Here is a 50,360-nt window from a genome sequence, read left to right as displayed (position 1 = left end):
CGATCCCCGCTCCGAAAAGCGAATCGACCGCAATCCGATAAAACGAGCACGCCGAATAAGCCCCCACCGTCACGCAGGAATGCGAAAACGATCGGCACGAACCGGAAGTGGTGTTTCAGGGATTGGCCGCCCCGGGACCGTCCACACGTAAGCGTGTCCGGTGCTCCCTGCCGAGCGACTAGGAAACACTACCCCTGTCCGGCGCCGGAGGCAACCCGGTCCCGGGGACGGTCCGGGTGCAGAGTGCCCTGCCCGGCTTCACGTACTCGGCGTTCGGGTGGTCGTTGCCGGTGACCCAGTGGCGGGCGGTGGCCTCGTCGCGGCCACCGTCGCGGTGGCGGCCCAGCAGGCGTTCCTCCCGGACGGCGTCGTCGGTGTGGACGTACCAGAGTTCGCGCAGCAGGCGGCGGGCGTCCGGCCAGGGGGTGTCGGCGGAGGCGAGGTAGTTGCCCTCGGTGATGACGAGGCGGGTGTGCGGGCGGACCACGTGGCGGGCGGCGACCGGCTCGTCCAGGGTGCGGTCGAAGTCCGGGACGTAGATGTCCTGGAAGCGGTCGGCGGCGATGCGGCGCAGCAGGGCGACGTAGCCGTGGGCGTCGAAGGTGGCCGGGGCGCCCTTGCGGTGGGTCAGGTCGAGGCGGTGGAGCTGGGCGCCGGAGAGGTGGAAGCCGTCGAGCGGGACGTAGGCGGCGGTGCCGGCCCCTTCGGCGCGTTCGACCTCGGTGACCAGGTGGCGGGCCAGGGTGGACTTGCCGGCGCCGGGCGGGCCGGCAAGTCCGAGGATCGTACGGGCGTTGCTGCCCGGGCCGCGGAGGAATCCGAGGGCGAGGGCGGTCAGGCGGTCCTCGTTCATGGCCGCACCTTACTCAGCGCGGATCCGTCGCGGGCCGGTCGAGTACGGGCGGGTCCGGTACCGGCCGGTCGGGAACGGGCCGGTCGAGTGCGGGCAGGTCGAGTGCGGGCAGGTCCAGGGTGAGCGTGCCCGCGTCGGCGTCGAGGAGAGCGGGGATCCCGAGCGGGACGGTGAGGGTGGACGGGCAGTGCCCGAAGCCCAGTTCCCAGAGCACCGGTATGCCGAGCCCGCCGAGCCGGTCGAGCATCACCTCGCGGACCCGCTCGGGCCGCCCGCAGCCCTCCCAGGAGCCGAGGGCGATGCCGGCCACGCCGTCCAGGGCGCCGGACCGCAGGAACTGGGTGAGCAGGCGGTCGAGTTGGTACGGGTGCTCGTTCACGTCTTCGAGCACCAGGATGCTGCCCTCGTACGAGGGCCGGGCCGCGGGTGTGCCGCGTTCGGCGGCGAGGACGTGGACGCAGCCTCCGGCGGTGATGCCGCGGGCCCGGCCGGGGACGAGCGGGGCGGCGGTGGGCGAGGTGAGGACCGTGGTGGCGGCGGGGTCGAAGAGGGTGCGGCGGAGGTGTTCGGCGGTGGGGCCGTCGGAGATGAAGGAGGCTCCGGCGGCCAGCGGCCCGTACAGGGTGGCGAGGCCGAGGTGCCGGGCGAACGCCTCGTGCAGGGAGCTGACATCGCTGAAGCCGATGAAGGGCTTGGGCGCGGCGGCGCGCATCGCCGTCCAGTCGAGGAGGTCGACGATGCGGTGCACGCCGTAGCCGCCCCGGGCGCAGATGACGGCGTCGACGGTGGGGTCGAGCCAGGCGTTCCGGAGGTCGGCGGCGCGGTCGGCGTCGGTGCCGGCGAGGTAGCCGAGGGCGGGGTGGGTGTCGAGGACGTGCGGGGCGACGGTGACGCGCAGCCCCCAGGAGCGGAGGATCGCGCAGCCTGCGGTGAGGCGCTCGGGTTCGATCGGGCCGCTGGGGGCGACGACGGCGATGTGGTCGCCGGGGCGCAGGTGCGGCGGTCGGGTCAGCCCCTGGCCGGGCGTGGTCGGGTGCTGGTCCATGGGCCGGGGCCGCCTTTCAAACACGGGAGCGGGACGCGGGCGGGCGCGCTGTGGTCGCGACCGCCCGGTCACGGTATGCCCCCTCGTCATCCGGCCGATGTCTGCGGGGCCCGGCCGGCCTCGCCGGGGCGGGGGCCCTTCAGATCGACCCCATCACCTCCCGGACCTCGGCGAGGGTGGCCTCGGCGACGGCGCCGGCGCGTTCGGCGCCGTCCCGCAGGACCCGGCGCAGGTGGCCCCGGTCGGCGGCGAGTGCGGCTCGGCGGGCGCGCAGCGGGCGGAAGTACTCGTTGACGGACTCGGTGACGGTGCGCTTGAGCACGGCGGCTCCGCCGTCGCCGATCTCCTCGGCGACGGCCTCGGGGGCGCGGTCCTGGCAGAGCGCGGCGAGCTGGAGGAGGCCGGCGACCTCGGGCCGGTTGACCGGGTCGTAGCCGATGCGGCGGTCGGCGTCGGTCCTGGCGCCGCGGATGGTGCGGGCGGTCTCGTCCTCGGAGGCCCCGAGGGCGATGGCGTTGCCGCGGCTCTTGCTCATCTTTCCGCCGTCGGTGCCGAGCAGCATCGGGGCGTCGGAGAGCAGCGCCTGCGGGAGGGGGAAGACGGCGCTGCCGTCGGCGTGCGGGTAGCGGTCGTTGAAACGGCGGGCGACGGTGCGGGCGACTTCGAGGTGGGGCAGCTGGTCCTGGCCGACCGGGACGAGGTCGGCCTTGCAGAACAGGATGTCGGCGGCCTGGTGGACGGGGTAGGTGAACATCAGCCCGCTGACGGCGGACTGGCGGGAGTGCGCGATCTCGTCCTTGACGGTGGGGTTGCGGTTCAGTTCGGCGACGCTGACCAGGCTGAGGAAGGGCAGCAGCAGCTGGTTGAGGGCGGGGACGGCGCTGTGCGCGAAGATCGTGGCCCGCTCGGGGTCGAGTCCGGCCGCGAGGTAGTCGAGCACCAGGTTCTCGGTGTGCTCGGCGAGCCGGTCGGCGAGGTCGCGGTCGGTGATCACCTGGTAGTCGGCGACCACGACGAACATCTCGACGCCCTGGTCGTGCAGGCGGACGCGGTTGTGCAGGGTGCCGAAGTAGTGGCCGAGGTGGAGCGGGCCGGTGGGGCGGTCCCCGGTGAGGACGCGGTGGGAGGCGGGGTCGTCGACGAGGGCGGTGGCAGCGGCCTCGGGAGCGGGAACAGAGGCAGCGGCAGGGGCAGGGGCAGAAACGGTGGCAGCAGCGGCGGCGGCGGTGGGAGCAGCGGCGGCGACGGTCTCGGGGGTCAAGGTCTCTCCTCGGTACGGCGGCGGTGGCGGCCGTCCGGGGCGAGGGGCCCCTCCCGCGGGGAGCGGGAAACGCAACAGGGCCGTCCATCCCGGACGGCCCTGGTCGCGTGGGTGCGGTGGCCGTCCTAGGACGGCCGCCAGTTCAGGCCCACGAAGCGCTTCATGGGCCCAAGGGTAGCGTCAGTCCTCCACCACCAGCGCGGGAGTTTCCTTGCGCAGCGTCTCGCCGCGGAAGAACTCCGGCCGCAGCAGGCCGTAGCAGGTCATCAGCACGGCGCCGAGCAGCAGGATGCCGACGCCGATGACGAACACCGAGCCGATGCCGAGGACGGCGCCGCTGCCGTAGTCGGGGCTCCAGGCGTCGGTGAGGGTCTGGAGGAAGACCCCGCTCAGCAGGACGCCGCCGAGGAGCGGGGCGATGCCCCGGAGCAGCAGGTGGCGCGGGCCGGAGCGCAGCGAGCGGCGGAAGTACCAGACGCAGGCGAAGGCGGTCAGCGCGTAGTAGAAGCAGATCATCAGACCGAGCGCCAGGATGGTGTCCTGGACGACGTTCTCGCTGATCAGGCTCATGCCGACGTAGAACACGGCGGTGGCGATGCCGGCCGCGACGGTCGCGTAACCGGGGGTGCGGAAGCGCGGGTGGACGGCGCCGAAGCGCGGCGGCACGGCGCGATAGGCGCTCATCGCGAGCAGGGTCCGGGCCACCGGGATGAAGGTGGTCTGCAGGCTGGCGGCGGCGCTGGCGACGACGGCCAGGAAGAGCAGGATGCTCCACGGCGAGCCGAGCACCGGGCGGGCGAGCGCGGCGAAGACGTTGTCGGCGGTCTCCGGGTTGCCGAGGCCCGTGCCGGTGGTGCCGACCCCGGCGAACATCTGGGCGGAGATCGCGACCAGCAGGTACGAGCCGACCAGGGTGACCATGGAGATCATCGCGGCGCGGCCGGGGGTCTTGGCGCTGCCGAGGGTCTCCTCGTTCATGGTCAGGCAGGTGTCCCAGCCCCAGTACATGAAGATCGACAGCGACAGCCCGGCGGTGAACGCGCTGAACGAGCTCACCTGGAGCGGGTTGAGCCAGGAGAAGGAGAAGCCGATCGAGTCGGGCAGGTCGCCGGCCGCGGCCTTGCCTATGGCGATCGCCGAGAAGAGCAGCAGCACGGCCAGCTGGAGGCCGACCAGGCTGTACTGGAACCACTTGGTGGCGGTCATCCCCCGGTAGCTCATCGCGGTGGCGGCGGCGATCAGCAGGACCACGGTGAGCAGGTGGACGGCCTTGTTGTCGTCGAGTCCGGTGACCCAGGCGCTGCCGGTCATCTCGCCGAGCATCCGGTAGAGGAAGTCGGTCGCCACCCCGGCCAGGTTGGACAGCACGATGATGGTCGCGACGGTCAGCCCCCAGCCGGCCATCCAGCCGACCCGGGGGCCGAAGGCCTTGACCGTCCAGGTGAAGGACGTGCCGCAGTCCGGGAAGTCCTTGTTGAGCTCCTTGTACGCGAACGCGACGAGCAGCATGGGCAGGAAGCCCGCAAGGAACACCGCGGGCATCTGGACGCCGACCGCGGTGACGGTCGGGCCGAGCGTCGCGGTCAGGCAGTAGACCGGGGCGACCGTCGAGACGCCCAGGACCACACTGCTCAGCAATCCGACGGAGCCGCCCCGTAGCCCCTTGTCCCCCGCTCCCCCAGCCGTCCCCTGGTCGGGGACTCCACCACTGGTGCCACTGACCGGGGCACCCTGCGGAGCGCCGGGCGCCATTGCCCGGCCGCTGCTTGTGTGCTCTGAGAGCTGCTGATCAAACACCAGCGCACTCTAAGTGCGGACACGGAATGTTGAATAGACCAACTCTTGGTGATTTTATGCACTTACGATGACTTTTGACTGCCCCTGGGCTCCCCCGGTGGGGGCGTCCGGTCGGCATCGGGATAGGTTTGCCTCACCTAAGTTCGATCTGCCCCGACCCGACCCACGAAGGAGCGTCGCGTGGCCCCCACCCCCGACGGCCTGGCCCTCGCCACCCGCACCCCGAGCCGCCGCCGGTTCCTCACCGCCGGAATCGCCGGCGGAGCGGTGCTCGGCCTCGGCGGGCTGCTCACCGCCTGCGGAAGCTCCGGCGGATCCGGCGGCGGCGGATCGACCCCCGGCGGCGGCGGCTCCACGCCCGACCAGAAGTCGGTCAAGCAGGGCGGCGACGACTACGCCGGCGTGATCGAGAAGATGAAGACGTTCGGCACCGACGCCGCCCCCGGCGTCTACCCGCGCACCGTCCGGCACGCGATGGGCGAGACCGTCCTCCCGGCCCGACCCACCCGGGTCGTGGTGCTGGACACCGGCGAGCTCGACAACGTCGTCTCGCTCGGCATCCAGCCGGTCGGCGTCGTCCACACCGACGGCTCCAAGACCATGCCGTCCTACCTCAAGGACAAGGCCGGCAGCCCGGCCGCCGTCGGCACCATCAACAGCCTCAACCTGGAGGCCATCGCCGCGCTCAAGCCGGACCTGATCCTCGGCAGCCAGTTGCGCGCCCAGGACCAGTACGCGCAGCTGTCCAAGATCGCGCCGACCGTCTTCTCGATGCGGCCCGGCTACCCCTGGAAGCAGAACTTCCTGCTCAACGCCTGCACGTTCGGCCTGGAGGCCGAGGCCAAGGCGCAGCTCGACGCCTACCAGGCGGCGGCCGCCGCGATCGGCGCCAAGCTCGGCGACAAGCGGCCCACCATCACGCCGCTGCGCTTCATGCCCGGCCGCACCCGGCTCTACGCCGAGCTCTCCTTCATCGGCACCATCCTCACCGACGTGCCGCTGCCGCAGCCCGCGATCGAGCAGGTCAAGGAACTGGCGGTGGAGGTCAGTCCGGAGCAGATCGACAAGGCCGACGCCGACTGGATCTTCTACGGCGTGTACGGCAGCCCCAGCTCGACCAACCAGGACACGGTGCTGGGCGGCGCGCTCTGGAAGACGCTCGGCGCGGTCAAGTCCGGTCAGGCCCGGCCGGTTTCGGACGAGACCTGGTTCCTCGGGCTCGGCGTCATGGCGGCGAACGCGGTGCTCGCCGACCTCAAGGGGTTCGTGGCGCCCGGGAGTTGATCCGGCGCCCCGGGCGGGGTGTCGGGCGGCGGAGTTCGAGGGGCGGGCTTCGAGGGGCGGGCTTCGAGAGGCTTCGAGAGGCATTCGAGGGGCTTCGAAGGGCGGACCGCCGACAGCGGTACGGCGAGCACCGAGACCGTGCGGCGAGTACCGAGAGCGGTGCGGCGAAGCCCTCTTGGTGCTTTCGTGGGGCGTTCCCGGGACACCCTTGGTGATCCCGTGTGATCTCACGATCATCTCGCGGTGGCCCTCACCACACTCCTCGCGACGGACTCCCGGTGGTCTCGCGCACACCATCGGGTCCGACGCTTGGAGCTGGTCGCGCGGTACGGGAGGATCATCGGGACCATCCCCCGAAGGGCCCCGCCGATGACCTCGCTCCACCCCGCTCCGACCGAACCGCCCCTGCCCGGCCCGCCCCGGGACGGTGCCGGATCCTCCCCTCCGCCCGGCACACCCGGGCAACCCGCCACGACCGTCCCGGCCGTCCCGATCTGCTCGATCGCGACCGCCACCGAGACGGGCACCGCCACGCCCGGCTCCTCCGACGGAGCGGGCCACCGGAACTGCGCGACCCGCCACGACTCGGTGCCGCGGCCGCGCGGCCGGAACGACGCGGACGCGCCCGTCCTTCCCGCCGCGGCCCCCGTGGCGTCCACCCCGACGGTGCCTTCCGCGAGCACCGCCGACCACGGTGATCCGACCGCCGACCGCCTGCGGGCCGCTTTCGCCGAGCGGCTGCGCGCCGCCCGTGCCCGGGGCCGCACGGTCGCCGAGCTGGCGGAGGCGTGCCGCCGGCCGGTCGCCGAGGTCCGGGCGCTGCTCGGCGAACCCGCCGGTGACGAACCCACCGGTGACGAACCCACCGGGGACGAGGCGGCTGCGGCGGCTGCGGCTGCTGCAGAGCCGGAGACAGAGGCCGAGGCCGGGTTCGGGTTCGTCCGGTTCACCGCGCCCGCCGCGGCACCGAAGGGCGCCCCGCCCGTCGAAGCCAGGCGACCGGCCCGCGAGCAGCCGAGGCCCCTCGGATCCCGGCGGCCGTCGCCCTCGCGCCGACTGCGCCGGATGCACCCGCAGGCCGCCGCCGGAAGCGGGCAGGAGGCGACCGCACGGGAGACGGCCGCGCCCGACCCGACCCGCTCGGACCTCCGGGGAACCGTCGCCCCGGCGGGTGAACTCGGCGGTGCAACGGGGACGGTGGCAGGCCAGGTGCCGTACGGGACCGACGCCGGTCCCGGTACCGGGACCCCGCCGGCCCCGGGCGTCGCGCCGCCCGGCGAACCGCCGCTCGGCATCCTGATCGGTGGCAGCCCCGGCCAGCCCGAAACCGTCGGCTGGCCGGAGGAGCGGGCACCGGTCCGGGTGGCGGCCGAGCCGATCAGGGTCGGACGCGGCACCAGCCTGGTGGTACTGCCATCCTGGCGCCCCGCCATCGCCGTCTCGGTGTCGACCGAGCAGTTGCTGTCCGCCACCGGGCTCGGCTTCGAGCAACTCGCCGACGCCCGGCTGACGGTGCTGATGAACCCGGGTGCTCTGCACGACCGGGAACTGGAACTGCACGGCTGGCAGCCCGTCCCGGCCTCGCGCGGCCGACGCGGCGGGCACCCGTAGCCGACCGGCGGGCCCGGCTCGGCGGGCGTCGTGCCGCGCCGCTCGGCGCAGCACGGCACGGCACGGCACTGGACGCTCAGCGGGCGCGACCGGTCGGCGTGACCGGTGCGCGGTCGCCGCTGCTCAGCGGACGACCGGGCCGTTCGGGACGTACCCGAGGTCGACCGGCACCGGCGGGCGTCCGTCCACGGCCCAGCCCTGGCGGACGGCGTCCAGCAGTTCCGGCAGCCGGGGCGGCCAGAGCGCGTCGGCGTGCTCGTCGGCGAGGTCGGCCGGGGTCCACCAGCGCCAGTCGAGGATCCGGTCGACGGCGTGCACCGCGCTGACGTCGCCGACCGGGCCTCGGTGCGGTCCGCCGGTGAGGTAGATGTGCTCGTGCTGGCGGACCGGGGTGCCGTGCCAGGTGAAGTCGTGTTCCCAGGTGCAGAGCAGCGGGCCGGGTTCGAGGTCGGACCAGCCGGTCTCCTCCCACAGCTCGCGCCGGGCGCCCTCCCGGGGGGACTCGCCCGGCTCCAGCCCGCCGCCCGGCATGGTCCAGTGGACGCCGACCTCGTCGTTGTCCGAACGGAGCAGGAACACCGAGCCGGTCCCGTCCAGGACCACCGTCCGGGCGGCCTGCCGGGGCACGCGCTTGCGGGATCGCAACAGGTTTCGCATCGGATCACTCTCGCAGCGGCCGTCCGGAGCGTCGAGCGGATTCGCCGCTCCGGCCCTGCGCCCGACGACGGTTCGCGGCCTCCGGGCCTTACCCTGACGGCCATGCCCGTACCCGCGATCATCTTCCCCGCCGATCCGCTCAACCCGCGCCGACCGGATCCGCACTTCGCCTGGGAGGCCCGGCTGCTGCGGGAGTCGGGCGGCGAGCACCACCTGGTCGACCACGACGCGCTGCTCGCCGGGCGGGCCCGGGAGGCGGTCCGACAGGTGCCGCGGGACAGCGGCCCGCTCTGGTACCGGGGTTGGATGCTCCCCTCCGCCCGGTACGCCGGTTTCGCCGCCGCGCTCACCGCCCGCGGCGGCAACCTGCTGACCAGCGCGCCCGGTTACGCGGCGGCGCACGAACTTCCGGGCTGGTACGGCGTGTTCGAGGGTGCGACCCCGGCCAGCGCGTGGATCCCCTCCGACGGGCCGGTGCCGCCCGGGCCGGAGGCGATCGCGGCGGCGGCGGCCCGGATCGGCGGGAGCGGGCCGGCGATCGTCAAGGACTACGTGAAGTCGCGCAAGCACGAGTGGGACGAGGCCTGCTACGTACCCGAGTTGGCCGACCTGGCGGCGGTCGACCGGGTGGTGCGGCGGTTCGTCGAGCTGCAGGGCGAGTTCCTGGCCGGCGGGGTGGTCCTGCGACGGTACGAGGAGTTCGAGCGCGCGGACGGACCTGCGGACGGCGCTCCGGGCGGTGTCGGTGCTCCGGACGGCACCGGCGGCCCGGAGGACGGCGGCGGCCCGGACGGCGTCGAGGGTGGGGCCGAGGCCGACGGGCCGGGCGCCGGCGGGCGGGCCGTGGAGGCGCGGGTGTGGTGGCTGGACGGCAGCCCGGTCCTGGTCGGACCGCACCCGGACGCCCCGCACCTGAGCGTCGAGCCCGACCTCACCGATGTCCGGCCGCTGGTCCGGATGCTCGGCTGCCGCTTCGTCACCACCGACCTCGCCAGCCGGGCCGACGGCTCCGGCTGGCGGGTGGTCGAGGTCGGGGACGGGCAGGTGAGCGAACTGCCGCACGGGATCGACCCGTCGGGGCTGCTCACCTCGCTGATCGCCGCCTGACGGGCTCGGCGCGGTCGGCCCGGCTGACCCGGCCGGCGGGGCGGCCCGGCCGACCGGGCTGAGCGGGCTGAGCGGGCTATCCGGCGGCGACCGCCTCGGCCGTGTCGGCCGTGTCGGCCGTGTCGACCGTCGGGTGGCCGTCCGCGATGAACGCCTGCCAGAGCCGGGCGTAGGTGCCGCCCCGGGCGAGCAGTTCGGTGTGGGTGCCGTCCTCCACCACCCGGCCGTGGTCGAGCACGACCACCCGGTCGGCACGTTCGGCCGTGGTCAGCCGGTGCGCGATGACCAGGGTGGTGCGACCGCCGCTGAGCCGGTCGGCGGCCCGATTGACCACCGCCTCGGTGGCCAGGTCGAGCGCGGCGGTGGCCTCGTCGAGCAGCAGGATGTCCGGGTCGACCAGTTCCGCCCGGGCCAGCGCGATCAGCTGGCGCTGCCCCGCCGAGAGGTTGCGGCCGCGGCCGGCCACCTCGTGCTCGTAACCGCCCGACAGCCGGACGATCATGTCGTGCGCGCCGACCGCACGGGCCGCCGCCTCCACCTCGGCCGCCGAGGCGTCCGGCCGGCCGTACGCGATCGCCTCGCGGACCGTACCCGCGAACAGGTACGCCTCCTGCGGCACCACGCCCAGGCGGTGGCGGTACTGCGCCAGGTCGTAGCGGGCGAGGTCGACACCGTCCACCCGGACGGTGCCCGCCGTCGCGTCGTAGAACCGGGCCACCAGCTTGACCAGCGTCGACTTGCCGGCGCCGGTCTCGCCGACCAGGGCCACCCGCTGCCCGGCCGGGATGTGCAGGTTCACCTCGGTCAGCACGTCCGGGGCACCGTCCGCGCCGCCGTTGTAGGCGAAGCCGACCCCCTCGAAGTCGATCTCGCCGCGCAGCGCCTTGGCCACCGGGACCGGGTCGGCCGCCTCGGCCGTGGTGGTCGGAGTGCGCAGCAGCTCGCGGATCCGGCCCAGGCTCACCGAGGCCTGCTGGTAGCCGTCGAAGATCTGGGACAGCTGGTTGACCGGCGCGAAGAACAGGTCGATGTAGAGCAGGTACGCGACCAGCGCGCCGACCGTCAGCGTCCCCGCGTCGACCCGGGAGGCACCGACGATCAGCACCAGCGCGGCGGCCACGCTGGAGAGGAACTGGACGAACGGGAAGTACAGCGAGATGTACAGCTGCGCGCGGACCCGGGCCTCGCGGTAGGCGACGCCGCGCGCCACGAAGCGGTCGGTGTTGGTGTCCAGGCGGCGGAAGGCCTGGACGATCCGCATGCCGGCCACGTTCTCCTGGAGGTCGGCGTTGACGGTGCTGATCAGGTCACGGGAGCGCTCGTACTGGTCCTTGGACTTCTTGCGGAACACCAGCGTGGCGATCACCAGCAGCGGCAGCACGGCGAAGACCACCAGGGCCAGGCCGGCGTCGATGATCAGCAGCGCGGCGAAGATCCCGACGAAGGTCAGCAGGCTCACCACCGCGGTGACCATGCCGGTCTGCAGGAACGACGTCAGCGAGTCCAGGTCGGTGGTCATCCGGGTCATGATCCGGCCGGTCAGCTCGCGCTCGTAGTAGTCCAGGCCGAGCCGGTTGAGGTGGGCGAAGATCTTGAGCCGGAGCGTGTAGAGGACGCGCTCGCCGGTACGGCCGCTCACCCGGTTCTCGGCGCCCTGCACCAGCCAGTCCAGCAGCACCACGACCAGCGCGGTCAGCGAGGCCACCGCGACACCGGACATCAGGCCCTTGCGGACCCCCTCGTCGATGCCGTGCCGGATCAGCACCGGCAGGACCAGACCGGCCGCCGCGTCCAGGGCGACCAGCAGCAGCGCGACGAGCAGCGGGGTGCGGAAGGAACGGAGCAGGCGGCTCAGGGTGAAGTCGGGGTCGCCGGCCTCGGCCTCGGCGCGGGAGACGGCCGGGGAGTCGTCGGCGGGCGGGAGGGCCGCGACCTTGGCCAGCAGATCGGGGTCGGCGGTGCGGGCGGCCCTGGCCAGGGCGGGGGTGGGGAGGACGGGGGTCGGCTGGGCCGGGGTCGGCTGGGCCGTGGGGGCCTGCCGATCGGCCCGGTTCTCCTGCTCGGGGTGTTCGGGGTGTCCGGCCTGCTCGGGGTGTCCGGCCTGCTCGGGGTGCTCGGGGCGTTCGGCCTGCTCGTTCTCGGGGTGGAGTGCCACCTGCGGCTCGGGGCCGCGGCCGGCCTCCGGGTCGGTGATCAGGGCCCGGTAGCGGGGACATCGGGCTTCGAGTTCCTCGTGCGTCCCGATGTCCAGCAGCCGGCCGTGGTCCAGGACGGCGATCCGGTCCGCGAGCTGGAGGGTCGAGCGGCGGTGCGCGATCAGCAGCGTGGTGCGACCGGTCATCACCGAGCGCAGCGCGTCGTGGATCTCGGCCTCGATCTGCGGGTCCACCGCCGAGGTGGCGTCGTCCAGCAGCAGGATCCGAGGATCGGTGAGGATCGCCCGGGCCAGGGCGATGCGCTGGCGCTGGCCGCCGGAGAGGGTCAGGCCCTGCTCGCCGACCCTGGTCTCGTAGCCGTCCGGGAGCGCGCGGACGAACTCGTCGGCCTGGGCGGCGCGGGCGGCGGCGACGACCTGCTCGTCCGTGGCGTCCGGACGGCCGTAGGCGATGTTGGTGCGGACCGACTCGGAGAAGAGGAAGCTCTCCTCGGGGACGATGCCGACCGTCGCACGGACCGAGTCCAGCGTGAGGTCACGCAGGTCGTGGCCGAAGAGGCGGACGGTACCGGCGGCCGGGTCGTAGAACCGCGGCACCAGCTGGGCCACCGTCGACTTGCCCGAACCGGAGGCGCCGACCAGGGCGAGGGTCTCACCGGGGGCCAGCTTCAGGTCGAGGCCGTGCAGGACGGGGGCCGGGTGCTCGGGGTCGTAGCGGAACTCGACCTGGTCGAACTCCAGGGCGACGTCGGGGGTCCGGGGGCCCACGGTGGCGGGGTGCGGGGCGGCGCCCTGTGCGGTGCCGGCCGGGGCGGTGCCCTGTGCGGTGCCGGCCGGGGCGGTGCCCTGTGCGGTGCCGGCCGAGGCGAGGTCCAGGGTGAGCGCGTCCGGGCGCTCCTGGACCAGCGGTCGCTCGTCGATCAGCTCCAGGACCCGCTCCACACCCGCCCGCGCCTGCTGGCCGACCGTGATGATCATGGTCAGCATCCGCACCGGGCCGGTCATCTGGGCGACATAGGTGGAGAAGGCGACGAAGGTCCCGAGCGTGACCCGGCCGTCCACGGCCAGCCAGCCGCCGAAGGCGAGCACGGCGACCTGGGCGAGGGCCGGAATGGCCTGCATCGCCGGGTTGTAGCGGGCGTTGAGCCGGATCGACCGGAGCCGGGCGGCGAACAGGCCGTGCGAGGCCTGCTCCAGCTTGTCCAGCTCCTGCGCCTCCTGGCCGAAGCCCTTGACCACCCGGACGCCGCCGATCGCTCCGTCCACGACGCCCGCGACGGCGGCCGCCTCCTGCTGGGCGGCCCAGGTCGCGGGGAACAGGCGCTTGCGGCTGAACGCCGAGACCCACCACAGCGCGGGTGCCATCACCAGGGCGACCAGGGTCAGCGGCGGGGACAGCCAGACCATCACGACCAGCGACATGACGAACATCAGCAGGTAGCCGGTCATCATCGGCAGCATCGAGAGCAGACCGTTGACCAGCTGGAGGTCCGAGGTCGCGCGCCCGATCACCTGGCCGGTGTCCAGCCGGTCCTGGCGGTGGCCGTCCAGCCGGCCGAGCGACCGGAACAGGTCGCTGCGCAGGTCGTGCTGGACGTCGAGGGCGAGCCGGCCGCCGTAGTAGCGCCGGACCTGGGTGCAGCCGAAGACCACGGCGGCGGCCAGCAGCATCACCACGGCCCAGGGGGCCAGCGAACGGGTGTGGGTGACGATGACGTCGTCGATGATCAGCTTGGTGACCAGCGGCACCAGCGCGGTGACGGCCATGCCGAGGAGCGAGGCGCCGAACGCCAGCATCAGGTTGCGCCGGGAACGCCAGCTGTAGGCGACCAGGCGCCGCAGCCAGCCGGCGGGCTTGGCGGGCTCATCCGCTCCGCTCGTGCCGCTCGTTCCGCTCGTTCCGGCGGCGTGCTCGCCGACGGGGGCCTCCGGCGCCCGGCCGGGAGCCGGAGGGCCGCTCGGGGATTGCTCCACCGTGGATCCGTGAGTCTCAGGCATATTTAGGGATGCTAACCATTTCATCGGGTGGCCGCCACGGCGTTTTCCGACCCGGATGGGTGCGGCGTGGGCCGGGGCAGCCCGGATCGTCCGGTCCGGCGGACTGGCCAACAGCCCGCGGCCTGCGGAGATTCCCGGTCGAACATCCGCACGGCCGCCGTCGGCCGGCGTCCGACTCCAGGGTCACCCACAACCCGTCGGACGCCCAGCGACCGCGGGCGGGCGGGCGCCGTCCTTTGGACCTAGACCCTTCCAGCTTGCCCGGCCCGGGGCGGGAGCGGGCGGAGACTGGGCGGGCGAGGCCCGGGAACCCGTCCGGCGACGGCCTGGCGCGCGAGGGAAGCACGCCGGGAGAACAGGGGCTCGACGGGGCTCAGTCGCTCGCGGGCGCCGAATCCGCAGGCACCGAATCCGCGGCAGCCGCGTCCGCTGCGGCGGCGAACGCGCCGTGCGCGAGCGCGTGCAGCAGGGCGGCCATGCCGTCGCGCTGAAGACCGGAGCGCTCGCCCTGGCCGGGATTCGGGCCCTGGCCGGGGTTCGAGCCCAGGCCGGGGTTCGAGCCCAGGCTGTGCGGGGTCGAGTTGATCAGGCCGAAGACGGCGTGCACGGCGGCCCGCGCCACCGGCTCGGCGGTGGGGTCGGCCAGTGCCGGGTAGGCCTGCCGGACCACGTCCACCCAGAGTTCGACGTAGCCGCGCTGGAGCCGGCGGACCGTACGGCGGTCCTCCTCCTTGAGGTTCAGCAGCTCGCGGTCGTGCAGGGTGATCAGGTCGCGGTCGCCGAGGGCGAAGTCGACGTGGCCGCCGATCAGCGCGTCCAGTGCGGCGGCCGGGCCGTCGCCGCCCCCCGCCCGGCGGCGCCCCTCCTCCAGCAGGCGCTCGCTGATCCCGATCAGCAGGTCGGCCAGCATCGCGTCCTTGCCGGCGAAGTGGCGGTAGAGCCCGGGCCCGCTGATTCCGACGGCCTTGCCGATCTCGTCCACACCCACGCCCAGGAAGCCCCGGGCGGCGAACAGTCGCGCGGCCTCCCGGCGGATCTGGTCGCGGCGGGGGAGTGCGGAGGCTGCGGGGACGTTCGACATGCCGTCCATCGTAGACAGTGGGGTTATCGGTCGTTAACCTGGGCGACGCAAGTTAACGTTAATTAACGTGGGATTCCATGGGCGCACCGTACCCGGCGCCCGCCTTGGTGCCGAGGGCAAGGGAGCTCTTGGGAATGGTCATCTCAACCGCCGGCGTACCCACCGGCCTCCAGCTCAGCACAGCGAACGGCACAGCGAGCGGCACCGTGACGGCGCCGGGCGCCGTTCCGCCCGGAGCCGCCGCACCGGCGCCCCGGCTCGGCACCTCGGCCGACCCGGGCTCCGCGGCCTACCGCGCCAACACCGAGGCGCACCAGGCCCTGGTCGCCGAACTGCGCGCGAAGCTCGACGCCGCCGCGCTGGGCGGTGGTGCCAAGGCCCGGGCCCGGCACACCGCGCGCGGCAAGCTCCTCCCCCGCGACCGGGTGGACACCCTGCTCGACCCGGCCTCGCCCTTCCTGGAACTGGCCCCGCTGGCCGCCGACGGGATGTACGACGGGGCCGCGCCCGCGGCCGGGGTGATCGCCGGCATCGGCCGGGTCGCCGGACGCGAGGTGGTGGTGGTCGCCAACGACGCCACCGTCAAGGGCGGCACCTACTACCCGATGACGGTGAAGAAGCACCTGCGCGCCCAGGAGGTCGCGCTGGAGAACCGGCTGCCCTGCGTCTACCTGGTGGACTCCGGCGGCGCCTTCCTCCCGATGCAGGACGAGGTCTTCCCGGACCGCGACCACTTCGGCCGGATCTTCTACAACCAGGCCAGGCTCTCCGCCGCGGGCATCCCGCAGATCGCCGCCGTGCTCGGCTCGTGCACGGCCGGCGGCGCCTACGTCCCGGCGATGAGCGACCAGGCCGTGATCGTCCGCAACCAGGGCACGATCTTCCTGGGCGGGCCGCCGCTGGTGAAGGCCGCCACCGGCGAGGTGGTCACCGCCGAGGAACTGGGCGGCGGCGACCTGCACTCCCGCACCTCGGGCGTGACGGACCACCTGGCCGAGGACGACGCCCACGCGCTGTCCATCGTCCGTACGATCGTCGCCGGGCTGGGCCCGCGCGCGGCCAAGCCCTGGCCGCTCTCCCCCGTCGAGCCGCCGGCCGTGGACCCGGCGGGCCTGTACGGGGCCGTCCCGGTCGACCCGCGCACGCCCTACGACGTGCGCGAGGTGATCGCCCGTCTGGTGGACGGCAGCCGCTTCGCCGAGTTCAAGGCGGAGTACGGCTCGACGCTGGTGACCGGCTTCGCCCGGATCCACGGCCACCCCGTCGGCATCGTCGCCAACAACGGCGTGCTGTTCTCCGAGTCGGCCCTCAAGGGCGCCCACTTCATCGAGTTGTGCGACCAGCGCGGCATCCCCCTCCTCTTCCTGCAGAACATCACCGGCTTCATGGTCGGCCGGCAGTACGAGGCGGGCGGCATCGCCAAGAACGGCGCCAAGATGGTCAACGCCGTCGCCTGCACCCGTGTCCCGAAGCTGACCGTGGTGATCGGCGGCTCGTACGGAGCCGGCAACTACTCGATGTGCGGCCGGGCCTACTCACCCCGCTTCCTGTGGATGTGGCCGGGCGCCAAGATCTCCGTGATGGGCGGCGAGCAGGCCGCCTCCGTCCTCGCCACCGTCCGCCGCGACCAGTTGGAGGCGCGCGGCGAGCAGTGGCCGGCCGAGGCGGAGGAGGAGTTCAAGCGCCCCGTCCGCGAGCAGTACGAGCACCAGGGCAGCGCCTACTACGCCTCCGCCCGGCTCTGGGACGACGGCGTGATCGACCCGATGGACACCCGTACCGCCGTCGGCCTCGCGCTCACCGCCTGCGCGAACGCCCCGTTGGCGCCGCCCGCCCCGTACGGCGTCTTCCGCATGTGACCGCGCACCGGCGCGTTCCCGTGCCCGTGCTCCCTCCCTTCCGGGTGTGACGTCCACGGCGCCGGTCCGGTCCCGGGCCGGCGCCCGACTGCCCACCGCCACCTCCTTCGTACGGCTCCCCTCGACCCGGAGGAACGCCTCCCATGTTCGACACAGTTCTGGTCGCCAACCGCGGCGAGATCGCCCTCCGGGTGATCCGCACCCTGCGGCGGCTCGGCGTCCGTTCGGTCGCCGTGTTCAGCGACGCGGACGCCGACGCCCCGCACGTCCGCGAAGCGGATGTCGCGGTCCGGCTCGGCCCGGCCGACCGCAGCGACAGTTCGGCGGCCGAGACCTACCTGCGGGCCGACCGGATCCTGGCCGCCGCCCGCCGCACCGGCGCCCAGGCCGTCCACCCCGGCTACGGCTTCCTCGCCGAGAACCCCGGCTTCGCCCGCGCCTGCGCCGACGCGGGCCTCGTCTTCATCGGACCACCTCCCGGTGCGGTCGAGTTGATGGGCGACAAGATCAACGCCAAGGAGGCCGTCCGGGCCGCCGGCGTCCCGGTGGTGCCCGGCAGCCAGGCCGCCGCGCCCACCGACGAGGACCTGGTCGCCGCCGCCGACGGGATCGGCTACCCCGTGCTGCTCAAGCCGTCCGCCGGCGGCGGCGGCAAGGGCATGCGCCTCGTGCGGGACCGGGCCGACCTGCCCACCGAGATCGCCGCCGCCCGCCGCGTCGCCCGCACCGCGTTCGGTGACGACACCCTGCTGCTGGAGCGCTGGGTCGACCGGCCGCGCCACATCGAGGTGCAGGTGCTGGCCGACGCCCACGGCACCACCGTCCACCTCGGCGAGCGCGAGTGCAGCCTCCAGCGCCGCCACCAGAAACTGATCGAAGAAGCTCCCTCCGTTCTCCTCAATGCCGAGACCCGCGCCGCGATGGGCGCCGCGGCCGTCCGCGCCGCGGAGTCCTGCGGCTACACCGGGGCCGGCACCGTGGAGTTCATCGTCCCCGGCATCGACCCGGACGCCCCCGCCCCCGCCGCCGCCGAGGGGGTGCGGGACTTCTTCTTCATGGAGATGAACACCCGTCTCCAGGTGGAACACCCCGTCACCGAGCTCGCCGTCGCCGTCGGCGCCGACTCGGCCCGGCTCGACCTGGTCGAGTGGCAGCTGCGCGTCGCCGCCGGTGAACCGCTCACCTTCACCCAGTCCGACATCTCCTTCCTGGGTCACGCCATCGAGGCCCGTATCTGCGCCGAGGACCCGGAACGGGACTTCCTGCCCACCGGCGGCCGCATCCTCACCCTGGACGAGCCCCGGGGCGAGGGCATCCGCGTCGACTCCGGGGTCGCGCCCGGAACCGTCGTCACCAGCGCCTACGACCCCATGCTCGCCAAGGTCATCGCGTACGGGCCCGACCGCCCGACCGCGCTGCGCCGCCTGCGCGCCGCACTGGCCGACACCCGCATCCTGGGCGTCACCACCAACACCGGCTTCCTGCGCCGACTCCTCGCACACCCCGAGGTCGTCGCCGGCCGACTGGACACCGGTCTGGTGGAGCAGACCGCCCAGCAGCAGCCGGCCCTGCTCGCCTCGCGGTACTCCCCCGGCAACGCGACCGCACCGGCCGACCCCACGACGCCCGCCCGCCCCGGGAACGGGACCGACGCCGCTGCGGCCGAACCGCCGTCGCCCACCCACCTCCTCTACTACGCAGCCGCGCTGGCACGGCACCTGGCACTCACCCCGGCCGCCGCCCCCGGCGACTGGACCGACCCGTTCTCCCTTCCCTCCGGCTGGCGCCTGGGCGGCGCCCCCGCCTGGACCACCCACCGACTCCGTACCCCCGGCCAGGACCCGGTGTCGGTGCGCATCCGTTCGATCACTGCGGGCAACGTAGCCGATGCCACTGACAATTCCGCCGGGCCCGCCCGCGACGTGGAGCTCCGGCTCGACGGCGGACCGGCGCACCGGGCCCGCGCGGCCCTGGCCGGCGACCGGCTGCACCTGACCCTCGACGGCCTGCGGACCACGTTCTCGCTGGCCACCGACGCCACCCCCGGCCTCGCCGCCGGTCCGGTGACCTGGCTCGGCATCGAGGGCGACGCCTGGCCGCTGCACGCCTACGACCCGGTGGTCGAGAGCGCCGCCGGGACCGCCGCGCACCACGGCGCCCTGACCGCGCCGATGCCCGGCACCGTCACCGTCGTCAAGACCACGGCGGGCGAGACGGTCCGCAAGGGCCAGCCCCTGCTCGTGCTGGAGGCCATGAAGATGGAACACGTGATCGCCGCACCGCACGACGGCGTGGTGGCCGAACTGCGGGCCACCGCCGGCGCCACCGTCGCGATGGAGGACCTGCTGGTCGTGGTCACCCCCGTCGAGGAGGCCGCCGAACCGGCCGACGCCCCGGCCGAGCCCGCGGAGGTGCGGTCGTGACCGCCGCCGACCCCACCGCCGCCGCCCGCACCCCCGACGCCGCCCCCGCCCGTGAGCCCGACGCCCTCGACCTGGGCCTGCCCGAGCCCGTCCGCGCCCCCGGCCTGCCCGAGGAGGTCCGGATCCACGAGGTCGGGCCGCGCGACGGGCTGCAGAACGAGGGCTCCCTGGTGCCGGTCGAGGTCAAGGCCGAGTTCATCGCCCGGCTCGCGGCCGCCGGCCTGCGCACCGTCGAGGCCACCAGCTTCGTCCACCCGAAATGGGTGCCGCAGCTGGCCGACGCCGAGGAGCTGATGCCCCGGCTCGCCGGCCTGCCGGAGCGCCACCCCGGCCTGCGGCTGCCGGTGCTGGTGCCCAACGAGCGCGGCCTGGACCGCGCGCTCGCCCACCGCGCCGGCGACATCGCGGTGTTCGCCAGCGCCACCGAGACCTTCGCCCGCCGCAACCTCAACCGCTCGGCGGACGAGGCCATGGCGATGTTCCGCCCGGTCGTGACGCGGGCCGCCGAGGCCGGGATCACGGTCCGCGGCTACCTCTCGATGTGCTTCGGCGACCCGTGGGAAGGCCCCGTACCGGTCCCCCAGGTGGTCCGGTACGGCGTGCGACTGCTGGAGATGGGCTGCTCCGAGCTGAGCCTCGGCGACACCATCGGCGTGGCCACCCCGGGCCAGGTCGGCGCCCTGCTGACGGGCTTCGCCCGGGCCGGGGTGCCGGCCGACCGGCTCGCCGTGCACTTCCACGACACCTACGGCCAGGCGCTCAGCAACACCCTGGCCGCACTGCGCGAGGGCGTCGCCACGGTGGACGCCTCGGCGGGCGGCCTGGGCGGCTGCCCGTACGCGAAGAGCGCCACCGGCAACCTGGCCACCGAGGACCTGGTCTGGATGCTGCACGGGCTCGGCGTCAGGACCGGCGTCGACCTGCGCGCCCTGGTCGCGACCAGCGGCTGGATGGCCGAGCGCCTGGGCCGCCCGAGCCCCTCCCGCACCGTCCAGGCGCTGCTCGGCTCCGCCCGGGGCTGACCCCGCCCCGCACCGGCCCCGCGTCGGCCGCGTCGGCCGTGCCGCCCCGCGCGGTCCGGCCGGCGTCGCGCCCCACGTTCGGCCACCGCGTTCGTCCCACAACCGCACCGTACGACTGTCGGACCGGCAGACCGACGCCGGCCGCCCTGCCCCCGCCCGCGGCGACCCCGCCGGGCACCAGGAGGTTCACCATGCTCGACCACCGACTCAGCAGCGAGTACGAGGAACTGCGGCGCACCGTCGCCGAATTCGCCCAGGACGTGGTGGCGCCGAAGATCGGCGGGTACTACGAGCGGGAGGAGTTCCCCTACGAGATCGTCCGCGAGATGGGGCGGATGGGCCTCTTCGGCCTGCCCTTCCCGGAGGAGTACGGCGGCATGGGCGGCGACTACCTCGCCCTCGGCCTCGTCCTGGAGGAGCTCGCCCGCGTCGACTCCTCGGTGGCGATCACGCTGGAGGCCGCGGTCTCGCTCGGCGCGATGCCCATCCACCGCTTCGGCACGGAGGAGCAGAAGCGCGAGTGGCTGCCCCGGCTGACCTCGGGCGAACTCCTCGGCGCCTTCGGCCTCACCGAGCCGGAGGGCGGCTCGGACGCCGGGGCCACCCGCACCACCGCGCGGTACGACGAGGCCACCGACGAGTGGGTCATCAACGGGACCAAGTGCTTCATCACCAACTCCGGCACCGACATCACCGGTCTGGTCACCGTCACCGCGCTCACCGAACCGATCGCTCGTTCGAGTGAAGAAGGCGAATTCCGCTCGCCCGCACGGGAGATCTCCTCCATCATCGTGCCCACCGGGACCCCCGGCTTCCAGGTCTCGAAGAAGTACTCGAAGGTCGGGTGGAACGCATCCGACACCCGCGAACTGTCCTTTACCGACTGCCGCGTCCCCGCGGCCAACCTGCTGGGCGAGCGTGGCCGAGGCTACGCCCAGTTCCTGCGGATCCTCGACGAGGGCCGCATCGCGATCGCCGCCCTGGCCACCGGCCTGTCCCAGGGGTGCGTCGACGAATCCGTGAAGTACGCCGGCGAGCGCCGGGCCTTCGGCCGGCTCATCGGCGCCAACCAGGCCATCCAGTTCAAGCTTGCCGACATGGAGCTGCGCGCCCACACCTCCCGCCTGGCCTGGCGGGACGCCGCCTCCCGGATGCTGCACGGCGAACCGTTCAAGAAGGAGGCCGCGATCGCGAAGCTGTACTCGTCCGAGGCTGCCGTCGACAACGCCCGCGAGGCGACCCAGATCCACGGCGGGTACGGCTTCATGAACGAATTCCCGGTCGCCCGCTTCTGGCGCGACAGCAAGATCCTGGAGATCGGGGAGGGCACGTCGGAGGTTCAGCGCATGCTCATCGCCCGGGAGCTCGGCGTCACCTCGTGACGGCAGGGCCGTGACGACGACGCGGTGACGGCACGGCCGTGACGGCACCGTGGACGGAACGGCCCCTGCGGTCGCGTCCCGCGTCGAGCCCACCGGGTCAACGTCCCCCTCCTCAACCGGTGTTGAGGAGCGGGACCTGGCGAAGGAGTCCGAAGCGGGAGGAGGACACCGCGGGCAGAGACGAGCGGACGATCCCTCAGGGGATCACGATCACCGGACGGTTGGCCCGCCGCGCCAGCCGACCGGAGACCGAACCGAAGATCTTGCCGAGCAGGCCATGCGTCGTGCCGACGACGATCGCGTCGGCCGCGTACTCACGGCCGACCTCCTCGATCTCGTGGCAGATGTCCCCGCCGCGCTCGATCAGGATCCACGGCACCCCGGCGAGGAAGTCCGCGCAGGCGAGCTCCAGGCCGAGGACCTCGGTCCGGTGGTCGGGGAGGTCCACGAAGACGGGCGGTTCGCAGCCGGCCCAGACCGTCGCGGGCAGCCGGTTGGCGACGTGCACGATCACCAGGCCGCACTGCGAACGACGTGCCATGCCGACCGCGTAGGCGAGGGCGCGCTCGCTCGACAGCGAACCGTCGAAACCGACCACCACGCCGTGCTGGAAGGTCGGGTCGAGGGCCGGGGCGGCCGCGTCCTGTGCCGACGACTCGGTGTACCCGCCGAACCCGCCGGCAGCTCCCGAGGCCGCCTCCGGGCGTTCGGCACCCGGACCCAGGCGGCCCGTCACCGGGGACCCCGCCGGGTCGGCCGGGGGCTCGCCTCGCCGCGGGCGGGGCCCTGGGCGGTCACGGCGGGAGGACAGGCTGCCGCGCCGGGCGAGGCCGCGCAGGACGCGTCCGAGGCCCTGGGCGCCGTCGCTCCCGGGGTCGGGCTCGGCTGACCGGGCCGCCTCGACGTCGCCGGTCCGCTCGTCGCCGGGCCGGTCGTTGCCGGGCCGCTCATGGCCGGACCGCTCATGGCCGGACCGCTCGCTGCCGGAGCGCCGGCGGCCGACCGGCTCGGTCCGACCGGGCGGGACGCGCCCGGTCGGCTCGGCGTGCGCAGTGCGGGACACGTCACCGGGTGCGCCGACGGGTGCGTCGGCGGGCCCGACGGCAGGCCCGTCCGCGTGGCCGTCGGCGTGATCGTCCACGCGCCCGTCGGCGTGCCCGTCCGCGTGCCCGTTCGTGCGAACGCCCTCACGGGTGTCCGCACGCCCGTCCGTACCGTCGTCGGGGCGGCCGGAAGCACGCCCGTCGGCCGGGTCGAGGTTCGTACGGACGCCGTCTCCCCCGGTCGCTGAACCCGCGCTGCGGGGTGTATCCGGTTCGACCGGTCGGGGAGGCTCAAAACCAGCCATGGCTCACGGCTCTTCGATGGAGAGGGGCCGACAGGAGAGGACATCGCTGCCCGGGCAGCAGGCCCGCCCACGGGATGACGTCGGTCTGCGACGCGCAGCACCGTATGTGACCTGTTCCTTTCAGAGTACGACGGGCACGGGGCCGAGCCCAGCGGCGAAGCCCCCGAGCGACGTTGTTCCCGCGAAAGGAGGATGCGCCCGCCGTGGCAGTGCGCCCCGCCCGCAGGCGATCGCGCCCCCTCCGGAAAAGAGGTTCTATGGAGCTTGACTGAGCGGACGGGGCGGCGCAACAGGCCCCCGGGACACCGTGACCGGACTGTCATTGATCGGCGACGATCAGTTGCGACACGTCGCGAACCGTTACGCCCCGCCGGTCACTCCCGACCTCGCGCGGCCCGCCCGTACCCGGCCCGGCGGCACCCGGTCACACCGCCCCGACGCACCGCCCGGACGCACCGCCGCGACCCGGCCCGACACGGCCCGCGCGGGATCCGTACGCCGACTGCCGGAGGCCGATTCGGCCACTTCGTACGGCTTCGCGACGCGCTCTGGCATTTGCCACGTGCATAGGCGCGGGCGCTGGCACCATGCTCGGCATGCCCCTGCTCCTGTTCGACCTCGACAACACGCTGCTCCCCCGGGACGCCGCCTTCCGGTCCTGGGCGCAGGACTTCCTGTCCGACCACGACCTGCCGCCCGGCGACCTCGACTGGTTCGTCACCCTCGACGGCGGCGGTTACGTGCCGCGCAGCACCGTACTGTCCGCGATCCGGCGCCGCTACGGCCTGGACGCCTCCGCCGACTTCCTGCTCGCGCACTACCGACGCGGCATCAACTCCCACATCCACTGCCCGACCCGCCACATCGATGCGCTGCGGGCCGCGCGGGCGGCCGGGTGGACGCTCGGGATCGTCAGCAACGGCGGCACCCGGCCGCAGTTGGAGAAGATCCGGCGCACCGGGCTGAGCCCGCTGGTCGACGGCTGGGTCATCTCCGAGGAGGCCGACTGCGTCAAACCGGACCCGCTGATCTTCGAGATGGCCGCGCAGCGGTGCGGCATCGCGCCCACCGGGGACTGGGCCGCGCACACCTGGATGATCGGGGACCACGCGCCCGCCGACATCGCCGGTGCCGAACTGACCGGGCTGCGCAGCGTCTGGCTGCACCACGGCCGGCCGTGGGCGGAGCCCGGCTACCGGCCGACGCTGAAGGCGGGCGGGCTGCCGGAGGCCGTCGGCCAGGTGCTCGCCGCGTGCAACGCGCCGTCGGCCCGGCCGGGGATCAGGGCCGGCGGACCGGTCCGGCGGGGCACCGTCGGGGCGCGGGCGGAGGCGGCGGCACCGCCCGGCACGCGGTCCGGCGCGGCCTCGGGGCAGCGGTCCGGCACACGGCCCGGCGCGCGCCCGGCGACGGCCGCCCCGGACGGCCCGAGTGCACCCGTTCCCGCGAACGCCGGGGCGGGCGGTGTGCCGGTCGGCGCGTCGGGTGCCGGGACCGGATCCGGTGTCCGAAACCGATCCGGCGGGTTTGCCGTGATCGCCGACGCCGGCACGGACTCGGGGGCGGTCTCCGGGGCCCGGGCGGGTATCGGGCCGGAAACGGGTACGGACGGCCGCAGGCGCGCCCCGGTCGTGCGCCCGGTACCCGTTCGTCCGACGCCCCTGCGCACCGTGGCCGACGGCGCCGCCCCCGGCCGGACCGTCGTCGCTGCGGAGCCCTCCCCGATGACCTCCCCCATGTCCTCCCCGATGGCCTCCCCGGCAGCCGCCCGGGCGGCCTCCCCGACGGCCGCCGCCGCGACCGCTCCGCCGGTCACCACGACCGCGCTCGCGGCCGGGCAGTAGCGGCGCGGCAACGACCGTCGTCCACCGGTCGGCCGGTCAGCCGGCAGGTCAGCCGGCCCGCCGACCGGGCAGTCGGTTCGCAGGCCGGTCGGCAGGTCAGCCGGGCTGTTCAGCCGGCGGCCGAGGTCCGGATCCACCAGCAGGTGCGGGCCTGCTCGGTGAACCCGAGCTTGCGGTAGAGCGGTTCGCCGACCGAGGTGGCGACCAGGGTGGCCGGGCGGTCCGGGTGCGCGTGGACCAGGGCGGTCTGCAGGACGGCCTTGGCGATGCCCCGTCCGCGCCAGTCGGGCAGGGTGGCCACCCAGTAGACGCCGGTGGCCTGGCCGTCGTCGTAGGTGAGGCAGGTGCCCGCGACGGTGCCGCCGACCCGGCCGAGCCAGGCCCGCCAGCCGGGTTCGCGCAGCAGCGGCTCCGGGAGGGCTTCACCACGGACCCAGGGCCGGCGGGCGGGGAGCGGGAACCCCTCCACTATCGTCCGTTCGACCAGTGCGAAGCTGTCCCCGTCCGATGCCTCATCGACCGTCAGGGTTTCGCCGTCGTGCGTCTCGGAGACCGCGGGCAGGTCGGTCGTCGCTCCCTCGACCGGGCCCGGGTCGCGGACCATCACGGGCATGATCGGCAGTCTGGTGGCCCCGAAGCGGGTGAGGTCCAGCCCGCCGTACGGGTCCTCCAGGGTGAAGCGTATGGTCGACCACTCGTCCAGGAGGGCCGCCAACTCCTGCTCCAGCACAGCCGGTTCGGCATAGGGGCGGGTCACCACGATGCGGTGCGCGTCGTCGGGGGTACGGGCGCAGCGGACCGCGGTCAGGCCCGGGCGGGTGCGGGACTCCCAGCCGTGCACACGGGCTTGGGCGAGCCAGAAGGCGGTGGCGTTGTCGTTGGCCCGTTCGAGCCGGCTGTTGGTGTTCACGGCAGGACCGTAACGCGGGCGTCCGGATCCGGGTTCCACCGCACCAGGCTTGGCCGGATGAAGCCTGGGAGGCGCACGGCCTGCTCCCGTGCGCCCTCTTGTGCACCGCCGATTTTCGGTCAATTTCTCGCCGATCCCTCCCGCTTGGGCAAATCCGCAGCCCAGACCCGCCGATCGGGCGCACGGGGGCCGGACGCCCCAGGAACGGCCCCGCGACAACCAGCCACCGTTGCCCCGGCCCTCTTCCCAGAAAGGTCGACGGGTGCCACGCTTCGTGATCGAATGCATCACGCCAAATAGCCATGTCGACATAGCGTCGGATGGTGAACTTGTCACAACGGCAACGGTCCACCCGATAGATTTCGATCTTGGCCAGCAGTGCCGCACCACCCACACCACACCACCGAGGGGGCTTGAGCGCCTTGAGCAGGGTGAGCAGGAGCGACGCGGGTCCTGACAGCGGCCAGGCGGTCGCCGGCACCGCGGGTCGGTCCGCGAGAAGCACTGGCACCTCCGCGATCGCCGCCACCACCCGCAACTCCGGCGCCCCCGGCACCCCGGGCGCCGCCTCGCACTCCTCGTATCCCGCAGTGCACTCCCCCGCCGGCGGCCCGGGCGCGACCCCGGCCGAGCACGGCGCGGCGGCACCGCACGGGGGCCAGACGTACGGGGGCCCGGCCTACGGCGGCCAACCGCCGGCCGGCGGACATCCCGGCGGTGGACATCCCGCCGGTGGACACCCCGGCGGCGGACAGCCGCCGACCGGGCAGCCCGTCAGCCGAGGCCTCGTCAGCCACGCCCCGGCCTACGGCGCCGAGCACCCCGGCTATTCCGGCTACTCCGGCTACTCCGGCCATCCCGGCGGCGCCCCGGGCCCGAACGGCACCTCGGGGGCCCTCGGCGCCCCGCTCGGCGGCCTCGCGCTCGGCACCGCCCCCGGCCACGGTGCGCCCGGCCACGGCTCGCTGGGCCACGGCGGCCCCGGCGCGAACGGTTCCGCCGCCTCGGCGACGGCCACCGCCCCGCGCAAGCTGTCCGGCCGCCGCCGCCGGGAGACCGTCGCGGTGCTGATCTTCGGCGGCGCCCCGATCTTCGAGAGCTCCATCCCGCTCTCGGTCTTCGGCGTGGACCGCCAGGACGCCGGGGTGCCGCGCTACCGCCTGCTGGTCTGCGCCGGGGAGGAGGGCCCGCTGGCCACCACCGGCGGCCTGACCCTCTCCGCCCCGTACGGCCTGGAGGCCCTCGCCCGGGCCGGCACGATCGTCGTACCGGCCTGGCGCTCGATCTCCCAGCCGCCGCCGGTCGAGGCGATCACCGCGCTGCGCAAGGCCCACCACGAGGGCGCGCGGATCATCGGCCTGTGCACCGGTGCCTTCGTCCTGGCCGCCGCCGGTCTGCTCGACGGCCGACCGGCGACCACCCACTGGATGTACGCGCCGACGCTCGCCAAGCGCTACCCGCGGGTGCACGTCGACCCGCGCGAGCTGTTCGTCGACGACGGCGACGTGCTCACCTCGGCCGGTACCGCGGCCGGCATCGACCTGTGCCTGCACGTGGTGCGCAGCGACCACGGCGCCGAGGCGGCCAACGCGCTGGCCCGCCGCCTGGTGGTGCCCAGCCGCCGCGGCGGCGGAGGACAGGCCCAGTACATCGATCAGTCTTTACCTGAAGAGATCGGCAACGACCCGCTGGCCGAGGTGGTCACCTGGGCGTTGGAGAACCTCAACCAGCAGTTCGACGTCGAGGTGCTGGCGGCTCGCGCGTACATGAGCCGGCGCACCTTCGACCGGCGGTTCCGCACGCTCACCGGCAGTGCGCCGCTGCAGTGGCTGATCACCCAGCGGGTGCTCCAGGCGCAGCGGCTGCTGGAGACCTCGGAACTGTCGGTGGACGACGTCGCACGACGGTGCGGGTTCCGTTCGCCGGTGGCGCTGCGCGGGCACTTCCGCCGCCAGCTCGGGGTCTCCCCGGCCGCGTACCGGACCAGCTACCGGGCACGCCGTCCCGGGCAGCAGTCCGCGGCGGCCGGTGCGCACGGCGGCGACCTGCGGCTGCCCGGTGCCCTGCCGCACGCGGCGGCCGGGGCGGCGGCGGGCGCGGGCGGTCCGCTGTTCGGCGGGCCGCACGGCGCGCAGTCGGCGCCGCCGTTCCAGGCCGGTCCGGGGGCTCCGGTGCCGGTCGGTGGGCACGGTCAGCCGGGGGTGCACGGCCAGCCGGCCGGGTTCGGTCCGGGACAGGCCGGGACGGTGCCGGCCGCCCAGGCCTTCCACGCCCGGGGCGGTCAGCCGTACCCGCACCAGCAGGCCGCGCAACAGCCGTACCCCGGGCAGCAGGGTGCGTCGGGGCGCGGTCCGGGGCGGCCTCCGCAGGTGCCGCCGCAGGCCGGGCCGGGTGCCGGGGCGGGACGTCCGTCGCGCACCGCCGAGCACGCGGCGGCCGAGGACGGCCTCCCCCAGCCGGGGGCGCGCGGCCAGGGCCAGGGACACCGGAGCACGGTCGACCGGTCCGCGGACGAGGCGGGCCCGGCCGGGCGCGGCCACGGCGCGGCCCCCGGACGGCTGCCGGCTCCGGCCGGTCAGCCGGCCCCCGGGGCGGGCGAGCTCCGCGGCCGGCAGGCGCGGGCGCCGCAGGTCCGTGCCCAGGCCGGTCGGCCCGCGGCCGAGGGCACCCGGGCGGCGCGCGAGGTCCGTACCGGTCGGGACGGCCACGCGGTCCGCGGCGGCCGGGAGGGCGAGCCTGCGGACGGCCGGGGCGCGCACGACGGGGCGGAGGAGCACCAGGCCGAGGCCTGCGCTCCGGCACCCCGCTCGGCTCCGCCGGTGCCCGCGGCGCGTGATCGCGCCGTAGGGTGAGTTGTGTGAATGACCGTTTGGTATGGATCGACTGTGAAATGACCGGCCTCGACCTCGACCAGGACGCCCTGGTCGAGGTCGCGGTACTGGTGACGGACTCCGAGCTGAACATCCTCGGCGAGGGTGTGGACGTCATCATCCGCCCGCCGGCGGAGGCGCTGGCCACCATGCCCGAGGTGGTGCGCGCGATGCACACCTCCTCCGGCCTGCTGGACGAGCTGGAGCAGGGCGTGACCCTGGCCGAGGCCGAGGAGCGGGTGCTCGCGTACGTGCGCGAGCATGCGCCGGAGGCCGGGAAGACGCCGCTGTGCGGCAACTCGGTGGCCACCGACCGCGGCTTCCTGGCCCGGGACATGCCGGCCCTGGAGAAGCACCTCCACTACCGGATCGTGGACGTCTCCTCGATCAAGGAGCTGGCCCGGCGCTGGTACCCGAAGGCGTACTACAACAGCCCGCCGAAGGGCGGCAACCACCGGGCGCTCGCGGACATCCGGGAGAGCATCGACGAACTGCGGTACTACCGCGAGGCCGTGTTCGTCCCGCAGCCCGGCCCGGACGCCGACACCGCGCGGGCGATCGCCGGGAAGTACCAGGCCCCGACCGGCTGATCCGGGACGTCCGCGGGGCCGGGGCGGACCCGCACGGCGGCACCCTCCCCCGGGAGGCCCGTCATGGAATCCGTCGTGGAACCCGCCGCAGGGCCCGTGGGGGTGCCCGCGTCCGCCGGAACGAAACCCTGGCGCGAGCACCCTCTCGGATCCTGTAGAGTTCTTCCTGTCGGAACGGGAACGCGAGAGCGGGAACGGACCGGACAGATGGTGGGTGTAGCTCAGTTGGTAGAGCACCTGGTTGTGGTCCAGGTGGCCGCGGGTTCGAGTCCCGTCACTCACCCCAGAGCCCGAGGGGCCGATCTCTTCAAGAGGTCGGCCCCTCGGGCGTTTTCGCGTTCCTTCAACTGTGCCCGGTGGTCCGGGATTTCCGGGCGACCCCCTGCCGCCGGAAGCTACCGGCTAGTAACATCGTCGCCATGACCACACCCACGATCGGCCAGATGCTCGACTCCACCGTGCCGATGGCGCACACCCTGAAGCTGGAGTACCTGGAGACCACCCCGGAGCGGGCCGTGCTCCGGCTGCCCGACCAGCCCGCGTACCACAACCACGTCGGCGGCCCCCACGCCGGCGCGATGTTCACGCTCGCCGAGTCCGCCAGCGGCTGCATCGTGCTCGCCGCCTTCGGCGCCCAGCTGTCCCGGGCCGTGCCGCTGGCCGTGAACGCCGAGATCGCCTACAAGAAGCTCGCCATGGGCGAGGTCACCGCCACCGCCGTGCTCGGCCGCCCGGCCGCCGAGGTCGTCGCCGAGCTGGACGCCGGCGGCCGCCCCGAGTTGCCGGTCACCGTCGAGATCACCCGGGCCGACGGCACCGTCACCGGTGTGATGACGGTCACCTGGACCCTGCGCCCCAACTCCTGACCGCCGCACGGTCGGTGGCCCCGGGAACGCCGCCCCGGGGCCACTCGTGCGATGACTGTCCGTGACGGCGGGCGTGACCTCACCGCCCGTCCGCTCGTTCTCAACTCACGTGCGAGCCAATCACGCGAGCAAGCCCCAGGAACCCGACCCCCACGGCGTCACCGGTGCCCGGCGCGGGATCGCCCGCCGGCTCCCCCGGCCCCGTGCCGTCGCCGCCGGCGGGGCCCTGCTCGCACAGCTCTGGAGCTTCGGCTCCACCGGGGCGCACGCGGCCGCCGCCGACCCGCTGCGGGAACCGGCCCAGCCCGCCGTCCGCCGCGCCCTGCACGACGTTCCGGCCCTCGGCGCACCGGCACTCGGCGGGCCCGCGCTCGACGGGCCGGCACTCGACGGGCCCGGGCTCGACGGGCAGTCAGCCGAACGTCCCGCCGGACAGCGGCAGGGACAGGGACAGGATCAAGAGCAAGGGCAGGACCAAGGGCAGGGACAGGAGCGGGCGCAGGGCCCGGCGCGGGGCCGGACACCCGCCGGGGAGCCGACCGGCGGCGTCCCGGTCGACGGGACCCCCGGGGCGCTCGACCACGTACTGCGGGAACGGATCCGGGCCGGCGGACTGCCCCTGCCCGGCCAGCGGGCGGCTGTCCCCGACGCCTTCGCGATCGCCTCCGGCCTGTTCGACGCCGACCCCGCCCAGGCCAGGCCCGCCGAGACCCGCGCCTCCCGCGAAGGCGTGCCGGCCGGCCTGGACACCGCCGGCCGGCCCCGCTCCGGCTCCGCCGGTCCCGCCGTGCCCCGGCAGCGCGAGGCCACCGAGGCCACCCAGGTCCTGGAGGCGGCGCCCGTACCCGCCCCCGCGTCCGCCGCCGACCGGCCCGACGGGGCGGATGCCGCCACCCCCGCCGCGCCGGACCGCGACGGGACACCGGAGACGCTCGCCATCGACGACACCGCCACGGTGACGGCCGTGGACGACGGCTCCGCCACCGCGACCGCCGTCCTCGCCCCGATCGCCGCCGGGCTGCTGCTCACCGGCGCGGCCATGTGCAAGCACCGCGGGCTGCCGCGCGGGCACTGAGCGGGCGCTGAGCACGGACTACGCGGGCACTGAGCGGGTGCAGAACGCGGACTACGCGGGCGCAGAACGGAAGGGCGGGCAGCGAGCGGGCACACCGGCCGCGGCCGGCCGGGCGCCGAGCGCATGCCGGGCGCGGGCACCGGCCCGCCCCGGCGGCGGAGCCCGTACGGCCCCGCAGCGGCCGGCCCCGGCTCAGCGGAAGACGCCCGGCGGCGGCTCGGGCGAGGGCGCCGCCGTGGCGTCCGTGGCCGGGGCCGCTCCGGCGGCGAAGTCGGCGAGGGCGCGGCCGTGTTCGACCCGGCCGTGGGAGGGGTCGGAGGCGGCGCGGCGGGTGAGGTCGGCGACCGGAAGCGGGGCGTGGGCGGCGGCCAGCACGAGGTTGCCGAAGCGCTTTCCGCGCAGGACGGCGGGGTCGGCGATCAGGCAGAGTTCGGGGAAGACCGCGCCCAGGGTGGCGACTTGGGAGCGGGCGAAGGGCAGGGCCCCGCCGTCGGCGATGTTGGCGGCGTACCAGCCGCCGGGGGCGAGGGCGCGGGCGGCGAGGGCGGTGAACTCGACCGTGGTGCAGTGCGCCGGGGTGCGGGCCCCGGAGAAGACGTCGGTGATCACCAGGTCGACGGTGCCCTCGGGGGTGCGTTCCAGCACGCTGCGGGCGTCCCCGCCGCGCACCTTGATCTGCCAGCCGCGCTCCAACGGCAGCTCGGTGCGGACGAGTTCGGTGAGCGCGGTGTCGATCTCGGCCACCTGCTGGCGGGACCGCGGCCGGGTGGCGGCGGTGTAGCGGGCCAGGGTGAGGGCGCCGCCGCCGAGGTGCAGGACGGTCAGCGGCCGGCCGGCCGGGGCGACCAGGTCGATCAGGTGGCCGAGTCGGCGCTGGTACTCGAAGCCGAGGTGGGTGGGGTCGGCCAGGTCGACCAGGGACTGCGGGGCGCCGTCGATCAGCAGCGACCAGGCGGAGGGCCGGTCGCGGTCGGGCCGCAGTTCGGCCAGGCCGGAGCCGACGGGACGGCTGAGCGGGCCCTGGGCGTGGGTGCGCCCGCCCGGGCCGGTGGTGGCCGCCGGTTCGTCGCTACGGGCGGATCTGCTGCTGCTTCGTCCCATGACGGCCATTATCGCCGCCCCGGGACGGCCCCACCGGACCGCCCGACGGTTCGGACCAGCAGGTCAGGACCGTGCCGGGGGGATCGGGCCGACGGGTCGGGCGGTGCTCGCGGGCCCGGCGGGATCCGCGCGGCACGCCCGCGGGGACGGGCCCGGGGCCTGCGGAGGGGGCGTGCGGACGGGCCCTAGAACGGACCGAGGCCGCCTGCGGTGAGCGTGCAGGCGGCCTCGCAGAGGGCGGAACGGAGCACCCAGGCGTCGGTGGGGCGCGCGGTGCAGCCGGAGCCGGAGGGCGGGATGACCCAGCGCGGGTCGGTGGCGGCGGGGACGAGCGCCCCCGCCGTACAGGAGCTGCCGGGCAGGTGCCAGGTCTCCCAGGTGCCGGCCGGGACGAGGAAGGTGACCGTGCTGCCGTTGCGGCTCTGCAGCACGGCCCCGCAGGCGCGGCGCAGTCTCAGGATGTCGACGGCTTCCAGGCCGTGCCGCAGGGCGACCGTCACCGTGTCGCAGGCGGTGAGGAGGGTGCCCTCGTCGGGGCCGGTGCGCTCGCGCCGGGAGCCGCCGCGGGGGGCGCGCCCGCCCTCGACCGGACCCCGGCCGGGGATCCGGTCGTCGGCGGGGTCGGGGAGCAGGGCGGGGGCTGCGCCGGCGAGCACGCCCCCGGCGACGGGTCGGTGCTGCGGCAGTCCGGTGGCCATCATGGGCCCTCCTGTACCTCGTCGGATCCGGAAGCTCGGCCGCCCGGAGGGGCCACCGGGCTGGGACGGACCGGGGCGACGGCCTGGGCTTCCACGTATCAGGACAACGCGGTGCACGCACCTCAGGCCACGGGGCGCCTTACAGCAGGGCATGGCATTTCATGGCAGATATCCCGCAACATCGCCCGCTTTGCCCGGGATTGTCAGCACATGTCCTGCCAACCCACTGTGGCCACCTGGTGACTCCGAGTACTCTCGGCGCCATGGCAGCCACCCCACCGGCCGAGCCGAACCGACCGACCCCCAACACCGTGATGCGCGCCCTGCGCGGCGACCGCTCGCCCGGCGAGTTCGCCATGGCGGTGCGCCGGGCGGCCCGCGAGATCGGCGAGCACGTGTCCTGCGACGCCCGCTACGTCGGACGGGTCGAGTCCGGTGAGATCCGCTGTCCCAACTACGCCTACGAGCGGGTCTTCCGGCACATGTGGCCGGACCGCACGCTCGACGACCTCGGCTTCGCCTCCCGGACCGCCGTCCGCCGCCGCTCGACGGACGGCGGCGGAGGGCCGGCCGGGGCACCCCCGCTCCACCCGCCGTTCCTGCCCCTGCCCGCCCCGCGCTCACCACTCTCCACTCAACTCCCGTACGCTGCCTCGCCGTACGCGGATCCAGCCGCTCCGGACGGGCCCCCGTGGCCGAGCCCCGGCACGGTGCCCCGGGGGCCCGATGGATCGCCCTATCTCGACGAGGAGAACGACGACGTGCGTCGCCGTACTTTCCTGGCCGGCGGCACCACCGCGCTGGCCGCCGTGATCGGCATCGACCGGCCGGCCGCGGCCGCCGGTCGCCAGGCCGGTGCCGACGGCGCCTCCGGTGCCCCCACCGGCCAAGGCGCTCCCCGCAGTGCGGAGTTCACCGCACCGCCGCTGCTCCACGACGAACCGCTGGTGCCCGGCCGGCCCGGGCCGGTGCCGCCGCTGCGCCGGATCGGCGCCGCCGAGGTGCTCGGCGTCGAACAGGCCGTCCGGGACATCCGGTCGGCCGACGACGCGCACGGCGCCGACACCCTGTACGAACTCGCCGGGCAGTCGCTGCGCCATGCGTACGTGCTGCTCAACGAGGGCGACTACAGCGAGGAGACGGAGCGCCGGCTCCAGGCCGGGGCCGGCGAACTCGCCATCTCGGTGGGCTGGTTGGCGCACGACTCGAACCGGCTCGCGGACGCCCGCTCGTTCTACGCCGAGGCACTGGCCACCGCGCGGATGGCCGGGGACTCCGCACTGGAGGCGCACGTCTTCTGCAACAGCGCCTTCCTCGCCCGGGACGCCGGACGCCCGCGCGAGGCGCTGCGCGCCGCCCAGGCCGGGCAGGTCGCCGCCCGGGAGCTCGGCTCCGACCGACTGCTCGCCCTGCTGACCATGCGCGAGGCCGGCGCCTGGGCCCTGCTCCAGGACCGCGCCTCCTGCGAGCGCGCGCTCGGCCGGGCGTACGCGCTGTTCGACCGGGGGCGCTCCGAGGCCGATCCGGAGTGGATGTCCTTCTTCGGCGAGGCCGAGATCGCCGGCCTCCAGTCGCAGTGCTGGTCCGCGCTCGGCGACTGGGACCGCGCCAGCGAACAGGCCGGGCTGGCCATAACGCTGCAGGAGCCGCGCTTCGTCCGCAACCGGGTGCTGTACACCGCCGAGCTGGCCCACGACCGGCTCGGCCGGGGGGACTTGGCGGGCGCCGCGTACCACGGCTCGTCCGCCGTCGCCCTGTTCGGCGACGTCCGCTCGGCCCGGATCCGGAGCATGCTGGCGGACACCGCCGGACGGCTGCGCCCGCACGCCGGGGTGCCCGAAGTACGCCGGTTCCTGGGCGAGTACGACCGGGCGGCCGCCGCCTGAACGACGGCCGGACCGGCGGCCGGACCGGCGAAGGGACCGGCGAAGGGACCGGCGACGACCGGACCCGCGACGGCCGGACCGGCGACGCCCGCCCCTGGCGGCTCAGTGCCCGGCGTTCAGCCCGTCCAGGTGGGAGAGGTCGTTCCAGATCTCCACGGCCGGGGCGCCGTACTCCCAGGACAGCACGCAGAGCGCGGCCGTGCCGAGCTTGAACCGCTGGGCGAACTCGGGCGGCAGGCCGAGCCAGCGGGCGGTCAGGATGCGCAGCAGGTGGCCGTGCGCGAACAGGACGACGTCCCGGTCGGCGCAGTGCATCACGGTGGTGTCCGGGTCCGGGACGCCGTGCTCCTCGTGGAGGCCGGCGAGGAAGGAGTCGACCCGGGCGGCCACGTCGGAGAGCTTCTCGCCGCCGGGCACGCCGTCGCGCCAGATCAGCCAGCCGGGGTGGTCGGCGGCCCGGATGTCCGCGCCGGTGCGGCCCTCGTACTGGCCGTAGTCCCACTCCAGCAACTCCGGGCGCTCCACCGCGCGGTCGCCGAAGCCGGCCAGCGCGCAGGTCTCCTTGGCGCGGTCGAGCGGGCTGGTGTAGACGAGCGCGTCCGGCAGCCCGTTCCAGGGGGCCTTGGCGAGGCGGGCGCCGAGGGCCCGGGCCATCGCGCGGCCCTCCTCGGTCAGCGGGATGTCGGTGCGGCCGGTGTGGCGGCCGGTGGCGGACCACTCGGTCTCGCCGTGGCGGACCAGCACGATTCGGGCGGGCATGAGGGGCTCCTCGCAGCAGGGCGGTGGCGACGGTCGGACTCACCATTGAGCACCGGGTTCCATGATCCCCCACCGGGGCCGCGGCCACGATCGCGGGCCGGTGCGGAGGGCCGCCGGGCACCGGTTCCGGCCGTGAACGGCCGGTCCGTACCGCATTGTCGGACCCGGATGCGACACTGGGCCGCACCATGAACGTCTCGACGAACGTCCCGCCCGGCGGGTCCGCTGAGCCGCTCTCCCAGCGGCTCGCGGAGCTGCGCGGACCGGCCCAGCAGCGCAGTCTGAACGCCCGCTCCCTCGCCGCGCTCGCCGCCAATCCGGGCTGCCACCGCCGCGCGGTGCTCGACGCGGCCGGGGTCGACAAGACGGCGCTGGCCGCCCGACTCGGCCGCCCCGCCCCCTTCGGCCAGTCACCGTTCGCGATCGCCCGCGGCGTGATCTTCGAGTCCCGGCTGAAGGCGGACGACTACGCCGCGCTGCTGGAGCCGCTGCGCCGCCATCTCGACGTCCCGGTCGACGGCCACGCCCCGCTGGAGGTGCCGGACCTGCTGCAGCGCTCCGGCCCGGCCGTCCGCGCCGACCGGACGGCCCAGGCACTGGCCCGGGCCGCCGCCGACCCCGGGGCCTGGACGCTGCTGGACCACCCGCTGCTGCGCCTGGACGTGGCGGGCAGCACCGCCTACCTGGAGCCCGACGCGGTCGTGGTGCACGGCGGGCGCTGCACGGTGGTCGAGATCAAGTCCTTCCCGGTGCTCGACGGCAGCGCGGACCCGGCCAAGGTCGGCGCCGCCGCCCGCCAGGCCGCGGTGTACGTGCTGGCGCTCCAGCAGGCCGCCGCCGCGGCGGCCGGGCAGCCGCTCACCGACGACCCGTACACCGAGCAGCGGCTGCCGGGCAGTCCCCGGACGAGCGTGCTGCTGGTCTGCCCCAAGGACTTCGGCAACCGGCCGACGGCGGTCGCCGTCGACGTCCGCCGCGAGCTGGCCACCACCCGCCGCCAGCTGGGCCGGATGACCGGCATCGGCCGGCTGCTGGACGCGATGCCGCCGGACACGGACTTCGACCTGGCGTCCGACGACGCGGGCGTGCCGGCCCGGTCGGCCGAGGAGCTGACCGCCTCGGTCGAGGCGGTGCCCTCCGCGTACAGCCCGGACTGCCTCTCCACCTGCGAGCTCGGCTTCCACTGCCGCGCCCGGGCCCGCTGCGACGACCGGGTCGAGCAGCTCGGCCGGGGCGTGCGCGGCGAGCTGGGCAGCATCCGGACGGTCGCCGAGGCGCTGGCCGCCGCCGGTACGAAGAGCGGTGACCTCGACGGTGCGGAGGACGCGGCGGAGCGCCTGGCCTACGCGGCGGCCCTGCGCGCGGAGGCCCTGGAGGCCCTGGGAGCGCCGCGAGCACCGGAACCGCCGAAAACGCCGGAAGCACCGGTAGCACCTGGAACGCCTGGAACACCGGAAATGCCGGGAGCGCGATGAGCCTGCTCACCACCCTCGCCCGCCTGGAAGCCGTCCGCAGCGGCCGGGCCGAGCCGCTGGCCACCGTCCGGCACCGGCACCTGTCCGACCGCCCGATGGTGCTGGTGCCGCTGACCGCCGCCGGCGAGGCCGGCGCGCCGCTCGCCGTGCTGCTGGGCACCGACCGGGACACGCCCCGGCTGCACCTGGTGCCGCAGCCGCTCAACCGCACCCTGCGGTTCGACTTCCTCGCCGAACTGGCCGCCGACCTGCTGCCCTACCTGGAGTCCTTCGCCGACGACGTCGAGCAGATCGAGGGCTCCGAGAAGGACCCGGAGACCGGCGAGAAGACCCAGGTGTTCCGCGAACTGTGCGCGGACGCCCCGCAGTTGATCGTGCCCAACAGCGCGGGCGTGCAGCACCTCGCGCTGATCGGCCGCTCGACCCGCTTCCGCCGCACCGTCGAGGACGACGAGCCGGGCCCGTACCCGGCGCCGGTCCGGGTGCCGCTGCTCGGCCGCTGGCTGACCCACCTCACCGACCGCGCCCAGGTGCCCGGTTCCAGCCTGCTGCTGCCGATGACCGGGCTGCTGGCCCGGCACTGGGCCACCGGCCAGAGCCACCTGGAGGACCAGCACCTGGCCGCCCGGCTCGCCTGGCACGGTCCGCCGCCCGGGCTGACCGGCGCCGAGGCGGCCGAGCTGGCCGAGTCCGCCCGGGACGAGCACGGGCAGCTGCTGCACCCGCCGGCCGGCCCGGCCACCGACCCCCGCTTCGACGAGTCGGTGCTCGCCCCGGCGATCACCCGCTACGACTCCGCCGTGGGTGCCCTGCGGCACAGCACCGAGCAGGGCGACGAGGCCGCCGCCGAGCGCGCCCGGGCGGCCGTGCGGGCCGCGGCCGGGCAGGTGGAGGAGGTGCTGACAGCCGTCCTGCTGCCCACCTGGCGGGACGTCTGGCAGGGGCTGGACCTGCTGCGCACCCTGCCGCCGGCCGGTCACCTGGCGGAGCGCTGGACCGGCGACCGCTGGTCCTACACCGGCCACCGGGACCGCCTGGCGGCCGGCGAGCCGCCGCAGCCCCGGCAGGACGACGCCGTCACGGCGGCCCGCAAGCTCGCCCAGCGCGAGCGCGAGCAGGCCCGGCTGGACGTCCAGGAGGCCCTGGACGATCCGCTGGCGATGGCCGAGCACCGCCTGGCCGGCGAGGCGTTCAGCGGTGTGGTGACGGAGGTGGTGCCGGACTGGGACACCACCGGCCGCTCGCCCAAGCCCCGCCCGCTGGTGACCCTGCGCACCGCCGACCGTCCGCACGCGGACCCCGGCCGGGAGGCGCACCGGGTGTGGGGGGCCGCCCGCTCGGAGGCCGGGGCGGCGCCGTCCGCGCAGAAGGCCCGGATCGTGGCGGTCGACGCCGCCGAGGGCACCGTGACCCTGCGGGTGCTGTCCGGCATGGGCCGCCGGAAGGATCCTGAGCCGGGCAGCCTGCCCGAGCCCGGCGAGTCGGTCACCTTCACCCTGTTCGAGCTGACGGTCCGCCAGTCCGCGCCGCTGCCCGAGCCGGACGACACCCCGTGGACGCACGGCGGCCCGCCCGGCACCGCGGCCGCACCCGCCCCGACCGCCTCCGAGGAGTGGGAATGACGGCCCGGCCGACCCCCGACAGCAGCCACGGCACCGGCACCGCCCCCGGCACCGGCGGCGCGCCCGGCACCGACCCCGGGCAGGACCCGGGCGCGGCCGCCGACGCGGCCGTGGCCGGGATCCTGGCGGCGACCGTCCACCCGCCGGTCGGCGCCCCGCGCGGCGTGGTGGTGGACTCCCCGCCCGGTGCCGGGAAGTCGACGCTCGTGGTACGGGCCGCCCGCGAGCTGGTCGAAGCGGGCGAGCGGCTGATGATCGTCGCCCAGACCAACGGCCAGGTGGACGACCTGGTCGGCCGGCTGGCCGAGAAGGCGCCGGGGCTGACGATCGGCCGGCTGCACGCCGCGGACTCCCGGCCCGGCCCCGAGGTGCTGAAGCACGCCGCCGTCACGCCCTCCGACAAGGTCGCCGACCTACTGGAGCACGACGTGGTGATCTCCACCGCGGCCAAGTGGCAGTGGGTCCGAACGGAGGCCCCGTGGCGGCACGCGATCGTCGACGAGGCGTACCAGATGCGCTCGGACGCCCTGCTCGCGGTGGCCCGGCTGTTCGAGCGGGCGCTGTTCGTCGGCGACCCGGGCCAGCTGGACCCGTTCACCGTGGTCGGCACCGAGCAGTGGGCCGGCCTGTCGTACGACCCGTCCGGCAGCGCCGTGGTCACCATGCTGGCGCACAACCCGCAGATCGAGCCGCACCGGCTGCCGGTCTCCTGGCGGCTGCCCGCCAGCGCGGCGCCGCTGATCTCCCGGGCCTTCTACCCGTACACGCCGTTCCGCTCCGGCACCGGCCAGGACGACCGCCGGCTGACCGCCGCCGTCCGCCCCGACGGATCGGCGCTGGACGCGGCGATCGACCGGGCCGCCGAGCACGGCTGGGCGCTGCTGGAGCTGCCCGCCCGGCACACGGTACGGACCGATCCGCAGGCTGTGGCGGCGGTCGCGGCCACCGTCCGCCGACTGCTGGAGCGCGGGTTGACGGCGCACTCCGAGCAGGGCGAGGCACCTCTCACCGCCGACCGGATCGCGATCGGCACCGCCCACCGCGACCAGGCGGCGGCGGTGCGCGCGGCCCTGCTCACGGTCGGCGTCCCGGTGGACGGCGCCGCCGGTCCGGCCGTCACGGTGGACACCGCCAACCGGCTGCAGGGCCGCGAGTACGACGTCACCGTGGTGCTGCACCCGCTCTCCGGCCGCCCCGACGCGACCGCCTTCCACCTGGAGACCGGCCGGCTCTGCGTGCTCGCCTCCCGCCACCGGCACGCCTGCATCGTGGTGGCCCGGGCCGGGATCGCCGAACTGCTGGACGAGCACCCCGCCACCGAACCGGTGCAGCTGGGCGTGCCGGTCGCGTTCCCGGACGGCTGGGAGGCCAACCACCAGGTGCTGCACCACCTGCGCGGCCACCGGGTCCACCTGCGCTAGTACCGCAACGGTGCTTGGGCCCTCGCCGAACGGACCGGCCACTCAGTCCTCCGTCTCGCAGACCGCGAAGGCCACCACCGAGCCCCGCTCCGCCTGGGCGCTCCAGCCGGTGGCGTCGGCGGTCGGCCCGCTGGCGCGGACCGGTCCGTCCGCGTCGGGCTGGAGCCGGTAGCCGCCGCCGGTGAGGTGCGTGCCGGGCCGGCAGGTCGCGGTGGAGACGCCACCGGGGGTGCTCGGCGGGCCGGAGACGACCTCGGCCGTCTCGGCGGCGGAGGCCGGTGCGGCCGCCGGAAGCAGCGGGACGAGGACGACGGCGGCTGGCAGGAGGCAGCCGGACAGGGCCTTGGAGACGTGCACGGGGAACTCCCGGTTCGATGGATTTCGATGGATGCGGGGGGTGGCTGGGAACGGCTCGCGGTGACTCGGGGTGACTCGGGGTGACTCGGAGCCGCCGGGCGGCGGGGCGGCCCGAGGACGACCTCCCACCCGAACAACCGGTTCGCATGCGATCCGGATGCGCGGCGCCCGAGGCGTGCCCCCGGCGCACATCGGGGAATAGCGCCCGCACGCGCACCGTTCCGCTACCGGCCACCGCCGCGAGACAATGGACGGCGGCCACAGCCCGGGCGGCGCAGCCCGGTGCGGTCGAGCCCGCCCCACCGAGACCCCGGAGGTGTCCGTCCATGCCCGACTCCCCTACAGAGTCGACCGAGCCCACCAGGCGTCTGCGTCCGGTGCAGCTGCTGTTCGAACCGCAGTCCGACGAACCGGAGCCGGAACGATTCTTCGACCTGGAGTCGATCGAGGACCCGGCGGAGCTGCTGCGCCGCTCCACCGAGCTGGCCCTGGCGTTCCGGGCCGCCGCCGAGCGGGCCACGGACTTCCAGGCGGTCGCCGCCGCCCAGCTCGCCGACCCGCGCCGGTTCGACGCGCTGCCGGACGCGGAGATCGCCCGGCGGGCGGACTGGACCCCGGACTACGCCGCCAAGATGGTCGAGTACGGCCGCGGCCTGCTCCAGCCGCGCCGCCACGAGGACTGAGCCCACTCCCGCGCGGCATCCCGCGCACGGGCCGCTGGCATATGCGCGGCGGGGAAGGGTACGCCGTTCCCCGCCGCCCTGTCCGACGAACGGCCCTTTCCGCCACGCCGGGTGCGCACCCGGCGCAGGCTGCTGTGCGTGGACATCTGGACGCATCAGTCGGTGGAGTACGTCAGCGTGGCCGGGGAGGCCTGGCTGGCCTCCGCCAGCGAGTACCCGCGCAGCATGCGCGCCCTCTGGGAGACCCGCCCGTGGGCGCCCTCGGTGCTGCCCTGCGGGCGCGCCTTCGACGTGATCAGCATGCCGGCGCTGTTCGGCCGCCGGGTACTGGACGAGCTGTGGGCCTCCGGGCCGGGCTGCGGGCCGGTCGCGAGCCACCGGGGGCGGACCCTGCTGTTCGTCCGGCCGGGCGCGGCGCCCCGGCTGCGCCGGCTGCTGGCCTGGGAGGAGTGGGCCCGGGACGTGCCGCCACTGCTGTGCCACGGCAAGGGCGACGCGGTGACCGTGCCGCCGCTGCAGCGGATGGTGAACAGCCCGGACTCCCCCGGCCTGGGCGCGGGCCGGTGGATCGTCGCCCCGGAGGACCGGGAGCCCTGGCTGCCCGGCGCCTCGGTGGTGCTGTGGGCCTGCGTGCGGGCGGCCCGCGAGCCGGTGGCGCCGGTGTCCGCCGGGCAGGCCGCCGTGACCGGCGGGTGAACGCGGGGCGGCCGGTATTCGATTTTGGCCCGGCCGCACGGCGCTGCTAGAGTCTTCTCTGTCAGCAGGCGCCGCTAGCTCAGTTGGTTAGAGCAGCTGACTCTTAATCAGCGGGTCCGGGGTTCGAGTCCCTGGCGGCGCACAGACAGCCGGAAGGCCCCTTGCGAAAGCGAGGGGCCTTCCGGCGTTTCCGGCGTTTCCGGCGTTTCCGGCGTTTCCGGCGTTCCGGCTGCGGGCCGCGAGCCCGAGCCGCACCCGCACCCGCACCCGCCCGCGATGGCAGGAAAGGTGGGAAGCCGGTCATTGCTGCCGCGCCGGCCCGCTGACAGGCTGGCCGCATGAGCGCACGCAGCGTGCTGGTCGTCCTCTACGAGGGCGTGCAGAGCCTGGATGTGACCGGCCCCGCGGAGGTGTTCGCGGGCGCGTCCGCCGCGTCCGGGCAGCCCGACGCGTACCGGGTGACCACCGCCTCGCCGGGCGGCGGGCCGGTGCGCAGCACCAGCGGGCTGCGGCTGCTGCCGGACGCGGACCTCGCCGAGGCCGGACCGGTGCACACCCTGCTGGTCCCCGGCGGGCTGGGCACCAGGACCCCGGACCGCGCCCTGGTGGCCCGGATCCGGGAGCTCGCCGGGCGGGCCGAGCGGGTGGTGTCGGTGTGCACCGGCGCCTTCCTGCTCGCCGAGGCCGGGCTGCTGGCCGGGCGCCGGGTGACCACGCACTGGGCGTTCTGCGACACGTTCGCCCGGCGCTACCCGGACGTCGAGGTGGACCCCGATCCGATCCACGTCCGGGACGGGCACATCGCCACCTCGGCCGGGGTCACCGCCGGGATCGACCTGGCGCTCGCCCTGGTCGAGGAGGACCTCGGACGGGACGTCGCCCTGCTGATCGCCCGTCACCTGGTGGTGTTCCTGCGCCGGCCCGGCAACCAGGCCCAGTTCAGCACCCAGCTGGCCGCCCAGGTGGCGGACCGGCAACCGCTGCGCGAGGTCCAGCGGTGGATCGCCGAGCACCCCGAGGCCGACCTGTCGGTCGAGGCGCTGGCCCGCCGCTCCGCACTGTCGCCGCGGCACTTCGCCCGCGCCTTCGCCGCCGAGGTCGGGGTCACCCCCGGCCGGTACGTGGACGGCGTCCGGCTGGAGGCCGCCCGGCGGCGGCTGGAGGACAGCGACGACGGCATCGAGGAGATCGCCCGCCGCTGCGGCTACGGCACCCCGGAGGCGATGCGGCGCGCCTTCGTCCGGACCCTGGCCGCCCCTCCCGCCGAGTACCGACGCCGCTTCCACCCGAGTCACGACGGAGGACACTGATGCGCATCGCCATCCTGCTGTACGACGACTTCACCGCCCTGGACGCGGTCGGCCCGTACGAGGTGCTGTCCCGGATCCCCGGCGCCGAGGTGGTGTTCACCGCCGCCCGGCGCGGGCCGGTGCGCACCGACATGAAGAGCCTGGCGCTCACCGCCGACGCCGCGCTGGACGAGGTGGACTCGGCCGACCTGCTGCTCGTGCCCGGCGGCCCCGGGACGGAGGCCCGGCTGTCCGACCCGGCCGTCCTGGAGTGGGTGCGCCGGATCGACGCGACCACCACCTGGACCACCTCGGTCTGCTCGGGCTCGCTGATCCTGGCCGCCGCCGGGCTGCTGAAGGGGCGCCGGGCCACCTCGCACTGGTGCTGCCTGGAGGACCTGTCCCGGTTCGGGGCCGAACCCACCGGGACGGAGCGGATCGTGGTCGACGGCAAGTACGCGACCGCGGCCGGGGTCTCCGCCGGGATCGACCTGGCGCTCTCGCTGACCGGCCGGCTGGCCGGCGACCGGACGGCGGAGGCGATCCAGCTGGTCATCGAGTACGACCCGCAGCCGCCGTACTCGACGGGCTCGACCGCCACGGCCCCGCCCGAGCTGGTCGCCGAGCTGCTGTCGAACGGGCTGCTGCTGCGGTAGGGGCCGTCTCCTGACGACCTAGCCGCGGGAGGCCGGGAAGCCGTGGCGGCGGGCGCCGACGACCAGGGCGAGGACGGGGAGCATCAGCGCGAGGACCGTCCACGGCAGGGCGCCGGTGCCCAGGCCGCCGAGGACGACGCCGCCGACCACGCCGCCGCCCGCCATCGCGGCGTTCCACAGGGTGACGAGCATCGCCTGGGCGGCGTCCTGCTGCTCGCCGCCCGCGTCGCCGACGGCGGTCTGCAGCAGGGTCGGGGCGCCGCCCCAGCCGAGGCCCCAGAGCAGGGCCGCGAGGTACACCGGCGGCGCGCTGCCGGACCACACCGCGAGGACGCCCGCCGTCACCGCGACCAGCAGCGCGCCGCCGATCGTCAACTGCCGCAGCCGGCGCTGGATGTGGGCGCCGGTGAGCCAGATGCTCGCCAGCGAGGCCAGGCCGAAGACCAGCAGCACGGTGCCGGTGGCGCCACCGAGGCCGGCCCGGTCGAGGAAGGGCGCGATGTAGGTGAACAGGATGGTGTGCGCGAGCACGAAGAGCACGGTCACGGCGAGCACCGGCAGCACGCCGGGCACGGTGAGCGCGCGTCGGACCGGCGCCCGCTCGCCGGCCGGTTGCCCGGGCTGGCCGGGCAGCAGGGCCGCGATCCACCCGACCACGCCGACCGCCAGTGCCGTCATGGCCAGGAAGGGCACCCACCAGCCGAGCATCCGGCCGAGGAACGTGCCGATCGGCACTCCCAGCGACAGCGCCACCGGCACGCCCGCCATCGCGACGGCCATCGCCCGGCCCTGCTGCTCGGCCGGCACCAGCCGGCGGGCGTAACCGGCCAGCAGCGCCCAGGCGAGACCGGCCGCGACGCCCGCGAGGAAGCGGGCGGCCATCGTCAGCGGGTAGCTGGTCGAGGCCGCGGTCACCGTGTTGGCCACCGCGAAGCCGGCCATCGCGGTGAGCAGCAGCCGCTTGCGGTTCCAGCCGGCGGTGGCCGCGGTCAGCGGGATCGCGGTGGCGGCGGTCCCGATCGCGTAGACGGTGACGGTCTGCCCGGCGGCCGACTCGCTGACCCCGAGGGCCTCGCCCATCCCCGGCAGGACGCCGGCGGGCAGGGTCTCGGTGAGCGCGGTGACGAAGACCGCGGTGGCCAGGGCGAGCAGGGCGGGGAGCGGGAAGGACGTGGGGGGTACCGGGGTGCGGAGCTGTGTGGTCGCCATGGGAACCATGCTTGGACCTGACACCGGTGTGAGGTTCAAGCACGGTTCCCGTAGGAGACAGCGCGGCACGGCTCCGCACCGCACCGGATCAGCGGATCAGCGGATCAGCGGATCAGCGGATCAGCGGGTCAGCGGGTCAGCGGGTCAGCGGCCGAAGTACCCGTCGAAGTTCTTGGAGAACTCCCGGCCGCCGAACTGGTCCCAGTTGATCGACCAGGTCATCAGCCCGCGCAGGTTCGGCTGGGCGCCCGAACGCGGCACGTACGTCCCGCAGTTGGCGAGCTTGGTGAGGCAGTCCAGCGCCTTGTCCACCTCGGCCGGGGCGATGTAGCCGTTGCCCGCGTTGGTGGTGGCCGGCATGCCGATGGCGAGCTTGGAGGCGGGCAGCGCCGGGAACATGTTGGCCGTGTTCCCGGCCACCGGGAAGCCCTTGAGCAGCAGGTCGGTCATCGCGACGTGGAAGTCGGCGCCGCCCATCGAGTGGTACTGGTTGTCCAGGCCCATGATGGAGCCGGAGTTGTAGTCCTGGACGTGCAGCAGGGTGAGGTCGTCGCGCAGCGCGTAGATGACCGGCAGGTACGCCCCGGCCCGCGGGTCCTGGCCTCCCCAGGGGCCGGATCCGTAGTACTGGTAGCCGAGTTGGACGAAGAAGGTCTCCGGCGCCATGGTCAGCACGAAGCCCGGGCCGTACTTGGCCTTGAGGGTCTTCAGCGCGGAGATCAGGTTGACGATGACCGGGCTGGTCGGGTTCTTGAAGTCGGTGTCGCCGGTGTTGAGGGAGAGCGAGTGCCCCTCGAAGTCGATGTCCAGGCCGTCCAGGCCCCACTTGTCGATGATCGCCGAGACCGAGCTGACGAAGGTGTCCCGGGCCGCCGTGGTGGTCAGCTGGACCTGGCCGTTCTGGCCGCCGATCGAGATCAGCACCTTCTTGCCCTGGGCGCGCTTGGCCGCGATGGCGGCCTTGAAGTCGGCGTCGGACTCGACGGTCGGGCACTCGGTCGCCGAGCAGCGGTTGAAGCGGATGTCGCCGGAGGTGACGGAGGTGGGCTCGCCGAAGGAGAGGTTGATGAAGTCCCAGGAGTTCGGGACGTCGGCCATCCGGGTGTAGCCGGCGCCGTTGGCGAAGCTGGCGTGCAGGTAGCCGACCAGGGTGTGGCCGCCGGGGGCCGGGGTGGTCGGGGTGCCGGTGGGCGTGCCGGTCGGGGTGCCGGTGGGCGTGCCCGTCGGGGTCCCGGTGGGCGTGCCCGTCGGGGTCCCGGTCGGGGTGCCGGTCGGGGTGCCGGTCGGGGTCGCGGTCGGCGAGGCGGTGGCGGTCGGCGAGGCGCTCCCGGTGGGCGTGGGCGTCGGACTGGGGGCGCCGGGGCCGTCCAGCGAGATGTCGTCCGCGTAGTAGGTGCCCTGGCCGTACCAGCCGTGGGTGTAGACGGTGGCGCTGGTCTGGGTGGCGCCGGTGGTGAAGGCGACGCTGAGCTTCTGGTACGACCCGCCGGTGCCGGGCGTCCAGGTGCTGGGGCCGCCGCCGTCCACACCCAGGTAGACGTACGAGCCGTTGACGTACGCGCTGAGCGTGTAGGTGGTGTTGGGGGCGACGGTGACGGTCTGGCCGCACTGGGCGGTGTCGCCGGCCGAGGCCGCGGCGGCGAGCGCGCGGCTGCCGCTGTGGACCGGGCTGGTGACGACGCTGCCGAGGCCGCCGCTGCAGCTCCAGGGGCCGAGCGAGCCGGTCTCGAAGCCGCCGTTGACCAGGAACTCGCCGGCCGAGGCGGTGGGGGCCAGGCCGAGGGTGACGCCGACCAGGGTGGCCGCGGCGACGGCGGAGGCGGTGCCGGCGGCCAGGGCGGCACGGCGGCGTGGGGGCGTGGTTCTGCGCATGCGGGCGCTCCTGCGGTGGCACGGTTCGTGGGGGACGTCCGAGGGCACGCCGGAGCTCGCGCCAGTGGGGGGAACGGCCCGGCCTGGCACCCTAGTTGGACTAGACCACTGAAGTGGATCCGGCCGTACGGTGTCAATGGTCCAGACCGGTTCGGGCCTGCCCCGGAGGCGGACGGGCGAGCGGCGGCCCCTCCCCCGGTTGCCGGGTGTGACACCCCGTCGAAGGATGGAGGGGTGACCCCGCCCGGCTACCTCCGCCACCCCCACCTGCACGGCGGCCTGCTGGCCTTCACCGCCGAGGACGACGTCTGGATCGCCCCGCTGGACGCCGCCGCCACCGTCACCGGCCGGGCCTGGCGGGTCACCTGCGACCGCAGCCGGGTCAGCCACCCCCGCTTCTCCCCCGACGGCGCCACCCTCGCCTGGACCGGCTGGACCAGCCTCACCCCCGAGGTCTGGACCGCCCCCGTCGACGGCGGCGAGGCGCGCCGGCTCAGCTTCTGGGGCAGCCCCGACACCCGGGTGCGCGGTTGGCTGCCCGACGGCGAGGTACTCGCCGTCACCTCCTTCCACGAGCCCTTCGGCCACTACACCTGGGCGCACGCCCTGCCCCCGGACGGCTCCCCCGGCCGCCGGATGCCCTGGGGCCCGGTCGGCGACGCCCAGATGAGCCGCGAGCGGACCGTGCTGCTCACCGGCACCGCCCCACACGAACCCGCCGCCTGGAAGCGCTACCGGGGCGGCGCCGTCGGGCGGCTCTGGGCCGACGGCGAACGGATCCTGCCCGACCACACCGGGCACCTCGCCTCCCCCATGCCGGTCACCGGAGCCCTCGGCGAGCGGATCGCCTTCCTCTCCGACCACGAAGGCATCGGCAACCTCTACTCCTGCCGCCCCGACGGCACCGACCTGCGCCGGCACACCGACCACGCCTCCTACTACGCCCGCGAGGCCGCCACCGACGGCACCCGGATCGTCTACCAGCACGCCGGCGACCTCTGGCTGCTCGACGGCCTCGACGCCCCCGCCCCGCGCCGGCTGCGCGTCCCGCTCGGCGGCGCCCGGGCCGGACGCCGCCCGTACCAGGTCGGCGCCGCCGCCCAGGTCAAGGACCTCGCCTGCGACCGGACCGGCCGGGCCGGGGTGATCACCGTGCGCGGCAGCCAGTACTGGCTCACCCACAAGGACGGCCCGGCCCGCGCCCTCGCCGACACCCCGGGCGTACGGACCCGGCTGCCGGTGATCCTCGGCCACACCGGCGAGGCCGCCTGGATCACCGACGCCGAGGGCGCCGACGCGATCGAGGTGGTGCCGCTGCCCGGGCACGAGGGCGCCCCGGGACGCCGGGGCCACCCGGATCCCGAGGACACCCCCGGGCAGCAGGTCAACCCCGGCCCCGAAGGCACCCCCGGGCAGCAGGGCGTCCACGGGAGACCCGGGCACGGGGGCGGGCTGCCGCACCGTCACCGGGTGATCGCCGCCGGCCGGCTCGGCCGCGTCCTGGAACTCACCGCCGCCCCCGACGGCAGCCGGCTCGCCGCCGTCTCCTCCGACGGCCGGCTGCTGCTGGTCTCCGCCGCCGACGGCGAGGTCCGCGAACTGGCCGCCTCCGAGTACGGGCCGGTCTCCAGCGCCCGGTTCTCCCCCGACTCGCACTGGATCGCCTGGTCCCAGCCGGCCGCCGGGCGCTCACTGCGCCGGATCCGGCTCACCCGCACCGACGCCCCCGCCGCGGTCACCGAGGTCACCGACGGCCGCTTCGAGGACGAGCAGCCGGTGTTCACCCGGGACGGCCGCTACCTGGCCTTCCTGTCCTGGCGCGGCTTCGACCCGGTCCACGACGTGCACACCGGCGACCTCTCCTTCCCGGTCGGCTGCCGCCCCTACCTCGTCCCGCTCACCGCCGACACGCCGTCGCCGTTCGCCGCACCGGTCGAGGACGGCGCCCCGCGCGCGGACGGCGACGGCGACGGCACCGTCCGGGTCGAACCGGAGGGCATCGGCGAGCGGCTGCTCCAGTTCCCGGTGATCGCCTCCAAGTACTCGGCCACCGACGCGGTGCGCGGCGGCCTGGTCTGGCTGCGCTGGCCGATCTCCGGCACCCTCGGCCAGACCTTCGCCGGCCCGGAGGACACCTCGGGCCGCCCCTCCCTGGAGCACTTCGACCTCGCCCGGGGCACCCGCAGCACGCTCGTGGACAAGCTCGACGGCTACGCGGTCTCCGGCGACGGCGGCTCGATCGCGGTCTACTCGGCCGGGACGCTCCGGGTCCTCCCGGTCGCCGCCCCCTCCGCCGGCACCACCGTCGACCTGCGCCGGATCACCCACACCGTGCACCCCGCCGCCGAATGGCGCCAGGCGTACCACGAGGCCGCCCGGATCGTCCGGGACCAGTTCTGGGACGAGCGGATGTCCGGACTGGACTGGCCCGCCCTGGTCGCCCAGTACGAGCCGCTGCTGGAACGCGTCTGCTCACCCGACGACTTCGCCGACCTGCTGCGCGAACTCCTCGGCGAACTCGGCACCTCGCACGCCTACGTCACCCCGTCCCGGCGCGCCGAAGGCCCCTCCCTCGCCCAGCAGCCGCTCGGCCTGCTCGGCGCCAACGCCCACCGCTCCCCCGACGGGCGCTGGCTCGTCGACCGGGTGCTGCCCGGCGAGTCCTCCGACCCCCGCGCCCGCGCCCCGCTCGCCGCCCAGGGCGTCCGGGACGGCGACGAACTGCTCGCCGTCGGCGGCCGCCCGCTCGACCCGGTGCGCGGACCGCTGCCGCTGCTCGCCGGCACCGGCGGCACCACCGTCGAACTGGCCCTGCGCAGCGGCCCGGACGGCCCGGTGCGGCGGATCGCGGTCACCCCGCTGACCGACGAACGGCCCATCCGCTACCAGGACTGGGTCGCCAAACGCCGTTCCCTGGTACGGGAGTTCAGCGACGGCCGGTGCGGCTACCTGCACATCCCGGACCTCGGCGGCTCCGGCTGGGCGCAGTTCAACCGGGACCTGCGGCGCGAACTCGACAAGCCCGCGCTGGTGCTGGACGTCCGGGGCAACGCCGGCGGCAACGTCTCCGAACTGGTGCTGGAGAAACTCACCCGGCACGTCCTGGCCTGGGACTTCACCCGGGACCGCCAACCGGTCCGCTGGCCGCGGCACGCCGTGCGCGGCCCACTGGTCGCCCTCGCCGACGAGGCCACCAGCTCGGACGGGGACGTGATCATCGCGGCCATCAAGCTGCTCGGGCTCGGCCCGGTGATCGGCAACCGCACCTGGGGCGGGGTGGTCGGCATGTCCGGACGGCACACCCTCGGCGACGGCACCCAGATCTCGGTGCCGAAGAACGCCTCCTGGTTCGACGGCGGGCTCGGCTGGTCGGTGGAGAACCGGGGCGTCGAGCCGGACGTCCACGTGCTGCGCAGCCCCCGGGACTGGGCGCGGGGGCGTCACCCCGAACTGGTCGCCGCCGTCCAGCTGGCCCTGGAACTGCTGGAGGACGCCCCGGCCGCCGTACCCCCGCCGGAGTCCACGCCCCGGCCGGACCTGCGGCGCCCGCCGCTGCCGCCGCGGGCGGGGTGACACCCCCGGGAGACATCTCCCGGGG

At 74.9% G+C, this 50,360-nt stretch carries 35 protein-coding genes, 2 tRNA genes and 1 pseudogene; 23 read left to right on the top strand and 15 right to left on the bottom strand.

The features are described from left to right. Nucleotides 1–178: 178 nt before the first annotated feature. The 4 genes from ACFQ6N_RS30765 to ACFQ6N_RS30750 form a co-directional block, all read right to left on the bottom strand. Nucleotides 179–853 (bottom strand): nucleoside/nucleotide kinase family protein, encoded by a 675-nt coding sequence (locus ACFQ6N_RS30765; RefSeq protein WP_380656051.1) that lies wholly within the window; start codon nt 851–853, stop codon nt 179–181. Nucleotides 854–866: 13 nt separating this feature from the next. Then, nucleotides 867–1,898, bottom strand: a complete 1,032-nt coding sequence (locus ACFQ6N_RS30760; protein ID WP_380656048.1) for an LD-carboxypeptidase — start codon at nt 1,896–1,898, stop codon at nt 867–869. A 139-nt stretch (nt 1,899–2,037) separates the two neighbouring features. Continuing rightward, nucleotides 2,038–3,159 carry a tryptophan--tRNA ligase gene (gene trpS / locus ACFQ6N_RS30755; protein ID WP_380656045.1) on the bottom strand — a complete coding sequence of 374 codons (1,122 nt, stop codon included), beginning with the start codon at nt 3,157–3,159 and terminating at the stop codon, nt 2,038–2,040. Nucleotides 3,160–3,339: 180 nt separating this feature from the next. Continuing rightward, the gene (locus ACFQ6N_RS30750; RefSeq protein WP_380656059.1) at nt 3,340–4,911 is read right to left on the bottom strand and encodes an APC family permease; all 1,572 of its coding nucleotides are present in this window, start codon (nt 4,909–4,911) and stop codon (nt 3,340–3,342) included. A 225-nt stretch (nt 4,912–5,136) separates the two neighbouring features. Between ACFQ6N_RS30750 and ACFQ6N_RS30745 the strand changes: the two genes are divergently transcribed. Next, on the top strand, nt 5,137–6,240 hold the full coding sequence (locus ACFQ6N_RS30745) for an ABC transporter substrate-binding protein (protein ID WP_380656042.1): 1,104 nt from the start codon (nt 5,137–5,139) through the stop codon (nt 6,238–6,240). A gap of 369 nt (nt 6,241–6,609) precedes the next feature. Beyond that, entirely contained in the window at nt 6,610–7,851 is a 1,242-nt protein-coding gene (locus tag ACFQ6N_RS30740; protein WP_380656039.1) for a hypothetical protein, read from the top strand. Between the two features lie 123 nt (nt 7,852–7,974). On the opposite strand, the gene ACFQ6N_RS30735 is transcribed toward ACFQ6N_RS30740, so the two are convergent. Beyond that, complete coding sequence (locus ACFQ6N_RS30735; protein ID WP_380656036.1) at nt 7,975–8,508, bottom strand: NUDIX hydrolase; 534 nt, start codon at nt 8,506–8,508, stop codon at nt 7,975–7,977. A gap of 102 nt (nt 8,509–8,610) precedes the next feature. Between ACFQ6N_RS30735 and ACFQ6N_RS30730 the strand changes: the two genes are divergently transcribed. Then, entirely contained in the window at nt 8,611–9,615 is a 1,005-nt protein-coding gene (locus tag ACFQ6N_RS30730; protein ID WP_380656034.1) for an ATP-grasp domain-containing protein, read from the top strand. A gap of 76 nt (nt 9,616–9,691) precedes the next feature. Here the strand turns inward: ACFQ6N_RS30730 and ACFQ6N_RS30725 are convergent, their stop codons facing one another. Beyond that, a complete protein-coding gene (locus ACFQ6N_RS30725) occupies nt 9,692–13,768 on the bottom strand; it encodes an ABC transporter transmembrane domain-containing protein (RefSeq protein ID WP_380656031.1) in 4,077 nt (1,358 codons plus the stop codon). A 373-nt stretch (nt 13,769–14,141) separates the two neighbouring features. Continuing rightward, nucleotides 14,142–14,849, bottom strand: a complete 708-nt coding sequence (locus ACFQ6N_RS30720) for a TetR/AcrR family transcriptional regulator (RefSeq protein WP_380656028.1) — start codon at nt 14,847–14,849, stop codon at nt 14,142–14,144. Between the two features lie 134 nt (nt 14,850–14,983). Here ACFQ6N_RS30720 and ACFQ6N_RS30715 point away from each other — a divergent pair, with 134 nt between their 5' ends. The 4 genes from ACFQ6N_RS30715 (at nt 14,984) to ACFQ6N_RS30700 (ending at nt 21,535) form a co-directional block, all read left to right on the top strand. Beyond that, nucleotides 14,984–16,708 carry a carboxyl transferase domain-containing protein gene (locus ACFQ6N_RS30715; protein WP_380656025.1) on the top strand — a complete coding sequence of 575 codons (1,725 nt, stop codon included), beginning with the start codon at nt 14,984–14,986 and terminating at the stop codon, nt 16,706–16,708. 143 nt (nt 16,709–16,851) lie between these two features. Then, nucleotides 16,852–19,131 carry an acetyl/propionyl/methylcrotonyl-CoA carboxylase subunit alpha gene (locus tag ACFQ6N_RS30710; RefSeq protein ID WP_380656023.1) on the top strand — a complete coding sequence of 760 codons (2,280 nt, stop codon included), beginning with the start codon at nt 16,852–16,854 and terminating at the stop codon, nt 19,129–19,131. 71 nt (nt 19,132–19,202) lie between these two features. After that, nucleotides 19,203–20,153, top strand: a complete 951-nt coding sequence (locus ACFQ6N_RS30705; RefSeq protein WP_380656056.1) for a hydroxymethylglutaryl-CoA lyase — start codon at nt 19,203–19,205, stop codon at nt 20,151–20,153. A gap of 191 nt (nt 20,154–20,344) precedes the next feature. Further along, nucleotides 20,345–21,535 (top strand): acyl-CoA dehydrogenase family protein, encoded by a 1,191-nt coding sequence (locus tag ACFQ6N_RS30700; RefSeq protein ID WP_380656020.1) that lies wholly within the window; start codon nt 20,345–20,347, stop codon nt 21,533–21,535. 196 nt (nt 21,536–21,731) lie between these two features. Here the strand turns inward: ACFQ6N_RS30700 and ACFQ6N_RS30695 are convergent, their stop codons facing one another. Beyond that, entirely contained in the window at nt 21,732–22,259 is a 528-nt protein-coding gene (locus ACFQ6N_RS30695; RefSeq protein ID WP_380656053.1) for a universal stress protein, read from the bottom strand. A 1,220-nt stretch (nt 22,260–23,479) separates the two neighbouring features. Between ACFQ6N_RS30695 and ACFQ6N_RS30690 the strand changes: the two genes are divergently transcribed. After that, nucleotides 23,480–24,727 (top strand): HAD family hydrolase, encoded by a 1,248-nt coding sequence (locus ACFQ6N_RS30690; RefSeq protein WP_380656017.1) that lies wholly within the window; start codon nt 23,480–23,482, stop codon nt 24,725–24,727. Nucleotides 24,728–24,836: 109 nt separating this feature from the next. On the opposite strand, the gene ACFQ6N_RS30685 is transcribed toward ACFQ6N_RS30690, so the two are convergent. Then, entirely contained in the window at nt 24,837–25,637 is an 801-nt protein-coding gene (locus tag ACFQ6N_RS30685) for a GNAT family N-acetyltransferase (protein WP_380656015.1), read from the bottom strand. A 965-nt stretch (nt 25,638–26,602) separates the two neighbouring features. Here ACFQ6N_RS30685 and ACFQ6N_RS30680 point away from each other — a divergent pair. The 5 genes and pseudogenes from ACFQ6N_RS30680 to ACFQ6N_RS30660 all read left to right on the top strand — a co-directional run. Beyond that, nucleotides 26,603–27,643, top strand: a pseudogene (locus tag ACFQ6N_RS30680) (helix-turn-helix domain-containing protein); the annotation flags it as partial. Nucleotides 27,644–28,494: 851 nt separating this feature from the next. Next, complete coding sequence (gene orn, locus ACFQ6N_RS30675; RefSeq protein WP_380656013.1) at nt 28,495–29,097, top strand: oligoribonuclease; 603 nt, start codon at nt 28,495–28,497, stop codon at nt 29,095–29,097. 210 nt (nt 29,098–29,307) lie between these two features. Beyond that, nucleotides 29,308–29,383: transfer RNA gene (locus tag ACFQ6N_RS30670), tRNA-His, on the top strand. A gap of 133 nt (nt 29,384–29,516) precedes the next feature. Then, nucleotides 29,517–29,963 (top strand): DUF4442 domain-containing protein, encoded by a 447-nt coding sequence (locus ACFQ6N_RS30665; RefSeq protein WP_380656012.1) that lies wholly within the window; start codon nt 29,517–29,519, stop codon nt 29,961–29,963. Nucleotides 29,964–30,072: 109 nt separating this feature from the next. Beyond that, complete coding sequence (locus ACFQ6N_RS30660) at nt 30,073–31,038, top strand: hypothetical protein (protein ID WP_380656009.1); 966 nt, start codon at nt 30,073–30,075, stop codon at nt 31,036–31,038. Nucleotides 31,039–31,230: 192 nt separating this feature from the next. Here ACFQ6N_RS30660 and ACFQ6N_RS30655 read toward each other — a convergent pair whose 3' ends face one another. After that, on the bottom strand, nt 31,231–32,139 hold the full coding sequence (locus ACFQ6N_RS30655; protein WP_380656007.1) for a spermidine synthase: 909 nt from the start codon (nt 32,137–32,139) through the stop codon (nt 31,231–31,233). A 185-nt stretch (nt 32,140–32,324) separates the two neighbouring features. Next, nucleotides 32,325–32,840, bottom strand: coding sequence for a hypothetical protein (locus tag ACFQ6N_RS30650; RefSeq protein WP_380656006.1), 516 nt, complete (start codon nt 32,838–32,840; stop codon nt 32,325–32,327). Between the two features lie 260 nt (nt 32,841–33,100). Here ACFQ6N_RS30650 and ACFQ6N_RS30645 point away from each other — a divergent pair, with 260 nt between their 5' ends. Continuing rightward, on the top strand, nt 33,101–34,723 hold the full coding sequence (locus tag ACFQ6N_RS30645) for a tetratricopeptide repeat protein (protein ID WP_380656003.1): 1,623 nt from the start codon (nt 33,101–33,103) through the stop codon (nt 34,721–34,723). Nucleotides 34,724–34,825: 102 nt separating this feature from the next. On the opposite strand, the gene ACFQ6N_RS30640 is transcribed toward ACFQ6N_RS30645, so the two are convergent. Next, on the bottom strand, nt 34,826–35,482 hold the full coding sequence (locus tag ACFQ6N_RS30640) for a histidine phosphatase family protein (RefSeq protein ID WP_380656001.1): 657 nt from the start codon (nt 35,480–35,482) through the stop codon (nt 34,826–34,828). Nucleotides 35,483–35,670: 188 nt separating this feature from the next. Here ACFQ6N_RS30640 and ACFQ6N_RS30635 point away from each other — a divergent pair, with 188 nt between their 5' ends. The 3 genes from ACFQ6N_RS30635 to ACFQ6N_RS30625 are packed head-to-tail and all read left to right on the top strand — an operon-like array spanning nt 35,671 to nt 40,000. Beyond that, nucleotides 35,671–36,957 carry a hypothetical protein gene (locus ACFQ6N_RS30635; protein ID WP_380655999.1) on the top strand — a complete coding sequence of 429 codons (1,287 nt, stop codon included), beginning with the start codon at nt 35,671–35,673 and terminating at the stop codon, nt 36,955–36,957. After that, entirely contained in the window at nt 36,954–38,579 is a 1,626-nt protein-coding gene (locus ACFQ6N_RS30630; protein WP_380655997.1) for a hypothetical protein, read from the top strand. Before ACFQ6N_RS30635 ends, ACFQ6N_RS30630 begins: the two co-directional genes overlap by 4 nt. Beyond that, a complete protein-coding gene (locus ACFQ6N_RS30625) occupies nt 38,576–40,000 on the top strand; it encodes an AAA family ATPase (protein ID WP_380655995.1) in 1,425 nt (474 codons plus the stop codon). The genes ACFQ6N_RS30630 and ACFQ6N_RS30625 overlap by 4 nt, the downstream gene beginning before the upstream one ends. A 42-nt stretch (nt 40,001–40,042) precedes the next feature. Here the strand turns inward: ACFQ6N_RS30625 and ACFQ6N_RS30620 are convergent, their stop codons facing one another. Beyond that, nucleotides 40,043–40,357 (bottom strand): hypothetical protein, encoded by a 315-nt coding sequence (locus ACFQ6N_RS30620; protein ID WP_380655993.1) that lies wholly within the window; start codon nt 40,355–40,357, stop codon nt 40,043–40,045. A 326-nt stretch (nt 40,358–40,683) separates the two neighbouring features. Between ACFQ6N_RS30620 and ACFQ6N_RS30615 the strand changes: the two genes are divergently transcribed. From ACFQ6N_RS30615 to ACFQ6N_RS30595, 5 genes are all read left to right on the top strand, one after another. Further along, nucleotides 40,684–41,040, top strand: coding sequence for a hypothetical protein (locus tag ACFQ6N_RS30615; protein ID WP_380655990.1), 357 nt, complete (start codon nt 40,684–40,686; stop codon nt 41,038–41,040). A 138-nt stretch (nt 41,041–41,178) separates the two neighbouring features. Further along, nucleotides 41,179–41,736 (top strand): bifunctional DNA primase/polymerase, encoded by a 558-nt coding sequence (locus ACFQ6N_RS30610; RefSeq protein ID WP_380655988.1) that lies wholly within the window; start codon nt 41,179–41,181, stop codon nt 41,734–41,736. 68 nt (nt 41,737–41,804) lie between these two features. Continuing rightward, a tRNA-Lys gene (locus ACFQ6N_RS30605) sits at nt 41,805–41,878 on the top strand. Nucleotides 41,879–42,074: 196 nt separating this feature from the next. Next, entirely contained in the window at nt 42,075–43,046 is a 972-nt protein-coding gene (locus ACFQ6N_RS30600; RefSeq protein ID WP_380655986.1) for a GlxA family transcriptional regulator, read from the top strand. Continuing rightward, nucleotides 43,046–43,681: a DJ-1/PfpI family protein gene (locus tag ACFQ6N_RS30595; RefSeq protein ID WP_380655983.1), complete on the top strand. Its 636-nt coding sequence runs from the start codon at nt 43,046–43,048 to the stop codon at nt 43,679–43,681. Before ACFQ6N_RS30600 ends, ACFQ6N_RS30595 begins: the two co-directional genes overlap by 1 nt. An 18-nt stretch (nt 43,682–43,699) precedes the next feature. On the opposite strand, the gene ACFQ6N_RS30590 is transcribed toward ACFQ6N_RS30595, so the two are convergent. Continuing rightward, a complete protein-coding gene (locus ACFQ6N_RS30590) occupies nt 43,700–44,890 on the bottom strand; it encodes an MFS transporter (protein WP_380655980.1) in 1,191 nt (396 codons plus the stop codon). 144 nt (nt 44,891–45,034) lie between these two features. Then, nucleotides 45,035–46,762, bottom strand: a complete 1,728-nt coding sequence (locus ACFQ6N_RS30585) for a chitinase (protein ID WP_380655978.1) — start codon at nt 46,760–46,762, stop codon at nt 45,035–45,037. 234 nt (nt 46,763–46,996) lie between these two features. On the opposite strand from ACFQ6N_RS30585, the gene ACFQ6N_RS30580 reads away from it, so the two are divergent. Continuing rightward, nucleotides 46,997–50,335 carry a S41 family peptidase gene (locus ACFQ6N_RS30580; RefSeq protein ID WP_380655975.1) on the top strand — a complete coding sequence of 1,113 codons (3,339 nt, stop codon included), beginning with the start codon at nt 46,997–46,999 and terminating at the stop codon, nt 50,333–50,335. Nucleotides 50,336–50,360: the final 25 nt, after the last annotated feature.

The organism is Kitasatospora sp. NPDC056446 (assembly GCF_042796115.1).
GTDB lineage: Bacteria > Actinomycetota > Actinomycetes > Streptomycetales > Streptomycetaceae > Kitasatospora.
Note: the sequence above shows the minus strand (reverse complement) of the source record. Positions and strands in the feature narration are given on the sequence as shown.

Excerpts from the sequence above, each read along its gene's own strand:
- ACFQ6N_RS30650 (WP_380656006.1), bottom strand. The coding sequence starts at position 32,840 with ATGATGGCCACCGGACTGCCGCAGCACCGACCCGTCGCCGGGGGCGTG.
- ACFQ6N_RS30640 (WP_380656001.1), bottom strand. The coding sequence starts at position 35,482 with ATGCCCGCCCGAATCGTGCTGGTCCGCCACGGCGAGACCGAGTGGTCC.
- ACFQ6N_RS30585 (WP_380655978.1), bottom strand. The coding sequence starts at position 46,762 with ATGCGCAGAACCACGCCCCCACGCCGCCGTGCCGCCCTGGCCGCCGGC.
- ACFQ6N_RS30740 (WP_380656039.1), top strand. The coding sequence starts at position 6,610 with ATGACCTCGCTCCACCCCGCTCCGACCGAACCGCCCCTGCCCGGCCCG.
- ACFQ6N_RS30590 (WP_380655980.1), bottom strand. The coding sequence starts at position 44,890 with ATGGCGACCACACAGCTCCGCACCCCGGTACCCCCCACGTCCTTCCCG.
- ACFQ6N_RS30665 (WP_380656012.1), top strand. The coding sequence starts at position 29,517 with ATGACCACACCCACGATCGGCCAGATGCTCGACTCCACCGTGCCGATG.
- ACFQ6N_RS30715 (WP_380656025.1), top strand. The coding sequence starts at position 14,984 with ATGGTCATCTCAACCGCCGGCGTACCCACCGGCCTCCAGCTCAGCACA.
- ACFQ6N_RS30595 (WP_380655983.1), top strand. The coding sequence starts at position 43,046 with ATGCGCATCGCCATCCTGCTGTACGACGACTTCACCGCCCTGGACGCG.
- ACFQ6N_RS30750 (WP_380656059.1), bottom strand. The coding sequence starts at position 4,911 with ATGGCGCCCGGCGCTCCGCAGGGTGCCCCGGTCAGTGGCACCAGTGGT.
- ACFQ6N_RS30700 (WP_380656020.1), top strand. The coding sequence starts at position 20,345 with ATGCTCGACCACCGACTCAGCAGCGAGTACGAGGAACTGCGGCGCACC.
- ACFQ6N_RS30735 (WP_380656036.1), bottom strand. The coding sequence starts at position 8,508 with ATGCGAAACCTGTTGCGATCCCGCAAGCGCGTGCCCCGGCAGGCCGCC.
- ACFQ6N_RS30725 (WP_380656031.1), bottom strand. The coding sequence starts at position 13,768 with ATGCCTGAGACTCACGGATCCACGGTGGAGCAATCCCCGAGCGGCCCT.
- ACFQ6N_RS30600 (WP_380655986.1), top strand. The coding sequence starts at position 42,075 with ATGAGCGCACGCAGCGTGCTGGTCGTCCTCTACGAGGGCGTGCAGAGC.
- ACFQ6N_RS30760 (WP_380656048.1), bottom strand. The coding sequence starts at position 1,898 with ATGGACCAGCACCCGACCACGCCCGGCCAGGGGCTGACCCGACCGCCG.
- ACFQ6N_RS30690 (WP_380656017.1), top strand. The coding sequence starts at position 23,480 with ATGCCCCTGCTCCTGTTCGACCTCGACAACACGCTGCTCCCCCGGGAC.
- ACFQ6N_RS30615 (WP_380655990.1), top strand. The coding sequence starts at position 40,684 with ATGCCCGACTCCCCTACAGAGTCGACCGAGCCCACCAGGCGTCTGCGT.
- ACFQ6N_RS30720 (WP_380656028.1), bottom strand. The coding sequence starts at position 14,849 with ATGTCGAACGTCCCCGCAGCCTCCGCACTCCCCCGCCGCGACCAGATC.
- ACFQ6N_RS30655 (WP_380656007.1), bottom strand. The coding sequence starts at position 32,139 with ATGGGACGAAGCAGCAGCAGATCCGCCCGTAGCGACGAACCGGCGGCC.
- ACFQ6N_RS30710 (WP_380656023.1), top strand. The coding sequence starts at position 16,852 with ATGTTCGACACAGTTCTGGTCGCCAACCGCGGCGAGATCGCCCTCCGG.
- ACFQ6N_RS30635 (WP_380655999.1), top strand. The coding sequence starts at position 35,671 with ATGAACGTCTCGACGAACGTCCCGCCCGGCGGGTCCGCTGAGCCGCTC.
- ACFQ6N_RS30765 (WP_380656051.1), bottom strand. The coding sequence starts at position 853 with ATGAACGAGGACCGCCTGACCGCCCTCGCCCTCGGATTCCTCCGCGGC.
- ACFQ6N_RS30625 (WP_380655995.1), top strand. The coding sequence starts at position 38,576 with ATGACGGCCCGGCCGACCCCCGACAGCAGCCACGGCACCGGCACCGCC.
- ACFQ6N_RS30630 (WP_380655997.1), top strand. The coding sequence starts at position 36,954 with ATGAGCCTGCTCACCACCCTCGCCCGCCTGGAAGCCGTCCGCAGCGGC.
- ACFQ6N_RS30730 (WP_380656034.1), top strand. The coding sequence starts at position 8,611 with ATGCCCGTACCCGCGATCATCTTCCCCGCCGATCCGCTCAACCCGCGC.
- ACFQ6N_RS30645 (WP_380656003.1), top strand. The coding sequence starts at position 33,101 with ATGGCAGCCACCCCACCGGCCGAGCCGAACCGACCGACCCCCAACACC.